The following is a 57,671-nucleotide window of genomic DNA, read 5'->3' as shown; positions in this document are numbered from 1 at the left end:
GCGCGAATGCGCTCGGCGATGTGGCTGAGTGCGGGGTCCATGGTCATTCTTATTCTTAGAAGCGCGGCAAGTCGGGGTGCGGCAGCCTGCCGCCGCGCACCACCTGCTTGCCGTATTCGGCGCAGCGCTGCAGCGTGGGAATCACCTTGCCCGGATTCAGCAGCCCGGCCGGATCAAAGGCGCGCTTGACGCCGAACATCTGTTCGTTCTCAGCCGCAGTGAACTGCACGCACATGCTGTTGAGCTTTTCCACACCCACGCCATGCTCGCCCGACACGGTGCCGCCCATGGCCACGCTGGTCTCGAGGATGTCAGCGCCGAAGAGCTCGCAGCGATGCAGCTCATCGGGGTCGTTGGCATCGAACAGCACCAGCGGATGCAGGTTGCCATCGCCCGCGTGGAACACGTTGCAGCAGCGCAGCTTGTATTTTTTCTCCATCTCCTGGATGGCCAGCAGGATGTCGGCGAGGCGCTTGCGCGGGATGGTGGAGTCCAGGCACATGTAGTCGGGGCTGATGCGGCCCGAGGCCGGAAAGGCGTTCTTGCGGCCGCTCCAGAATTTCATGCGCTCGTCTTCGCTGGTGCTCACCGCAATGGCAGTGGCGCCGGAGCCGCGCAGCACGGCGGTCATGCGGCCGATTTCTTCTTCCACTTCTTCCGCGGTGCCATCGGATTCGCACAGCAGAATCGCGGCCGCGTCGAGGTCGTAGCCCGCGTGCACGAAGTCCTCGACCGCGGCGGTCATGGGCTTGTCCATCATTTCGAGCCCCGCGGGGATGATTCCGGCAGCAATGACCGCGGCCACGGCATCGCCGGCTTTGCGCACGTCGTCGAAGCTGGCCATGATGCAGCGCGCGAGCTGCGGCTTGGGCACGAGCTTGACGGTGACCTCGGTGGTCACGGCCAGCATGCCTTCGCTGCCGATCACCAGCGCGAGCAGGTCCAGCCCCGGCGCGTCGAGCGCGTCGCCGCCGAATTCGACGGGCTCGCCCTCGGCCGTGAAGCCGCGCACGCGCAGCACGTTGTGCAGCGTGAGACCGTATTTGAGGCAGTGCACGCCGCCCGAGTTCTCGGCCACGTTGCCGCCGATGGTGCAGGCGATCTGGCTCGACGGATCGGGCGCGTAGTAGAGGTTGAAGGGCGCGGCCGCTTCGCTGATGGCGAGATTGCGCACGCCGCACTGAACTACGGCCGTGCGGCTCACGGGGTCGATCTTCAGGATGCGGTTGAACTTGGCGAGCGAAAGCGTCACGCCCAGCGCATGCGGCATCGCGCCGCCCGAGAGCCCGGTGCCCGCGCCGCGCGCGACCACTGGCACGCCAAGCCCGTGGCAGGTCTTGAGCACCGCCGCCACCTGGGCTTCGGTTTCGGGCAGCGCGACCACCAGCGGGCGCTGCCGGTAGGCGGTGAGGCCGTCGCACTCGTAGGGCGTGGTGTCCTCGGCGTTCCAGATGAGCGCATGCGCAGGCAGTTGGGCTTGCAGGGCGCGCACGATCTGCGACTGGCGGTCGGATTTTTGCAGAGAGTCGTGCTGGACGGGGGTGAGCGGCGCGTTCATGCGGGAGCCTCTTTGGGGCGGATCTGTCTGTCTGTCTCGTGGTGTACCGCACTCTACGTAAATGCGCCGGCGCCGGGTTGAAGCTTTTTTGCGCCGGGCTTGAGAGAACTTTGCCACCGGCCTTTTTTCTTCAGCGAAGGCTTTGCGCCAGCCAGTCGACAAAGGCCGCGCATTCCCAGCGATCGAGCGTGCCGGGCTGCCAGCAAATGGTGTGACGGTGCGGCGAAGGCACGGGTTGGTCGGAGAGCGGCACCAACCGGCCCGATTCGAACCAGGCGGCACCCATTTCCAGCCGCACCAGGGCCACGCCGAAGCCGCTGGCGGCCGCGTCGTAGACCAGGCCCAGGTCATTGAACTGGGAGCCGACGTGCGGCTCGGGCTGGTCGATGCCGCAACTGAAGAACCAAGTGCCCCAGGGCTCGAGCGGACTTCGAATGAGCCGCGCGCTCGCAATTTCGGCGGCGGTGCGGAAACCGTTGAAAGGACCGAATTCATTGAGGTAGCTTGGGCTGCAGGCGGGCAGAACCTCTTCCTCGAGCAGCAGGCGGTGTTCGCAGTCGGCGTACGCGCCGCTGCCGTAGCGCACTTCGAGATCGGCTTGCTCGGCCGTGACGTCGAGCAGCGGAATGGACACCTGCAGCACCAGTTCGATGTCAGGATAGATGTTGCGGAACAGTTCGAGCCGCGGCATCAGGAACACACGGCTGAAGGTGGGCGTGACGGCGATGCGCAGGCGTGTGGCGCGCTGCTGCTTCGCCGCATTGCCGCCGGGCATGGCTTGCAGCGCCGCGAGGCCGGTGCGCACGTTGGCAAGGTAGGCTGCGCCGTCGGCCGTGAGGCTGAAGTCGCTGCGGCCGAAGAGCTTGAAGCCCACATGCGATTCGAGTTGCCGGATGCGGTGGCTTACGGCGCTGGGCGTGACACACAGTTCGTCCGCCGCGCGGCCCGCATGCCGCAGCCGCGCCAGGGTCTCGAAGGTCAGCAGGCACTGGATTGGGGGGATGTGCTGCAGGGCCATGCCTTTACCCTCTGGTCTTTTGTTCGCTGCGCTTGTGTTCGTTGCGCTTCTGTTCGGGGCGCGCTTGTTCAGGGCGCGTGCACAGGCCACCGGGTACTCCCCTCCGCGAATGTTCCCCGCCTTCGGCTCCTCCTTTATTTCGCTGCGGGGAGCACCCGGCGCCCTGTGCCCACTGAGTGCGGCTCTTGCACTGGCCGATAAACCAGTGCGCTGAACAACGATCACGTCGATGGGGTGCCTTGCGCAGCGAAATAAAGGAGGAGGCCGCAGGCCGGGGGACATTCGCGGAGCAAGGTACCCCGTCGGCGGGAGCGCGCCATGAATGACCCTCAATGCGACGGACTGAAAAGCAAAGCGTCACCCTAGTCCTCGAAGAAGTTGACAGGTAACCCAGGCGCATCGACACGCATCGATATCACGGTGCCCGAAGCCGGATACCGCTCGATCTCTGCAGCAGGCCGGCCCTTGCGCCCGCTGGTGACGAACAGCGTCTTCAGGTCGTCGCCGCCGAAGCAAGGCATGGTCGGACACTGAAAAGGGACCGTCACCGAGCCAACGATCTCGCCCGACGGCGCGAATCGCAGCAACTGTGCACCTTCGAACATCGCGACCCAGTAGTGGCCCTCGGCATCGACGGTGGCGCCATCGGGTCGGCCTTCGTAGCGCACGGGCGACCCCGCGGTCCAGCCTTCGGGCTTGGCCTCGAACTGGTGGAACACGCGCGCATGCGAAAGCGAATTTGTCTCCACGTCCCAGTCCCACGCACGAACCACGTGCGCCGCGGTGTCGGCCCAGTAGAGCGTGCGTGCATCGGGCGAGAACACGAGCCCGTTGCCGGTGGTGGACTCGTTGGCCATTTGCGTCAATGTGGGCGCCACGCCGGTGTCGGTGCGTGCGTCGAAGCAATAGAGCGCGGCATTGGCCCGGTCCTTCGCCTCGTTGAGCGAACCGGCCCAGAAACGGCCCAGCGCATCGCATTTGCCGTCGTTGAAGCGCATGGTGCGCACGTCGTGTTCGACACGCGCCATCGCAACCAGTTCTCCGCCCCATTCGCGGGCCCGATAGATGCCGTCGCGCAGCGCGATCACGAGGCCGCCGCTCCTGGCCGGCGCCATGCAGCCGGGCTCGGTAGCCAAGCCCCAGCGCTCCACCCTGGCCGACGGCGTGCCGATCTCGCCGCGCGTGCGCAGCACCGCGCGCCCCGGAATATCGAGCCAGTAAAGCGCGCGTTCGTGGGGGTGCCAGAACGGCGATTCGCCGAGCTCGCAAAGGCTGTCTTCGAGGGTGGTCCACATGATCTCCGGATTGTGCATCCGCTGCCCCGCAGACAAAAAAAAGCCCGCTGGCGCCGAAGCGCTCGCGGGCTGAACATCCAAAGGAGACCTTGCTGAAAAATCGTTCCTGTTTTTCTTCTTCTCACCACCAGCCCGCGCTTCGCATGCCTCTTTCGTGAAACACCGAGGAACCGGCTTTGCCGGGCCTCTGGTGTTGCCCCCAGCAGGGGGGTTGGCGAAGCGACACGAAGTGCGCGAAGACTGGGGGGTTACCTGTTGTATGCGGTCTCGCCGTGCGAGGAGATGTCGAGGCCTTCGCGCTCTTCTTCTTCCGACACACGCAGGCCGATGGTCAAGTCCGCGATCTTGAAGGCGATGAACGCCACCACGCCCGACCAGACGATGGTCAGCAGCACGCCCTTGAGCTGGATCCAGACCTGTGCGCCGATGCCGTTCGACACCACGCTGGCCGTGACCCAGTCGCCCACGAGGCCGGGGCCGCCGAGTGCCTGGGTGTTGAACACGCCGGTGAGCAGCGCGCCGACGATACCGCCGACACCGTGCACGCCGAACACGTCGAGCGAGTCGTCCGCGCCCAGCAGCTTCTTGAGGCCGTTGACGCCCCAGAGGCAGGCGAAGCCGGCGATGAAGCCGATGATGATGGCGCCCATCAGGCCGACGTTGCCGGCGGCCGGGGTGATGGCCACGAGGCCTGCAACGGCGCCCGAAGCGGCACCCAGCATCGAGGCCTTGCCGCGCATCAGCGCTTCACCGATGCACCATGCGAGCACGGCGGCTGCGGTGGCGGTGAAGGTGTTCATGAAGGCGAGCACGGCGCTGGTACCGGCTTCCAGGGCCGAACCTGCGTTGAAGCCGAACCAGCCGACCCACAGCAGCGAGGCGCCGACCATGGTGAGCGTGAGCGAATGCGGCGTGAAGGCTTCCTTGCCGTAGCCGACGCGCTTGCCGATCACGAAGGCGCCAACCAGGCCCGCGACAGCGGCGTTGATGTGCACCACGGTGCCGCCCGCGAAGTCGAGCGCGCCCCACTGCCAGATCAGGCCGGCCTTGGCGTTCTGTGCATCCACCACGTTGGCGGCGGTGTAGGCGTCCGGGCCCATCCAGAACCAGACCATGTGTGCGAGCGGCGCATAGCTGAAGGTGAACCAGATCACCATGAACAGCAGCACGGCCGAGAACTTGGCGCGCTCCGCGAAGGCACCGACGATCAGGCAGCAGGTGATGCCGGCGAAGGTGGCCTGGAAGGCAGCGAACAGCAGCTCGGGGATGTAGACGCCCTTGCTGAAGGTGGCGCCGGGTGCGAACACGCCGGTGGCCGGATCGAAGATCCCCTTCATGAAGAGCCGGTCGAATCCGCCGAAGAAGGCGTTCCCCTCGGTGAACGCAAGGCTGTAGCCATAGATGAGCCACAGCACGACGATCATCGAGAACGTGACCATCACCTGCATGAGCACCGACAGCATGTTCTTGCTGCGCACCAGGCCGCCGTAGAACAGCGCCAGGCCGGGGACGGTCATCATGATGACGAGCAGCGTGGACAGCATCATCCAGCTGGTGTCACCCTTGTTGAATGAGGGAGCGGGAGCCGCGGCGGGCGCTGCCTCGGCAGCCGCAGGGGCTGCTGCTGCTGCCGGAGCGGCGGCAGCAGGCGCGGCGGCAGCCGGGGCCGAAGCAGCCGGCGCGGAAGCGGCCGGTGCTTCCGCAGCAGGCGCGGGCGCCTGTGCGAAAGCGGCTGTGAGCACGCTCAAGCCGAGCGCAAGAGAGACAAGCAGTTTTTTCATAGTCGTTGTTCTTTAGAGCCTGGACGGGTCAGAGGGCTTCACGGCCCGTTTCGCCGGTGCGGATGCGGACCACCTGCTCGAGGTTGTAGACAAAAATCTTTCCGTCGCCGATCTTGCCGGTGCGTGCCGCACCTTCGACGGCTTCGATCACGCGGTCGACGAGGTCGTCGGACACCGCCGCTTCGATCTTGACCTTGGGCAGGAAGTCGACCACGTACTCGGCGCCGCGATACAGCTCGGTGTGGCCCTTCTGGCGGCCGAAGCCCTTGACTTCCGTGACCGTGATGCCTTGCACGCCGATGGCCGACAGTGCTTCGCGCACCTCGTCGAGCTTGAACGGTTTGATGATGGCTGTGACCAGCTTCATGATGACTTTCTCCTTCTTGGATGGATGAATGGTGCGGCAGCTTGGGCCGCACCTTGTTCTTGTGCTTGTTTACAGCGTCTTGCTGAGCGTGACGATGAAGCGCGCCTTGTTCGGCGAGTAGTACTGCTGGCCGAAGGTGCCGAAGCCGAAGTCGTAGCCCGGGTTGCTCAATGCGAGGTAGGAGCTCTTCTTGTTGGCGCCCTGCACCGAACCGGCCAGTGCCAGGCCGCTGCCGAAGTCATACGAAACGCCCACGTTGTAGTCGACGTAGCTCTTGTAGCCCAGGCTGCGGATGTCGCTGGACATGTGGGTGTAGCCCACGGCGGCCTTCAGCGTGAGCTTGGGCGCGATTTCCTTGCTGTAGGCGAGGTTCAGGTAGCCCGTGTTGCGGCCCTTCAGCCCCGAGCCGGCCTTGTTGCCCGCGTAGCCGAAGTAGTCCTTGGACACCGTGTGCGAGTACTTCAGCGTGAACGAGCCGATGGCTTCGTCGGCCCAGGTGCCCGCGCCGTAGAGCTCGGTGGTGTTGCCAGCGGAGTTGCCCGGGTAGATGTAGCTGAGCGCGCCCACGTCCATGTCGAACGGACCGGCCTTGAACTTGTAGCCGCCGTAGATGTCGCTCTCGATGCTGTTGCCCTGGAGCCAGTTGACGCTGGAGTTCCAGTTGCCGAGGTAGAAGCCGCTTTCGCCGAACGCGTAGTCGAAGCCGCCCTGGATGGCGGGCTTGAAGCCCTTGGTCTTCGCGTAGTCGTTCTTCCCGATCATGTCCTGATCCTGCCCGCGGAACTTGTAGTTGCTGGTCAGGGCCACGTTCCCCGTGAGCTGGGCGCTCGCCAGCATGGGCAGGGCGGCAAGGGCGGCCACGGCCATTGCCTGGGCGAATTTACGGTGCATCATCGAGACTCCTCGGAGTGGGTTGGATAGTAGGGGGACACCATCTCGTAGCAGGGAGCGTGCCAAAGTGCTCGTTCTGCGCTGCCATGGCGCCGTGGCCCGCGCATCCACAAATCCGATGATGAAAAAATTACAACCGTTTCAAGTGCGGGGTCGCCGGGCGACCCCATGGTGCACAAGCCCGACCCAAAACGGGCGCACCACAATGGGGAGAGGAAGAATAAATGAGCCTGTCTTTGGTGCAAAGCCGTGCTTTGCTTGGGCTGGAAGCGGCCAGTGTCACGGTTGAGGTGCATTTAGCCAACGGCCTGCCGAGCTTCACGCTCGTCGGGCTGGCTGAAACGGAGGTCAAGGAAGCGCGCGAGCGCGTGCGGTCGGCCATTCAGAACGCTGGCCTCGAGTTTCCCAACAACAAGCGGATCACCGTCAACCTGGCGCCCGCCGACCTGCCCAAGGACTCCGGTCGCTTCGACCTTCCCATTGCGCTGGGCATCCTCGCCGCCAGCGAGCAGATCCAGGCCGCCCGCCTCGCGGGCCACGAGTTTGCCGGCGAACTCTCGCTGTCGGGCGAGCTGCGCCCCGTGCGCGGCGCGCTGGCCATGGCGCTTGCCCTGCACACCCGCGGCATCGCCACGCGGCTGGTGCTGCCCACCGAGAGCGCACAAGAAGCGGCACTGGTACCCGGCGGCGAGGTGTACGGCGCAAGGCACCTGCTGGACGTGGTTCAGCGCTTCATGGCCGAGGACGCACAACCGCAGCAGGCCGAGCCACCTGCCGCGGACGGCTGGGCCCGCGTCCACGCCGCGGATGCCGCACCCATGCCGCTGTATGCCGACTTGGCCGACGTGAAGGGGCATGCAGGCGCCAGGCGTGCGCTCGAGATCGCCGCCGCCGGCGGGCACAGCCTGCTGATGGTCGGGGAGCCTGGCTCGGGCAAGTCCATGCTCGCGCAGCGCTTTGCCGGGCTGCTGCCGCCCATGAGCGTGGACGAGGCGCTCGAAAGCGCGGCGGTGGCCAGCCTGGGCGGCAGCTTCTCCACCGCGCGCTGGATGACCCGGCCGACTTCGGCGCCGCACCATACGTCCAGCGCCGTCGCGCTGGTGGGCGGCGGCTCGCCTCCGCGGCCGGGAGAAATCTCTCAGGCGCATCACGGCGTGCTGTTTCTGGACGAATTTCCCGAGTTCGCACGTTCCGCCCTCGAGGCGCTGCGCGAGCCGCTCGAGACTGGCACCATCACCATCGCGCGGGCCGCCCGGCGCGCCGAGTTTCCCGCCCGCTTCCAACTCATTGCAGCCATGAACCCCTGCCCTTGCGGCTACCTCGGCTCGACACTGAAGGGCTGCCGCTGCACGCCCGACCAGATCTTGCGCTACCAGGGCAAGCTCAGCGGTCCGCTGCTCGACCGCATCGACCTGCACATCGAAGTGCCCGCGGTCTCGGCGCAGCAGCTGCTCGGCGCGCCCGACGGGGAATCGACCGCCAGCATCCGCACCCGCGTGATCGCCGCGCGCGAATTCGCACTGCAGCGCCAGGGCAGCCCCAACCAGGCGCTGCAGGCCGGTGCCATCGACAAGCACGCCGCGCTGGATGAGGCAGCGCGCAAGTTCATGGTGAACGCGGCCGCCAAGCTCGGCTGGTCGGCGCGCAGCACACACCGCGCGCTCAAGGTGGCGCGCACGGTGGCCGACCTGGCGGGCGCCGAGGCGGTGCGGGCGGAGCACGTGGCGGAGGCGGTGCAGTACCGCCGGGCTTTGCGACACTAGCGGGCAGTGAACCCACCCGCTCCCACGCTCTACAACCGCCGCATGGTCGGCTGGCTGTCGGTCGGCCAGCTCATCACCTGGGGCAGCGTGTTCTACGGCTTTGCGCTGCTGATGGAGCCGGTCGAACGCGAGCTGGGGTTGAGCCGCGCGCAGTCCTCGCTGGCCTTCAGCCTCGCGTTGCTGGCCGAAGGCGCGCTAGCGTGGCTGGTCGGCCGCTGGATCGACCGCGGGCACGAGCGGGCGGTGATGGCGGGCGGCTCGGTGGTCATCGCGGGCGGGCTGTTCCTGCACAGCATGGTGCACAGTGCCCTCGGGTTCTACCTGGCCTGGACGCTGCTCGGGGCGGGGCTGGCGGCCACGCTCTACAACCCGGCGTTTTCCATCGTCACGCGGCGCTTTCCCAACGACTTTCGCCGCGCGATCATCACGCTGACTTTTCTCGGCGGGCTGGCCAGCACGGTGTTCATCCCGCTGGCGGCCTGGCTGATCGCGCAACTCGGCTGGCGGCACGCGCTCTGGGTGCTGGCGGCCATCCACCTGTTGGTCTGCGCGCCGCTGCATTCCCGCGTGCTGCGAAATGCCCCGCCTCCCGCGGCGCGGGCAGCGCCCACCGGCAAGGCGGCCGGCGCCGCACCGGCCAGCCATTCCGCGAGTCACTACATGCGCAGCGCGCCATTCCTTTTCATAGGCGTTTTCACCGTGCTGCTGATGGCGGTCACGGCTGCGCTGCCGCCGCACATGGTGAGCCTCCTGCGGGGTGCCGGGCTTGCCGAGTCATGGGCCATCGCCCTGCCCGCGAGCATCGGACTGGTGCAGGTGCTGGGACGGGCGCTGCTGTATTTTTTCGAGCACCACTTCGACCTGCATCTGGCAAACCGGCTGATTCCCTGCCTGATTCCGATTGGCCTGCTGGCGCTGCTTGCGGGCGCGGCCCACCCGGGCGCCGCGCTGCTGTTCGTGTTGTTTTACGGCATGGGCAACGGCATGCTCACGATCGTGAAGGGCACCGCCATTGCGCAGTACGTGAACCGCGAGCACGTGGCGACGCTGAACGGCGCGCTGGGGCTGCCGAGCGCCATCGCCAGGGCGCTGGCCCCGCTCATGCTCGGCGTGATGTGGCAGCCGGGCGCCGGCTACACGCCGGGCCTCTGGGTGCTGCTGGCGGCCAGCCTGGTCGCAGTACTGGCGCTGGTTGCCGCGCAGCGCTGGCCCCGGCCCGCCAGCACCGCTACTTGAACTCGTGGCTCACCACGGGTGACGAGCGGCTGTCCTGCACGGTCACGCGCTGCCGGAACACGTCCAGATCGCCGTTGCGCACTTCGATGTTGTAGATGCCCGGCCGCAGCGACAGTGACTTGAGCGGCGGACTCACGCCGCGCTCCGCGCCGTCGACATAGACCTGGCCCCACGGCCGGATGTTGAGCACCACGCGGCCCATGCCGGGCGGCCCAGCCGGCGCTGTGGCGGAGGGCGTGCCGGGCGGCGCGGTGCCGGCGGCCACCACGGTGGGCACGGCATTCGCGGGCGTGGTGCCTGGCGGCGCCGGCACGGCGGTCGAGAGCCGGTTCAGCTCGGCAAGCGCATTCCGGGCCTCGCGCGCATGCAGGCCGCGGCGATAGCGGCGCAGATAGGCCTCATAGCCTTCGCGCGTGTTCTCGGCCTGTGCCAGGTTCCAGTCTTCGACTTCGCTGGTGGCGAGGGCGGCCTCCGCCGGCGTGCCCGGTGGAACGGGTGTGCCCGGTGGAGCCGGTGTCCCTGGAGCCGGCGTCGCCGACGGGGTTGCGCCGTTGGCCTGCGGGCCGGGTGCCGGCGCAATGACCGGCACGTTGTCCAGCGGCGTCAACGAAGCGGTCGGCGCACTGGCCCCCGCAGCGGGAGGCGTGGCGCCGCCGGGTGCGGCGGCCACGTTGCCGTTTGCGGGTGCCGCACCGCCGTCGCCCGGCGGCACGGCGGCGGGAGGCGGCGAGTTGGCGGTCATCGGCCCCGACGGCGCAGGCACCGGCGCCATCGAGGTCGAGGTCTCCTGCTTCCATGAACTCAGGTGAAGTCCGATCCAGCTGCCCACGGCCACCAGCGCAATCAACAGCACGCCGACCAGCCCCCACGGCGGGTGCGACGACGTCTTTTTGGCGGTCGGCGACGTTGGCCGATGCTGCCTGGCCGCTGCCGATGGCGCGCGCGCCGGTGCGGCGGCCTTCGTCGAAGGCGCTGGCGCTGGCATTGGCTTGGCCACGGGTGAGACCTTGGGTTCGGTCTTAGACCTGGACTGAACCTCGGCTGGCGCGGGCACCGCGGCGGCGGCTTCCGTTGCCGCAGTGGCCTCGGCAAGCGCTTGCTGCGGCTCGGCCGCGACGGCCGGCACGACAGCCTTCGACGGCGGCGGAACGATGACCGTCGGCGCCGGCAAGCCGCTCACGTAGGTGTCGCCAAGTTTGGCCAGGCCCAGCTCGGCCGCGAACGCGGCCACGGTCTGCGTGCGGTCCTTGCTGTGCACTGCCAGCGTGTGGTCGACCGCCGCGCAGAAGCCCGGGCTCAGGTCGCCGCGGCCGAGCGACGACAGCGGCACATAGGCGTCCTGCACGCTGCGCACCACGGCCGAGGGCGGCGGATGCCCGGTGACCGCGCGGTACAGCACGGCGCCCAGCGCATAGAGATCGGTCCACGCGCCCTGCAGCAGCGTGTTGTCGTCGGCGTACTGCTCGATGGGCGAATAGCCCGACTTCACCATTACCGCCACTTCGTCGACGAGATCGGCAATCGACTTGCGCGCCGCGCCGAAGTCCAACAGCACCGGCATGTCATCCTGCTGGATGAAGATGTTGTCGGGCGCGATGTCGCGGTGAAAGCACTGGCTGCGGTGCAGCGTTTCCAGTGCGCCGAGCAGCGGGCCCAGCATGCCGAGCAGCCAGGCCTCGGAAATCTTCGACGGCTCTTCCTCCGCCAAGCGCCGCAGCGTGCGGCCGCGATAAAGCTGGATCGCCATGTAGGCGGTGGAGTTCGCCTCCCAGAAGCGATGCACCCGCACCAGCGCCGGATGGCTGAACTGCGCGAGCGTGCGCGCCTCGTTGATGAAGCTGCGCAGGCCCGCCTGAAAGGTGGCCGTTACGCGGTCGGAACGCACGTGCACGCTGTCGTCGCCCACGCGGCGCGCGAGCATCGACGGCATGTACTCCTTGATGGCCACCTCGCGCTGCAGCGAGTGGTCGTAGGCGCGGTAGACGATGCCGAAGCCGCCTTCGCCGATCACCTCGAGCAGTTCGAACTCGTCCAGCCGATGACCCGCCGTCAGCGGATTGGGCCGCTCCTGCGGCTCGTCGGACAGCGCGCTGCTGCTGCCGGTGTTGCTGGTGCTGGCGTTATTCATGCCCATGGCACATGCCCCTGTGAAAACAACTTGGAGAACAACGGCGTGTTGAGGCCACCGCCATGGGCTGCGGTGCGCAGCGGCGAACCGTCAGCCTGGTTGGTCCACCAGTAGCTGGTGCTTCCGAAGGCATCGAAGCACAGCGGAAGCTCGGGCCAGCCAAGGCGCTGCTGCGCAGCCGCGCCAGCGCCGCCGGCGGCCGGTCCGAGGATCGAAAGGATGTCGTCCGAGCCGCCGCTCGCGGTCTGAAATCCGCCGTGAGCCGCGGCCAGCACCTGGTGGTCGAACTGGTCGGGCGCCACGCTGTGACGAATGGCTTGCAGCAAGGCCGTGCCGCATTGCCAGTACCACGCGGCGGAGCCTTCCAGCATGGAAGGCCGGTAGCTCGATGCCGCCACTTGCAGCGTCACGCACACGGGGTAATAGCGCCCGACGCGGTCGCAGCTGGGCGCAATGCAGCCGAACTGCACCGCGTCCACGCCCTGCGTCGCGGGAATCGCAAAGTTCCAGACCGGCGCGACGACGTAGTGCCGCGTCATGGCGTCGGGCCAGCGCTTGAAAGCGCCCAGGCCGTTCTGCATCCAGCGGTCCCACCAGGCCTGGAGTTCGCGCGGCATGCGGCGATAGAGAAAGTCGCCAGCCGCCGGCAGCTTGCCGTACCAGCCGATCTGCTCGTCGGCCGGCACCCACACGCGGGGCAAAGGAACGCCGCTGTTCATGTCAGGACTTCCCCGGGCATGAAAAGCCGTTCATCTGGGACAGGCGCAGCGGGTTGTAGACGCTGTTCGCCGTCACCGCCAACACCACCTTCTTGCCCTGAAAGTCGAAAGTGGCGTTGAACGATTCGGGCGAGTTGCCCGCGGAGACCGAGGCCTTGTCGAACAGCCGGTGCAGCGCCCATGGCCCTTCGGTCACGATGCCGCCGGCCGGCGTGCCATTGGCCGTGGTCACCTGCAGCCGCACTTGGTTGCTGTTGCGCGGGCCGGGCCACTTCACGGTGCTGGGCGCCTGCGGACCGTGCGCATAGCGCACCGTCTGACCGTCGATGTCGAGCGTGAACTGGCTGATGGCCGCGTCCATGTCCTCGGGCCGGATGTCGAGGGTGAACGAGGGCGTGCGCCCGCCCGCCATGCCCATGAAGAACACGTCGCGGATCGCCTGCGCCTTCTGGAACGAATCGAGGTACGCCGAGCGCCCCGGCGAGCTGCCGTCCACGCCCTTCTTGAAAGCCCATGGGTTAACGGCGGTGTCCACCTGCGAGGCCAGGTTCTTCTGGAAGAAGTCGTCCATCATGCCGCCCGGCGCAAAGAGCTGCGCGAAGTCGCCGGCGGCCACGTCGCGGTTCGACCCGCGCGAGAACGGATAGCGCCCCGCAATCGCCTGGCTGCAGAACTGGCCGATGGTGGCGGCCGCGCTCTGCCCGATGTTCTGCCGCGTCACCGCCGCAGCCTTGGACGACGCGGTGGCCGAGAGATCGTTCAGCATGCCCTGGAACGGCACCGGCAGGCGGCCCGCCTCGGCCTGCACCTTGGTGACCGCATCGCTCGAAGGCGGGATGTTGCCGCTGCGCAAGGCCGTGTCGGTGGCCGTGAGAAAAGTGTAGAGCTCGTTGATGAGCGCAGCCGTGGCGTCGATGGGCGCCTGGCCGCCGGCCTTGGGCGCGGTCACCATGCGGCGAAGCGGCGCAAAGTGGTTGTCCACCGGCGACTCGGGCCTGTCGAGCGCGGTGTTGCGGCGTTGGCTGCCGTCGGGCTGGCCGATGAGCTGCTCGATGCGCTCGCGCGTGCTGGCCACGCGGTTCTGCGCCTGGTCGAGCAGGCTGCGCGCGGCCTCATCGTGGTTGCGCAGCAGGTCGGTCTCGCGCGCGGCGCCGCGAATGAGGCGCGACATCGGCGATTCCGAGGTCGAGAGCACGCGCGTCATCTGGATGCTCTGCAGCAGCGAGCGGCTGTCGGCCAGGCGAACGTCGACCAGGTACTCGTCCCAGACGCGGATGTAGTCGGTGAGATAGAGCCGCCGCACTTCGCGCAGCAGCAACTCGCGCGACGTGATGTCGGTGATGCCCGGCGCGCGGATCTGCAGCACCCAGCGGTCTTCCTGTTCGAGCGCGAGCGTGGTCTCCGCCATGCGCTTGTCGAAGATGTCCCAATAGCCGCGGTAGGTGAACAGCATCGGGATGCCGTCGGTCAGCGGCTTGCCGCTCGCGCGCTTGATGACCAGCCCCGACTCGGCCCCCGCCGCCTCCGCAATGCTGAAGGCGTTGGGCGGGCTGGTCTGCAGCAGGATGCGCCGCAGCCGCGCATAGGAGCGCTGCGCCAGCGGCACGCCGGCCAGCCGGCCGCGCGTCTCGGTCACCAGCCGGTCGTCCTTGGCGAACGGCGAAGTCACCACGCGCCCCGCGAACAACGCCTGCAAGTGCGTCTCGAGGTTGGCACGCTGCTCGCGCGTGAGCGAGGCGCCGATCTTGCGGTCCACGTCGGTCAGCAGCCAGGCCTGCAGAAAGTCGGCGTCGTAGCGCTCGGCGTCGTAAAGCATGAGGTAGGCCTTGAGCGCCTCATAGCTGTATTCGGCATCGGTCTTCGAAGCCTCGCGCAGGGCCTGCTCCACGCGCTGCGCCGCCTGCGGCAGCAGCACGCTCTCAAGCGCGCGCTGGTAGACACCATCGGTCGCGGCCTGGAGCTTCTCGCCCTGGTAGAGGCCGAAGCGATAGCCGACGGGCGGGTCGCCGATGTCGAACTGGCTCGACTTGGGCAGGTCACGCAAGCGGTCGAGTACCGGCAAGGAGGTTGCGATGTCGCTGTTCGAATCGACCACCGTCGGCAGCTCGCCGCGCGCCGCGGCCTTGTTGAAAGCCTTGGCGTTGTTGTCGACCTCGGCCACGTAGTCGCGGTTGTTGCGCCAGCTGTTGATGCCGGCCCCCAGCAGCACCACCAGCAGCAGCCCGATGAGGCTGTAGCCCGCCAGGTCGATGGCCCGCTTGCGCCGGTACCAGCGCAGGTTGGTGCCGGCCACGCCCGCGTCGCGGAAGATCACCTGCTGCAGCAGCTCCTTCAGGAAGTAGCTCTTGCCCGGGCCGGGCGGCGGCGCGGGCGGCGCGTTGACCTGCAGGTAGCGCTTGATGGCGCCCATCACGCGGTCGAAGGCCGTGCCTTCCTGCGTGCCGCTGGTGAAGTACACGCCGCGGAGCATGGGTGCGACTTCGAACTTCGAGGGGTTGAACACGTCGGCCAGGAAGGTGCCGAGGATGTCCTCGAAGCTCGCGAACTGCTGCGGCAGCAGGTAGGCCTGCGCGCGGCGCATCTGGTCGGGCTCGGCCGCCAGCAGCTCGGGCAGGCGCTCGTCCAGGCGCTGGTGCAGCAGCTTGTATTCCTGGTGGAAGCGCTCGCGCAGATCGGCCTTCGCCGGGTCCGCCGGATTGGCGTCGATCGGAAAGGTAAAGCCCCAGACCTGCGAGCGCTCGGCGCGGCCCAGCGAGCCGAAGTACTCGTTGAACCCGGCCAGCAAGTCGGTCTTGGTGACCAGCACGTACACCGGAAAGTTGATGCCCAGGCCGTTGCGCAGTTCGAGCAGCCGCTTGCGCAGCGCCATGGCGTGGCGCGCGCGCTGCGCGTCGTCGGCCAGCGGCAGGTCGGCAATGCTAATGGTGAGGATCGCGCCGTTGATCGGCTGGCGCGGCCTGAACTTCTTCAACAGGTCGAGAAAGCCCTTCCACTCGCCCTCGTCGGTTTCGCGGTTGCTCTCGTGCGTGGTGTAGCGCCCCGCGGTGTCGATGAGCACCGCCTCGTTGGTGAACCACCAGTCGCAGTTGCGCGTGCCGCCGATGCCGCGCACCGCGGCCTTGCCGAGCTGGTCTGCCAGCGGAAAGTCGAGGTCGGAGTTGACCAGCGCCGTGGTCTTGCCCGAGCCCGGCGCGCCGATGAAGATGTACCAGGGCAGCTGGTACAGGTACTGCCGGTCGAACACCGCGAAGCGGCCCGCGGCCTTGCCTTCGGCGCCCGTGCCGAATCGCATGTTCTTCAGGATGGCGGTGGCGTCGGTGAAGCCGCTTTGCAGCTCCTTGATCTCGGGCGCGTCTTCGGGCTTGGCGGCCTTCTCCTTCGCGGACGGCGTGCGCAGCTGGTTGAGCAGTTGGGCATTGAGGCGCCGCTCGCGCCATTTGCGATAGAGCACGCGCGCGATCCAGATCGCGAACATCAGCGCGATCACGACGATGCGGACGAACTCGCTTTCGAAGGGCCGGTAGCGGCCCACCGCGATGACGGGACCGATGACCCAGATCAGGAACGCGACGGCCAGGAGGCCGAGAAAGACCCACAGGTCGCGGCTCACGAGAAAACGGAAAATCGCGCGCAGCATCAGCGGGCTCCTCCCTGCGGCACTGCGGCTGCGGCGCCCGCCACCGGTGCCACCAGCAGCGTCACCTCGACCCGCCGGTTGCGCGCACGGTTGGCGGGCGAATCGTTGGGCGCCAGCGGATCGGCGTCGCCGCGGCCTTCGGCGCGCAGGCGCTCGGGCCGGGTCACGCGCGTGGCGATCATTTTCTTGACCGCATCGGCGCGCGCCTGCGAAAGCTGCCAGTTGGACGGGAAGCGCACGCTGCGAATCGGCTGGTCGTCGCTGAAGCCGCTGACCAGCACGTTGCCCTCCACGGAGTTGAGCGCATCGGCCACGCGCGCGAGCACGGGCGCATAGCGGTCGAGCACGCGGTCCGAGCCCGATGCGAACAGGCCATCGCCGCGCAGCACCACCACGCTGCGGTCGGCCTCGTCGCGCACCGTCAGCAGACCGTCGCGGATCTCGGGTTCGAGAAAGCGCTGCAGCCGCGGCTGCGGCGCGGGTTGCGCCACGGCGCGCGCGGTCTGCGGCAGGCGCACCGCATTCACGGCCGCGAACGCACCATCCGAGCGGCCGGCCAGGCTGAACGTGAGCACGCCGAACACCAGCACCAGCAGCACCGCCGCCACCGCGCCCACGGCCCACAGCGGCAGCCAGTTGCGCGTGCGGCGCACCGGCGCGCTCGCGTCCTGCCAATGCGGGGAGAGCGGCACGGCGATTTCGCCGCGCGCCTGGCGGATGATCTGCAGCAGCCGCTGCTTGAGCGTCTCGAGCTGCGTGCGGCCGTTGTCGATGACGCGAAAGCGCCCTTCGAAACCCATTGCCAGGCAGAAATAGATGAGCTCGATGAGCTGCAGATGCTGCTGCGGGTTCTGCACCAGGCGCGACAGCAGCTGGAAGAATTTCTCGCCGCCCCAGGTCTCGTTGTGGAACATCACGAGCAGGCTCTGCGACGACCAGATGCTGCCGCCCCAAGGCGTGAGCGCGGCGGCTTCGTCGACGGCGGTGCACAGGCAATAGCGCGCGCCGATGATCACCTCGGGTGCAATGCCGCTTTGCTGCGCGCGCGTTTCGAAGCGCCTGACCTCGTCGACCAGGTGCTCGCGCAATTGCGCCGGTGCATCGTGGTGGCCGGTGGCGCGTATCTGCGGAATCAGGTCGAGCAGCGGGTTGGCCGCGGCCACGAGCGGGTTGTTGCCCGCCAGCGCCGTGTCGCCCGCATGCGGACGGCGCGCGTCGTGCCATGCGGTGAATGACTGGGGTTGCTGCCCGAGGCCGCGCGAAGCCGGGGGCGTGCCCGCGTGGTCGTTGCTGCCGCTGTTGATGCTGCCGCCCGGGTTCGGCGGCACGAAGCCTCCCGGACCGACGGCCATGTCGTTGACACCGTTCATAGGGTCCCTCACGGACGAATTGCCCAGAACTCCATGGCCAGGCCCGGGAAGTCGCCGGCCAGGTGCATTGCAACGCCGCCCGATTTTTCGAGCTGGCGCCACATGTCGCCGCTCTTGTCGAGTTCGAAGTAGTGGTAGCCCGCGTTGTACGGAATCTGCCGCGGCGCCACGGGCAGCGGCCGCACCGTCACGCCGGGCAGTTGCAGTTGCACGAGGTCGCGGATGCGCTCGACCGAACCGATCTTGACCTGCGTTGGAAAGCGCTGCTGGATCGCGTCGGCGGGCAGGTCGGCATGCACCGCGAGCACGAAACCCGCATTGCGCACCAGCACCGGATCGGGCATACGTCCCACGCGCACGCCATGGCTGCGCTCTTCCAGCTCGATGGCGATGGCGCTCTGCTCCAGCACCGCCGAGAGCGAGCGCCGCAGCTCTTCCATCAATGGGCGAATACTTTCGTTGAGGTTGTCGTGGTCGTACACCGGCCACACCACAGGCCGCCGAGTGGGCGAGGTGTGCGTGGCGAGATGGCAGGCGAGCTTGAGCCAATCGGTGAACAGCTGCTCGGGGTGCACCTGCACCGCCTGCTGCGCATGCCAGGTGGTTGCGAGATAGCGGTTCACGAGTTCGAGCAGAAGGAAGTCGGAGACCTCGCTCACGCCGCCGCGCCCAGGCTGTGAGAGGCGCGAAGCCAGTGCTTCCGAGCGCTGCGTGAGCAGCCCATGCAGCTCGGCGATCATGCTGCGCAGCATGGCATGTGCCGAGGCATCGAGCACCGGCGGAATGTAGTTGGCGTCGATCACCAGCTTGTGGTCGGTACGGCGCTCGATCACGCGCACCGCGCCAATTGCCTGCCACTCCGCCGTGAGCGACGACGCGCGCGCAAGGCGCAGGCGCGGCCTGGCCAGCTGCAGCACCGCGGGGCCGAGCGCCACCGCGTTGCCATCGGCCACCTCGCGCTCGATCACTCCGAAACGCGCGGCCGAGCCTTCGTCGTCCGAGAAGATGACCTCTTCGCTGCCGGTGCGGCGCAGCGGCAGCGCGAGCACGATGAGCTCGTCGGTCAGGTCGCCCGGCACTTCATAAGGCGGCGGCGCATCTTCGGCGCCGAAGGAGAACGGCGTGCCGTCGGGCAGCACGCCCGCGCCGCCCAGCAGCGACACGCGGCCGAGCGCATAGGCATCGCGGTCGATGTCCAGGTGAAGCCATCCCCAGTAGGCGCCTTGCAGGCCGGCGGTACGGCGCGTGACGTACTGCTCGACATAGCGCTCCAGCTGCTGGAAGTGCTGGGGCCGCAGGTACATGCCCTCGGACCACACCACGCGATTCGCCAACGCCTGCGGATGGGCGCCCTGCCTGCCGGCGCCCGGATTGCGAACTGTCACCAAAGAACCTCCTGGGGCGTGCCCACGCTGAAGCGGCGAGATGCGTCTTTTCGACGGCTCCCGAATGATCGATTTTTTTCTCTTGATGCTACACGGCGCTTCTTACGTTTTGCACCGAATTTCTCGCACGACTACTCGCACTTAAGCATTACTGAAAGTATGGAAGTTAACGAGTTGGTAGTAACTCGATGCCCGTCTTTCGAATGGCGATGCGCACGCCTTGTTCGCTCGGCGAAAACTGCCACACCTTGTAGAGGTTGGTTTGCTTCGGTTCCTTCAGCGGCAGCACGATGCGCCAGCGCGAGGCCTCGAGCTTGCGGTAGCCGGCAATGATGCCGATGGCGCGCGAGTCGAGCCCCGCCTCGCGCTTGAACACGCGCTCTTCGCCGCTGCGCATGATGGCCTGGTCGGCGTTGACGAGCTCCGTCGACAGCGTTTCGCGGTCGCGGTCCTGTAGTGCAAAGTAGTCTGCCGTCTCGAAGTTGCCGGAGGACTTCAGCTCGAAGACCTTGACGAGAATCGGCGCCGGCTGGCCGCGCCCGTCGGGGTTGACGCCATCGTCGATGCGAATGGTCACGGCATAAGGTGTGGGCAATGACTTCGCTGTCGATGCGCATCCACTGAGGCCGCCAAACAACGGTGCGGTTGCAAGTGCGCCTTGAAGCAAGGTTCGTCGATGCATGAGATCTTCCTCAATGGTTCGCGGCCTATATTATCGAAGTCGTGCGCACGAACCGCGACGCGTCGTGTGTCTGTCGCAATGACAGCGGCACACTGTCTCAAGCATTGCCTTTTGCGAGGTAGGAGAGAAGATTGAAGTCATGTCTGCCTGCTTTGGCGTTCACGTTAATTTTGATGGCCGGTTGCACGACCACGCCACCGCCCGAGCCTCCGCAACCCGAACGGCTGAGCCAGCAAGTGGCGCGCACCACGCTTGAACGCGCTCAGCAGGCTTACGACGAAGGTGATTACGCCAAGGCGATCACCACGCTCAAGAGCGGCGGTGTCTCGGTGTTCGATGCGGCGGAGCCGGGCACGCGGCTCGACGCCATGAAGCTAGAGGCCTTCAGCTATTGCGTGGCCAACCAGGTGCCCGAATGCCGCACGCAATTTCGCAAGCTTCTCGATGCGTTTCCCAACTTCGACCTGAGCGTTGCCGAGCGCAAGCACCCGGTCTGGGGCCCCGCTTTCGAAGCGGCCAAGCGAATGAAGCGTTGAACGCCGCAGGTGGTGCGCCGCGGATCGACATGAACATGGAGATGCCATGCGTTGGACGGTGATCGAACATGCCGGCAGGCCGGTGACGTCGGGGCCCTCGGCTCTTCTCGCGGCGCCCGGTGGAACGATCGGACGCAGCCCCGACAACCATCTGGTGCTGCCCGACGAACAGCGCCAGATCTCGCGCCTGCAGGCCACCGTGCGCTTCGACGACAAGGGTGTGGCGGTGCTGCGCAACATGAGCGCGGTGCTGCCCATCGGCGTCAACGAACGCACGCTGCAGCACGAGCAGGAATCGCCGGTGGCCGATGGCGACCGAGTGACCATCGGAAGCTACGTGCTGGAAGCTGCAAGCGGGCATCGCCCCGCGGCCGCAACGCCAATGCCAATGCCGGCCACGGCACCACCGCCCATCGCACCCGTGCGCGATGTTCCCGCACCCGCGAATGCGATGGCACCAGCGTCCATGGACACGTTGCTGCCGGCCGCGCCGGTGTCCGATGTGTTCTCCGATCTCTTCGGCGCGGGCGCGCTGCCCATTGGCGAGGCACAGCCCGCCACCGTGGCCATGCCACCGCCGCCATCGGAACCGCCGCCCGTTGCGAAGCCTGTGTACGCTCCGCCGCCTGCACCGGCAACGGCACCGGTGCCATCGCCATCGCCATCGCCATCGCCGGCCAGCGTTCGTCCGGCTGCTTCGCAGATTCCCTCCGCCGCCGATTGGGACGCCATCCTCGCGAACGCGCCGCGCCGCGAACAGAGTGCGGCCGAGCCCATGCCCGACCCGATGGCGCACGAGCCCTTTGAGCTGCCATCGCAGGCGCACAGGAACCCGGTCGATCCGTTGGCCGAACTGAACCCGCGGGCTGCCAACGACATGTCCGACGTGGCGCTGAAGCGTGGCGTGGACCCGCTCTCTTTCTTTGCCGCCGACAGCAACGCACCTTCGCCGCTTTCCGATCCGCGCCCGACCGCGCTGACCCACGAAGACCCGCTCAGCGATATGCACCCGGCGCTCGACCTGCTGGCCAAGCCGGCCGCGCCGCAGGGGCACAGCCATTCGAACCATGCGCGGGAAGTGTCCGCGCAGTTCAGGCCGCCGAACCCGGTGGCCTTCGATCCGCCGGCTGTTGCGAAGCCGGTGAAGGCAGAGGTGCCCGCGCCGCCGGAACCGGCGCCGCCGCCGCCACCGCCACCAGCAGCAGCGGCGCCTGTCGAGCCCGTGAGCCCTCCCGCCTTGGCGCCGGCCGCGGCCGTTCGCACGGAGACCACGCCGCCTGCGAAGGCCACGGCGCCTGAACAGACCGCACCGGAACCCAAGCCTGCCGCGACCCCGCCGCTTGCCGCTGCGGCGCCATCTGCATCGCCATCGTCATCGAACGCCTCGCCGGACGAACTCTTCAAGGCTTTTCTCGAAGGCGCCGGCGTTCCCGACGTGGCCGGCCAGCAGCCGCTGGACACCGAGGCGATGCGCCGCCTCGGCCGGCTCATGCGCGCGTTCACCGACGGCACCATCGAACTGCTCTCGTCGCGCGCTATGCTCAAGCGCGAGGTGCGCGCCGAGATCACGATGATCGTCGACGAGGAAAACAACCCGTTCAAGATTCTTCCCAACGGCCGCGCCGTGCTGATGCAGATGTTCGGCGCGCGCATGCCCGGCTTCCTGTCGCCCGAAGCCGCCGTGCATGACGCGCTCGCCGACCTGCAGTCGCATCAGCTCGGCATGGTGGCCGGCATGCGCGCCGCATTGCTCACGGTGCTGAGGCGCTTCGATCCCACTGCGCTGAACACCGCCACGCCGCACGACGGCGGACTGGGCGAGAAGCTGCTGCCCGGCGGCCGCGAGGCGCGTTTATGGCGCCAGCTGCAGAAGCTGCATGCGGAGACAACGGCGGCGGTTGAGGATGATTTCCAGGCCGTCTTCGGCCGGGCCTTCCAACAGGCCTATGACAAGGAGATGGAACGCTTGAAGGAGGCGCGCCGTGCTTGAGACCACCCGCGCCTTTTCGGCTCCCATCTCGACCTCGCAGTTTTCATGCGTGGGCGAACGCAGCGGCAACCAGGATGCCATCGGCTATCACCTCGACGAATACAACGCCTGCTTCGTCGTGAGCGATGGCGTTGGCGGCAACGCGGGCGGCGAGCTGGCCGCGCGCATCGCGGTCGATACTGCGCTCAACACCTTCGTCGACAACCCATCGGTGGCGCATCACGACATCCAGCAGGCGGTGAAGGCCGCCAACGACGCCATCCTTGCCAAGCAGCGGGAGCTCGCCGACCAGAGTCGGATGAGCGCAACCATCGTCTCGCTTTTTGTCGACCGCACCAGCGGCCAAGCCTGCTGGGCCCACGTGGGCGACAGCCGCCTCTACTGGTTCCGCCGCGGCGCACTGATGCAGCGCACGGAAGACCACAGCCTGTCGGAGCGCTCGGGCGAAGCCGCCCTGGGCAACGGCGCCAATGGCGGCGAGCGCCTGGTGAAGACCAACCTGCTGTACCGCGCGCTCGGCGCCAGGGCCACCGCGGAAACCACCGTGTCAACGCCGCAGCGGCTCGCCGACGGCGACGCGTTCCTGCTGTGCACCGACGGTTTGTGGCAGCTCATCTCGCAGCAGGTGATGGAACGCTCGCTGCAGCTGGCCGACAGCGCCGAAGAGTGGCTCGCGCTGCTGCGCCGCGCGGCCGAAGCCAAGGCCGACGAATCGCGCGACAACTATTCGGCGCTGGCCGTGTGGGTTGGGTTTCCGCAGCAGGTGACGCTGGCGGGGACGGCCGCGCCGCGCGTTCCCGCCTGACCCGCATCTCTCAGGCGGCCAGCACCAGGACCTTGGGCTGGCTGGGGACGATGCGCATGCCGAAGGTATTGCCGCCGTTCTGGCGCGTGAGGCTGATGACCCGCGATAGCGGCGAGGTCTTGATGCGCACCGAGTAGGCGCCGGTGGTGTGCCGCGATTCCGACATCACCCTCTGCATCACCACCCCCAGGCCCACGCCGGCGTTGTCACCGTTGGTCAGCGGCGTGACCGTCGCGAGATTGTGCGTCGGCGTGCACAGGCAGAGAATGTTCCAAGCCTTCGGGATGGCGATGCAGCCCAGCGCGAAGTTGGGCCACGGAATGGGAATTACGGGCGATTTGCAGACATCGGGAAAGGCAATGTCGATGCCCATGAGCTGGCAGTTGGCAAACATGCGGTTTCTCCTTCGCGTTTTTTTGGGGTGATGGATGAACGCCTGTGCGCTCAGCCCATGTGGATCTGCTTGGCATCGGTCTTGATGAGGTCGCGCGCCGTGATCACGGTGTTCTTGCCGTGCAGCCGTGCCATCTCGGTGGCACGGTAGTCGAGCTGGCCAGCGTGCACCTGGTCCATGCCTTCGGTCATGCGAAAAGCACTCTTGCTCAGGTGCACCAAGCGGTCCACCACGGCTTCGTAGAGCCGGCCGATCACGCGGATGCCGAATACGGCCACCCGCGCTTCCTCGCCGCTGTAGTCGAGCCGGCCGATGCGGCACCGGGCCTCATCGGCATCGATCTGCAGTTGCGGACCGCCTATCGTCGTTGCCTGCCGCGCCCGCAGGTTCAGCAGCGTGGGACTTTCCACGTTGACCGCTCCGAGGCGGGAGGCGAGCGTCAGGTCGCCTTCCACCTCAATGTGCGCGGCACCGGCATTGGCCTGCTCCGCGACCGCCGTCAGGTAGAGCCGGCGCTCGTCGGGACCGTTGACCAGCACGGTGTCGCCGATCTCGGGGCGCAGCAGGCAGCTCGCCGCCCGCAGGCAACGCAGGACGTGGCCCTCGCTTTCGACGCTGTAGATGCCGCCGGGCAGCACCGAGCTGACCACGCCCAGCGCGTTGACCGCGCCGCCCGCGGGGAATGGCGAGGAACCCTCGGTGTGCATCGTGGCGGCCGTCTGCGTTTTTTTCAGTGGAGCGACTTTCATGGGAGACCTCGATTCGTCAGGGGGTCGAAGCGGCGGCGTGCCGAGAACTCCTCGGCCGCGAAGAGATCCGGATCGTTCGCCAGCAATCCGCTTCGATTGGAGAAGCGCGCACCCTCGAGCAGCGCGCGGTGCACCTTGGTTCGCATCAGATCAGCACCGCGGAAGTCGGCGTCGTGCAGGTCCGCATAGGAAAAATCCGCATACGTGAGCCGCGCCTCGGAAAAGCTGGCACCACCGCAGCGGGCGCGGTGGAAGATGCACTGCTCCAGATCGGCCGACGAGAAGTCGGTCTTGTCGAGCTGCGCGTCGATCCAGATGCTCTGGGTGAACACACCCGCCGTGCAGGCCACGCCTGCGAATCGCACGAACGGGAACAGGCACTGCGGCGCCCGGACGCGCCGCAGGTTGCCACCCTCCAGCAGCGCGCCCTTGAAGTTGCAGCGCACCAGGGAAGCCTCTTCGAAGTCGCAGCCCTGGAGGTTCGCATCGGTGAACTGGCACGATTCGAAGCGCAGCCCACGCAAGGCCTGGCCCGACAGGTCGCACTCGACGAAGATCGCCTTGTCGAAGTCGCATTCGGCGAAGACCGCGCTGCGCAGATCGGTCTGGTAGAAGGTCGCCTTCGGCAGTGACGTGCCCGAGAAATCGGTGCGCTCCATCGTGCAGCCGTGAAAAACCAGCGACTCCGATACCGCCCCGCGAAAGGAGGCACCGCCGAGTGTGCAGTGGTCGAAGCCTGTGACGCCCGCGTCCACCCGCTGCAAGCTCGCCCCCGAAAGGTCGCAGCCGTGAAGCATGAGGCCGTGCAGCACGGCGTCGTCCATGCGAACGCCGGGCGCCTCGCATGCATTGAAGACGCACTCTGCCAGCCTGGCCGCGGCCAGGCTGGCGCCATCGAGGCGGCAATCGTCGAAGATGCTGCCCTCGAGGTTCGCGCCAGCGAGATTGACGCTGGTGAAGTCGCTGCGTGCGAACACGCCGCCGGAGAGATCGAGCCCGCGCAGATCGAGCCCGCGCAGCGATCGCTCCCTGACCTCCTGCCCGCCCTTGACCATGGCCTGCAATCGCGTGGGCGTCATGCGGCCTTCTCTTCGGCCTTGCGCCGCGGCACCGTCTTGACCTGCTCGGTGTAGGCCTCGTCGAAGCGGGTTGTGTCGTCGATCAGGCATTGCCCCAGGTCGGCCTGGAACAGGTTGGCACGCAGGAAGTCGGCCGACACGAGCACGGCCTTGTCGAGGTTCGCGGCAATCAGGTTGATGTCGACCAGCGAGGCCGCCGTGAGATCGGTGCGGATGAACATGCAGTTCATGGCATCGGCGCGGTGCAGCACCGCCCGCCGCATCGATGCATTGGAGAAGTCGCTGTTCTCCAGCTTCGCCTGCGTGAAGTCAACCGCGTCGAGCTGCGCGTCACGCAGGCTGCAATCGACGAGCACCGCATCACGGAAGCAAGCGTTCTGCAAGGCGGCCTCGCCGACAAAGCAGACGCTGTCCAGGCGCGCGCCCGAGAAATCGATCCCGCCCTCGCAGCGCGTATCGGTCCAGTCGCAGGTATCGAACTGCGCGCCGACGAAGCCCAGGCCTTGCGCAGTGCACCCGATCCACGACAGCTTGTGCAGGCGCGCGCGATCGAAGCGCACTGCGCGCAGAACGGTGCCGTCGTCGAAATCCACCGCAAAGAGCTGCGCCTGCGCGAAGCTGCAGTCTTCGAGATGCGCCTGGCTCAGCACCAGGTTGTCCATCGCGGCGGCCTCGAAATCGCAGCCCCTCGCGTACAACTGGTCCAGCGTGGTTCCGTCGAAGCGGGCCCGGCTGAAGTCGGCCGATTCGGCATGCACGAGCGCCATGTTGGCCTTCGAGAGATTCGCACCCTGTAGCGAGGTTCGCACCAGCCGGGCGCGCACGAGGAGCGCTTCTGCCATGTCGGCCCCGTCGAGGCGACTGTCGGTGAAGTCGGCGCGTTCGAGCAGGCTTTCGCGCCAGCGTGTGCCGCGCAGGTCCATGCCCGAGAGATCGGCCCCCGTCAGGTCCATGCCGGAGAAGTCGCGCGAGCCCCCGAGGATGCCGGCGACCTGCTCGCGCACGCGCCGCGCCGCCTCCGAAACCATGGAATCCGCAGCGTCCTGGTATTGCGCGGTGCGCCGGTAGTTCGCAATCAGCTTCTCGCCCGCTTGGTCGACCATGCGCTTCATCTGCGCCTTGGCTTCAGGCGGCATCGGGGTCGCACCGCCCGCGCGGGTGTCGCTCGCCATGCGCTCGATCTGCGGCCACATGTCCATGCGCGGCGGTCCCTTGGCCCTCGTCGAAGCGGCATCGGCGACAAAGGTCGAGGTGTCGAAGCCAACCTTGCGCGATTCGGCCGCGTTGGCCTTGGCCGCCCGGTCGAGCTCCTCGCGCACCTCGTCGAGCTTCCTGCGTTGCTCGGCGATCGCCTGGCGCGTCTTCGCGATGAATGCGGGCAGCTCGCGAACGGTGGGTATGGCCTGCGCGGGTGGCAGGGCCTGCTCGTATGCGGAAGTGTCCACGCCGGCCGCGCGGGCCTTCTCGTCCAGCTCGGCGCTCAGCTGCTGCGCGCGCGCCTGCATGTTGCGCTTGAGCGGACTTGGCGGCGGCATCATCTCGTCGAGATCGGGCCAAGGTCCGATGATGCGCTCGTGCACCAGCTGCTCGTCGCGCATGAAGTAGAGGGCTCGCTCTTCCGACTCGCAGCGGGTGACGAGCGTTTCGCGGTAGCTCTCGAGCGGATGCGGCGCCTCGGCGCTATCCTCCAGCGCGACCATCGCATGGCTGACGTCGCCCGCGTCGTCCTCGTCGATCGGCGTCACGCCATGGAAGATCAGGCCCACGCGTTCCAGGTGCGGAAAGAACCAGGCTGTGGTCAGGGTGAGCGGGAAGTCCTCGAGCACGGCGCCGTCGAGCGGGCGCGGATGGTGCACGCCGCGGACCACGAAGCCGCGCGCGCGCCATTCGGGCAGGCGGCCCGTTTGCAGCGGGTGCTGCGGGTGCATGTTGACGATCTCGAAGGCGGCGCCCGCCAGCCCTCCATCCGCGGGCGTGAGCCACTGGTCCTCCGGTGCGACGTTGAAGTAACGCCAGTCCATGTCGCGCGCATAGTCGGGAAAGAGATTCTGCTTCCAGTGCTCGTCGTATTGGCGGCCCAGGCGCGCGGCCCGCGAAGCCCGCGTTTCGTCGAGTGCACCGAAACCCGCGGGCGTGCGGACGTCGTCGGGCCGGTGCAGGCGTTGCGCCGGCAACTCGATGTTCGGCAGGCGCCGCGTGCGCAGGCCGTTGACGACCTCGTCGCGTAGCCCCATGCCGGCCGGATTCTCCTCATGGCCCGGCCCGCCGAAGGCATGGCGCCAGTCGATGGGCATTGCATCGAAGGGCTGCGGCGGAGTGGCGCGGCCGTCGAGCCAGAAGCGGTCGCCGAACACGTGAAGCGTCTTGCGCCGGCCCTGCACCTGCACCGACACCGCGCATTGGGTCTTGTCCTGCTGGTGGTGCGTGTAGGCCTTGCCGGTGACCAGGAACTCGGGCCCGGCCTTGGGCATGCCGGCATCGAGCGCGAAGTCGCCGCCCAGTTCGGCGGCAAGCGTCTTCCACACCTCCGGCTCCGGCACCAGGCGTGCATCTGCGGCGAAGCTGTCGGTCATGACGATGGCCGTCATCGCGAGCCAGTGGCGCCGGTCCCTCGGAAACGGTCGTGTGAGCATGCTCACGCGCAGCGGCTTGATGATTTTCATTGGGTGGCATTGGGTATTTCGAGCTGCGTGCGGTCGCGGTCGATCGCCACCTGCGGCGGCTCTTCGTCCGAATGGACCACGTGGACCTTGTGGCCCGCGGTGAAGTTGGCGATCAGCTCGGTGTCGATGAAGGTGCGCACGCTGGCTTCGCGCCGCCGGCCGGACGCATCGCTGAACGCCAGCCGCAACTCGGTCGCGGCCATGTCGGCCGCATGGCGGCCACGTTTGATGAGCCGATCGGGCGGCCGCGCGAGCGCGACGATCTCGGCCTCGGTGCGGCGCCCGTGGGCACGCAGCTGCTCCCATTGCTTCTCCTCGCCGCCAAAGCGCGAATTGGTGAGCACGCTGCCTCCGATGAGAACAACGGCCAGCACCACCGCGGCCAGCACGGCGATGCCGCCGAGGCTCATACCCAGGATATCGGACCACTGCACGAAAGAAATCCTTCGGGTTTCGGGTTGGAGAGATAGGGCCTCACGTGGTGTTGTCCAGGCCGCTGGTATGCGATTCAGTGGCCGCCGTGTTGGCGGTGACGGCGCTCTTCTTCGTCTTGAACGCGCTGATCTTGGGCCGGAACTTGGCCTCCAGCCAGTTGACGCCCGAGAGGTTCAGGAACAAGCCCTGCAACAGCCAGTTCACGCCCGAGAACTGCATCTTGTTGCCGTAGCGGTCGAAGCTCCATGCCGCCGCGAGCGCCTGGTGCAGCGTGGCCTCCTTCAGCATCTGCTGCCACCAGTTCTCGGTGTCCGCGTTCATGACCTGGGTGGGCGTGTTGTAGGCGCTCACGCTGGCGTTGAGCGCGAAGTTGGTGGTGTTGACGATCGAAGTGGTGCTGTTGTAGGTGATGTCGGGCGCGGTCACCGTCTTGGGTCCGGTGACGACTGTGTTGTCGGGGCCGAGGACGAGCTTGCCGTCGATGGCGTTGATGATCTCCACCCGCCCCGCGCAGGTGATGCGGATGTCCGCGCCGGTCACCAGCCGAAGCACCGAGCCGTTGATGGTCACGACCACGTCGCCGTTGACCGTCTCGTCGATCCCGCCCGTGACCGTGCGCCGCTCACCGCCGCTGATGGTCTCGATGGCGCCGCCGGTGATGGTGCGCGTCTCGCCGCCCGAGACGCGCTCGATCGCACCGCCGGTCACGGTGCGCGTCTCGCCGCCGTCGATGGTCTCCTCCGCGCCTTCGGTGATGTGGCGCTCTTCGCCGGACTCGAAGGTGGACGACTCATGGCCCTTGATCAGCGTGGTGCGCGAACCGCCGGTGGTGTGGGTCTCGTCGGCTTCTACCTCGGTGTCGAGATTGCGCTGCGCATGCAGCAGCACCTGCTCGGCACCCATGCGATCCTCGAACACGATGGCGTTGGCGTCCGCCGGGGTGCCGCCCGGCGTGGAGCGGGACACGATGCCGCTACTGGTCGCCTCGGCCGGCAGGTCGAAAGGCGGCATCCGTTCCTCGTTGTAGACGCGACCGACCACGATCGGCCGGTCGATGCGTCCGCCGATGAAGTCGACGACCACCTCCTGCCCCACGCGCGGAACGTGCACGGTGCCGAAACCGTCTCCGGCCCAGGCCTGCGACACGCGCACCCAGCTCGAACTGTCCTGGTTGGACTGGCCCTGGCGGTCCCAGCGGAACTGCAGCTTCACGCGGCCGTACTCGTCGGTCCAGATGTCCTGCCCTTCGGGGCCGACCACGGTCGCGGTCTGCGGGCCGGTGGCGTATGGCATGGGCGTGCGGCGCGGCGCGCGAAACGGCAGTGCCGCGGGCTGGGCCACGAAGTCGAAGCCGTAGTGGCCGATGCCTTCCCCGCTTGCGTAGCCGGCCTCGCTGAGCGCATACGACACCGACACCAGCAGGTACTCGCGGTTGTCGTCTCCGCGCGGCGAGCCGCGCATCGTGAACCGGTAGCCAGGCGCCATGCCGCGCACGGTGGCATGGCCGGCGCTGCGTTCCGCCAGCGATTGGGCTTCCTCGAGCCGCACGCGCGCGTAGTGCTCGCCCTGGCCGGGCGCACCGTAGTCGCCCATCCACTCGTACATGTCGTGGCCGTCCTGGTTCGCACCGATCGGCAGGTGCCTGACGCTGAACATGTCGGCCTTGGGCATGGTGAAGTTGAAGTCACCCACTGCATAGCTGCCGGTGCGCAGCTCGGCGCTGACCTGCCAGGCATCGATGACCTCGAGGTCGTCCTCGATGGGACGGTCGGCCGCGAAGCAGTCGATGCAGCCGTAGTCCGGCAGTTCGTCATGGCCCGAGATGTCGTCGGCCAGCACCAGCGTGTGCTGGTTCTTCTCGTGCTTGAAGTAGTAGTAGATGCCTTCGAGTTCCATCAGCCGGCTGACGAACGCGAAGTCGGTTTCGTTGAACTGGGCGCAGTAGTCCCAGGCGCGGTAGTCGCCGCACAGCCGGTTCTCGAACACGAAGCCGTACGCGTCCAGCACCTCCGCGATGATCTGCACCGCGCTCTTGCCCTGGAAGACGCGGCTGTTGCTCGCGCAGGTCAGGTACCACAGCCAGGGTCGCACGACTGCGCGGTAGGCGGTGTGGCGCGTCCTGCCGCCGTCGCGCCCGAGGACGGTGAAGCGCGCGACGTGGCCGTGCAGGAAGCGCGGCGCCCCCGCGGTGCGCATCTCGAGCGCGAGCGGCTTGCCCAGCAGCGACCTCGGGTCGATCGATGCGTTTGTGCTCAGCAGGTCGATCTCGAACTCGAAGAGCTGCGACAGCCCTTCGCTGCCGCACATCGAGCGGAACAGCAGTTGGTCGTCACCCAGCGGCGTGTGGGCGCGGACGATTCTGTCCATGGTGACTTTCCTTTTCTTCAGCGAAGCGCATCACTTCTTGTTGGTGGCTCTGTTCACGCTGAACTTCAGCTTCGGCAAGGCGATCTTCAGGCCGAAGATGCTGCGCTCCTTGGTTGCGAACTTCACCGCGATGGGCGCGTCGATGACGAACTGGACGGACCAGTTCGCGAACACGCCGTTGATCATGGTGTTGGCCACCGAGAGCTGCACCTTGGCCCCATAGACGTCCGTCGCGAAAATGAAAAGCCGGAAGCGCTTGTAGGTCATGCCGTGCCAGAGCTTGTAGAGCCAGCTCTGGCTTGCCGCGTTGCTCGTCTGCTTCGGCGTGTTGAAGATTGCAATCTTCGCGTTCAGCGTGTAGTTGGTGGTGTTGATGATGTAGTTGGTGGCGTTGTAGGTCATGGTCGGCGCCGACACGGTCTTCTGTCCCGTCACGGTGGTGATGTGCGGGCCGATCACGAGCTTGCCGTCGAAGGCGTTGATGATCTCAAGCCGCCCGCTGCCGGTGATGCGGATGTCGGCGCCCGTGACAAGGCGCACGGCCGTTCCGTTGACAACCAGCAGCACGTCGCCGTTGACGGTCTCGACGATGCCATCGTTGACCGTGCGCGTCTCGCCGCCCGTGATGGTCTCGACCGCACCGCCCGTGATCGTGCGCTTCTCCCCCTCGGTCACCGTCTCGGTCGCGCCGCCCGTCACCGTGCGCTCCTCGCCGCCGTCGATGGTCTCCACCGCCCCGCCCGTGATGTGCCGCTCCTCGCCCGACTCGTAGGTGGCCGACTCATGACCCTTGACGAGCGTGGTGCGCGTGCCCTCCGTGGTGTGCGTCTCGTCCGCCTCCACCTCGGTGTCCAGGTTGCGCTGCGCGTGCAGCAGGATCTGCTCGGCGCCCATCGCATCTTCGAACACGAAGGCGTTCGCGTTCGCGGGCGAGCCGCCCTTGCTCGAACGCGTGACGATGCCGCTCTTGGTTGCCTCGCCCGGCAAGCTGAACGGCGGCATCTGGTCGGCGTTGTACACGCGCCCCACGATCACCGGCCGGTCCACGCGCCCGCCGATGAAGTCCACGATCACTTCCTGGCCGATGCGCGGCGTGAACACGCCTCCGAAACGCTCGCCGGCCCAGATGTGCGACACCCGCACGAAGCGCGAGCTGTTCTCGTTGCGCTGGCCGTAGCGGTCCCAGTGGAACTGCACCTTCACGCGCCCGTACTCGTCGGTCCAGATCTCCTCGCCTTGCGGGCCCACCACCGTCGCCGTCTGCGGGCCGCTCATATGCGGCGGCGAAGACTGCCGCGGCGCGCGGTAAGGCTTGTCCACGGGCTGCACCATGAAGTCGAAATCGTAGCCACCCTGCTGCGAACCGGTTGCATAACCGCCTTCGCGAAGCGCGTATGACACGGAGACCACCAGGTACTCGCCGTTGTCGTCGCTGCGCGGCGCATTGCGCAGCGTGAACTTGCCCCCCGGTGCCATGCCGCGCACCGTCGAGCGGCCCGTGCAGCGTGCCGCCAGCGACTGTGCTTCCTCGAGGCGCACGCGAGCATAGTGCTCGCCATCTCCCGCTGCCGGATAGTCGCCGAGCCATTCGTACATCTCGTGGTCAGCGTTGTCATGGGACCCAGGCTGGCTGCGCACGTTGATGAGGTCACCCCTGGGCGTGGTGAAGTTGTAGTCGTCAACCACGTAGCGCCCGCTTCGCAGCTCCTCGGCAGGGTGCCACTCCCGGATCACTTCCATGTCTTCGGTGATGGCGCGGTCGGCCGCGAAGTGGTTGATGCTCTCGTAGTCCGGCAGCACGTCGTGCGCGCTCGCGTCGTCGGCCAGCACCAGCGTGTGCTTGCCCTTCTCGTGCCTGAAGTAGTAATAAATGCCTTCGAGTTCCATCAACCGGCTCACGAAGGCGAAGTCGCTCTCGTTGTACTGCGCACAATATTCCCAGCAACGGTACGTGCCGCAGAGCTTCTTCTCGAAGGCAAAGCCGTAGTCGCCGAACACCTCCTCCAGGATTTCCACCACCGACTTGTCCTGGAAGATCTTGCAGTCGCTCGAGCGCGTGAGATACCACAGCCATGGTCTAAGCGTTGCCCGGTACACAGTGTGGCGCGAGGTACCGCCTTCGCGGCCCACTGCCGAGAAGCGGACCACCTGGCCGTCCAGGTACCTCGGCTTCTCGCCGGCCGTGCGAATCTCCAGCGTCAGCGGCTTGCCCAGCACCGACTTCAGGTCGATCGAGGCATTCGGGCTCAGCAGGTCCACCTCGAATTCGTACAGCCGCGACAGGCCCTCCGTTCCGTTCATCGAACGGAACAGCAACTGCTCGCCCCCCAGGGGGGTGTGCGCGCGTACGACTCTGGTCATGGAATCCGTCTCCTTGTTTTCTTGCCCCGTGCCTCGGGAATCTCGTGGTTCGCCGCCCTCACGCCCTCACAAAGAACGCCCCGTAGGCCAGGCGCAGGGCGCCCTTGGACAGATGCTGCCCAACGATCTTCATGTCGGCGAAGGCGATCTTTTTCTGCCACACGTTCTCGTTGGAATTGACCACGGCCATGTTGACGAAGAGTCCATTGATCGAAGTGAAGGTGGCCAGAGAGAGCATCACCTTGATACCGTAGATGTCATAGGCCTGCGCCGTGAACTGGGACTTCTTGACCCATGAGGCGTGATAGTTGGTCATGCGCCAATGGAAGTGGTCGTCGGTCTTCACCGTGTGCTCCGGTGTGTTGTAGACGATCACGTTCGCATTCAGCGTGTAGTTGCTCGTGTTGAGCGTGTAGTTGGTCGCGTTGTGCACGATCGTGGGCGCACCCACGGTTTTCGGCCCAGTGACCCAGGTGATGTCGGGGCCGATGACGATCTTGGTGTCGACCGCGTTGACGATCTCGATGCGACCGCCGCCCACAATGCGGATGTCGGCGCCGCTCACGATGCGGATCGTGCTGCCGTTGACGGTCAGCAGCACACTGCCGTTGACGGTCTCGACGATGCCATCGTTGACCGTGCGCGTCTCGCCGCCCGTGATGGTCTCGACCGCACCGCCCGTGATCGTGCGCTTCTCCCCCTCGGTCACCGTCTCGGTCGCGCCGCCCGTCACCGTGCGCTCCTCGCCGCCGTCGATGGTCTCCACCGCCCCGCCCGTGATGTGCCGCTCCTCGCCCGACTCGTAGGTGGCCGACTCATGACCCTTGACGAGCGTGGTGCGCGTGCCCTCCGTGGTGTGCGTCTCGTCCGCCTCCACCTCGGTGTCCAGGTTGCGCTGCGCGTGCAGCAGGATCTGCTCGGCGCCCATCGCATCTTCGAACACGAAGGCGTTCGCGTTCGCGGGCGAGCCGCCCTTGCTCGAACGCGTGACGATGCCGCTCTTGGTTGCCTCGCCCGGCAAGCTGAACGGCGGCATCTGGTCGGCGTTGTACACGCGCCCCACGATCACCGGCCGGTCCACGCGCCCGCCGATGAAGTCCACGATCACTTCCTGGCCGATGCGCGGCGTGAACACGCCTCCGAAACGCTCGCCGGCCCAGATGTGCGACACCCGCACGAAGCGCGAGCTGTTCTCGTTGCGCTGGCCGTAGCGGTCCCAGTGGAACTGCACCTTCACGCGCCCGTACTCGTCGGTCCAGATCTCCTCGCCTTGCGGGCCCACCACCGTCGCCGTCTGCGGGCCGCCGGTGCGCGGCAGCGGAGTCCGGCGCTGCGCCCTGAACGGCAGCGAAGTGGGCTGCACCACGAAGTCGAAGTTGTATTCGCCCGGCGCGGCGCCGCTCGCGTAGCCGCCTTCGCGCAGTGCGTACGACACCGTCACCACGAGGTGCTCCTGATTGTCTTCTCCGCGCGGCGAATTGCGCATCTTGAACTTGTAGCCGGGCGCCATGCCGCGCACGGTGGCATGGCCGGCGCTGCGCTGCGCAAGGGCCTGCACCTCCTCGAGCCGAACGCGCGCATAGTGCTCCCCGTCGCCGGGCGCCGGATAGTCACCGAGCCATTCGTAGATCTCGTGGTCCGCGTGGTCGTGCTGCCTTGGTTGACTGCGCACGTTCGACAGGTCGCCCTTGGGTGTGGTGAAGTTGAAGTCGTTCACGGTGAAGCTGCCTGAGCGGATCTCCTCGCTGGGCTGCCATTCGCGTATGACCTCCAGGTCTTCGCTGATGTCGCGGTCGGCCGCGAAGTAGTCGATCGTCTCGTAGCCCGGCATCGGCTCGTGTGCGCCAAGGTCGTCGGCCAGCACCAGCGTGTGCCGGTTCTTGTCGTGCTTGAAGTAGTAGTAGATGCCTTCGAGCTCCATGAGCCGGCTCACGAAGGCGAAGTCGCTCTCGTTGTACTGCACGCAGTACTCCCACTGCCGGTAGCTCTCGCAGAGCTTGTTTTCGTAAGCAAAACCGTAGTCGGCGAATACTTCCTCGATCACTTCGACCACCGACTTGCCTTGGAAGATCTTGTTGTCGCTCGAGCGCGTGAGATACCACAGCCACGGCCGTACCGTGGCGCTGTAGACCGTATGGCGCGAGGTGCCGCCTTCGCGTCCCACCGAAGCGAAGCGCACCACCTGGCCGTTGAGGAAGCGCGGCGAAGCGGCCACCGCCGTCTGGATCTCGAGCGTAAGCGGCTTGCCGAGCATCGACTTGAGATCGATACCGGCATCGGGACTCAGCAATTCGACCTCGAACTCGAACAACTGCGACAGCCCCTCCGTGCCGCATATCGAGCGAAACTTCAGCTGGTCTTCACCCAGTGGCGTATGCGCCGTTACGACTCGCGCCATGAAAGTTGTCTCCTTTGCATTCCTTGCCTTTTTATGCTTGCGAGAATTCGTACCTGAAGTCGCCCTCCGCTGCAGACAGCCGCACGCCGGCGAGCTTGCGCGCGCTGACGGTGGCTCCGATGACTTCTTCGCTCAGCCGCGGAAGAATGGTGTGCGTGAGGATCGCGTCGATCATCCGGCCGCCCGACTCGATGGCCGTACAGCGGCGCGCCACGAGTTCGACGGCGCTGTCGTCGTAGGCCAGCGCAATGCCGTGGTTCGCATCGAGGCGAGCGGCAATGCGGTCGAGTTGGAGGCGGATGATGCGATGCAGCGCATCGGCCTGCAGCGGGTAGTAAGGCACGACGACCAGCCGTCCGAGCAGCGCCGGCGCAAACACCTTGAGCAGTGGTTCGCGCAGTGCGGCGGCCAGCGGCTCGGGGTCGGGGCGCAGGGTCGGTTCTTCGCACAGCTGCATGACCAGGTCGGTACCGACGTTGGAGGTCATGATGATCACGGTGTTGCGAAAGTCGATGTGCCGGCCTTCGCCGTCTTCCATCCAGCCCTTGTCGAATACCTGGAAGAAGATCTCATGCACGTCGGTGTGCGCCTTCTCGATCTCGTCGAGCAGCACCACGCTGTAGGGCCTGCGGCGCACCGCCTCCGTCAGCACGCCGCCTTCGCCGTAGCCAACGTAGCCCGGCGGCGCGCCTTTGAGCGTGGAGACGGTGTGCGACTCCTGGAACTCGCTCATGTTGATGGTGACGAGGTTCTGCTCGCCACCATAGAGCGCTTCGGACAGCGCGAGCGCGGTCTCGGTCTTGCCCACGCCCGAAGGGCCGCAGAGCAGGAACACGCCCACCGGCTTGTTCGGGTTGTCGAGCCGTGCACGCGCGGTGCGAATGCGCCGCGAGATCGTCTCCAGCGCATCGGGCTGAGCCACCACGCGGGCCGAGAGAATTTCGCCCAAGCGCAGCACCGACTGCGCATCGTCGCGCACCATGCGGCCGATGGGAATGCCAGTCCAGTCGGCCACCACGGTGGCAATGGCCTGCGCATCGACGGCGGCAAGGATGAGAGGCGATTCGCCCTGCAGCTGCGCGAGCTTGTCTTGCGCCTCGTTGAGTTCGGCGCGGATCGCTTCGGGTGTGCGCTCGCGTTCGGCAGGATCAATGTCGATGGCGGACGGGCTCTCGTCCGTCACCGCCTCGTCGGTCTGCACCGGCACGGCCGCAGGGGACAGCAGTTTGCGCAGCGCGACGATGCGCTCGACCAGCGCCGCCTCTTCCACGCGCCGCTGCTCCAGCAGATCGAGTTCGGCCTGCGCCGCAGCCACCTGGGCCGCAATGTCTTCCACTCGCTTGTGCTCGCCCACGCCGATGGCGGCCTCCCGCCCCGCGATGCCAGACTCGATGCCCAGCACCTCGATGCGGCGCTGCAAGTCTTCGATGGCGGCGGGCAGCGCATGCTGGCTCAAGGCCACGCGCGCGCAGGCCGTGTCCAGCAGGCTCACGGCCTTGTCGGGCAGTTGCCGCGCGGGAATGTAGCGATGCGACAGGCTCACGGCCGCCTCGAGCGCGGCATCGAGAATGAGCACGCCGTGGTGCTTTTCCAGCTCGGCCGAAATGCCGCGCAGCATAATCACGGCCTTGGGCTCGGTGGGTTCGTGCACCTGGATGGTCTGGAAGCGCCGTGTGAGCGCCGGGTCTTTCTCGATGTACTTCTTGTACTCCGACCACGTGGTGGCGCCGATGGTGCGCAGCCGCCCGCGCGCGAGCGCCGGCTTCAGCAGGTTGGCCGCATCGCCCGTGCCGGCGGTGCCGCCTGCACCGACCAGCGTGTGCACCTCGTCGACGAACAGCACGATGGGCTTGGGGCTCTTCTCGACTTCATCGATCACCTGGCGCAGGCGCTGCTCGAATTCGCCCTTCACGCCCGCGCCGGCCTGCAGCAGCGTGGGGTCGAGCACCCACAGCGATACGTCCTTGAGTGAGGGCGGCACGTCGCCCGCCGCCAGCCGCGAAGCCAGGCCTTCGACCACCGCCGTCTTGCCCACGCCGGCCTCGCCGGTGAGCAGCGGATTGTTCTGCCGCCGCCGCATCAGGATGTCGATGATCTGGCGAATCTCGTCGTCGCGGCCATAGACCGGATCGAGCTCGCCGGCGCGCGCCTTGGCCGTCAGGTCGCTCGCGTACTTGGCCAGCGCGGAGCCGCCCGTAGTGGCGCCTTCGCCCTGGTGTGCAACAGCGGGAGCGCCGCCTCCGCCACCGCTCGGCGCCGCATCGAAGTCGTCCTCGGGCGACCCCTCGGTCCAAGCAGGAAGCTGGGCAATGAGTACGTCGGGCACGATCTTGTCGAACTCGCGCGAGATGCCCGAGAGCACCTGCCGCAGCCCCGGCGTCTTGACGATGCCCGCGAGCAGGTAGGCGCCGCGGATCGAGGTGGCTTCGAAGCGAAGGCTTGCATAGACCCAGGCGCGTTCGACGGCGTTGTCGACGTGCTCGGAAATGTCGCTGATCGACGTGGCGCCGTGCGGCAGGCGGTCGAGCGCGCGCACCAGGTCCTGTTCCACTGCATCGATGTTGAGGCCCCCGCGCTTGACGATGCGCAGCAGGTCGCTGTCCTGCAATTGCAATATCTGGTGCAGCCAGTGCACCAGCTCCACATAGGCATTGCCGCGCAGCTTTGCAAAGGCGGTGGCGGTCTCCAATGCCTTGTAGAGCATCGGGTTCAGTTTCGAGAAAAGAGAGACGCGGCGAATATCGGTCATAAGGCCATGGAAGAAACTTCAGCCGCCACGGAAGCTGCCGATGCGGAACGGGAAAACAATGCTTCGGGCTGGAACACCAAGTCGCCGGCGTCGGTGTCCGAGAGGCGCGTGCCGAGCCAGCTGCCCCAGCCCAGGCGGTGGTCGCCGCCCAGTTGCATGCCGCGGGCTTCCTGCTTCTTCAGCACGAGCCGGAGCTCCCAGGCAAACTCGATGCCGACGTACTGGCGCACCCAGTCGACCACCTGCCGAAGCCGCTTGCTGCCCGGTAGAAAGTCGCGAAACTCGTGCTGCGAAAGCGGCCCCAGTTCGAGGCGGAACTTGCTCTGTGCATCGCGCACCGCCAGGCCGATGGTGGCGCCGCCGCCCAGCTGATGGTTGCGCCCGAAGAGGCCGATGCAGCTCACCTGCCGCTCGTCGAGCATCACCCAGTCGCTCACGAATTCCTCGACACGCACCGGCACGTCGAAGTACAGCTTGAGGATCTGGATCAGGCCTTCCGGGTTGCGCGTCTGGCGCACCAGGTGCCCGGCCATGAAGGTGCGCGCATGGTCCGCGATGCGGTCGCGCTCCTTGAGCCCCGGCTGCCCCATGTTCATGAGGCTCGCTACGTAATCGACGAAGCGGTGGCCGTCGGGCCGGTCGAGGCTGTTGACCGACTGCGCATCTGCCCAGGCGCGGTAGAACAGCAGGATGAGCCGATGGTGGAACAGGTCGGCGAATACGCTGAACGTGTCGTCGCCGTGATGCCGCTTGCGCTCACGCGCGTACTCGGTCAGGTGCAGCGGCAACGGCCCGTTGGGACCGAACAGGCCGAAGCCGTAGATGGAGATGCGCGGCGGTCCGTCGCCGTCGACGTCCACGCCGGAAACGTTCGATGGCGCAAACGCCATCGAGGGCTCCTGCCCGAGGCGCAGCGGCTCGTCGAGCGGACGCGGCGCACGGCCCAGCAAGGGGTGGCCGCCTTGCGCATCGAGCCGGCGCAGCAGCATGAAAAGGTCATGCTCGAAGGGCTGGTCGATCAAGCCCGCCCACAAGACCGGGTCGCCCTCGGGCACGCCGCGACGCATGCTGACCGTGATGGCCTCTGGCGAATCGGGCACCGCCGATGGCGCCAGTGAATCGTCGGTGACGTCCAGCGCACTCATACGGCGGGCCGACGACCGATGCGCGGCATCCAGCGCGCGATTTCTCCGCGCTGCAGGCTGGAGAGCGCGAACTCGGTGAACGCGTTGAGCGACACATGCCGGCTGAAGAATTGCTCCAGCACGGCGCCGAAAAGATAAGGGCTCGACCCCGAGAAGGCGACCTCGTCGATCTTCAGAGCGATCTCCACGCCGCGCCCGAAGACGATGGGTCCGGGTTCGGGCAGGCGGCGGAATACGGGCGCCAGCGCCATCGAGCGCACACCCTGAATCTGCCGGCGCACCGCTGGATCGGCCAGGTTGCCGTACAGGTCGAGCATCTCGCGCAGCGCGGCCGCACCCTGCGTCGCATCGACGTCGGTCAAGCTCAGGTAGTTGAGCCCCAGATGGCTGATGAGGCGCCAGGTGAGCGCGCCTTCCGCCAGCGCGGGGTACGGCCGCGACGGCCCGCGCAGGATGCGTACGCCGCGCACGGGCGCCGACACCCGCAAGGTGAAGTCGGACTCCAGCCCGGTGGGCAGCAAGAGCGGCAAGTCGCGGTTGGTGCACAGCGCATCGATGGTGATGTGCCGCAGGCTGTGCGGGAAAGGCGCGTCGTGCTGGTCGACGAGCGACACATACACCTCGCTGCCGGTGTAGCTGGTGCGGGTGCCCTGCGCACGCGCACGGTCAGACACCAGGCGCGGCTCTCGACGCAGCGAGAAGTACGAGCCGAAGTCGCCGTCGTCGGCCGCGAACGAGCCGAGGAAGGGCCTGAATTCGCGCTCTTCGGAGCCGCTGCTCATGTGGCCCGTGACACGCTCGACGGTGAAGATTTCGAAGTCGCGCGGACGCGTGCGGTCGATCACCGCGTGGTGCTCGTGCTGCCCGGGTCCGACCGGAATGCGGTCGCTGCGGCGCGGCACCAGATTGATGATGGGCGTGCAGAAGAGCGAGAAATGCCGCGCATCGACGAGCCGCTCCAGGTCGCCGTCGGCACGGTCGAGCAGGATCACGATTTCCATCGTGGTGCCGCTCATGGCGGCCGCAGCCGCGCGCAAATTCTTCACGCTGAAGAACAGGTATCGGTCCGGGAAGGCGAAGTACTCGTGCAGCAGCCGGTAGCCCTGGAACGAACGCGCGTCGTAGGGCAGCAGCGCTTGCTCGGGGTCGAAACCCTCGTGGCGAATGGCCTCGTCGCCGAGCGGCACGATGCGCGCGGTGCTGCCCGGCCCGCTGCGGCACACGGTGCCCACGCTGTGGTGCACCGCGAGTTCGAGCACGCGCAGCGCATGCAGCTCAGCGCCCGAAAGAAAGAACTCGAGCCGGTCGAGCGGCATCTCGGCAAAGCGCGCGCCGCCCACGGCTTCGAGCTTGATGGTGATCGCGCTCTTGGCCTGGCGCGCAACGGCCGGCATCGCATGCGCGATCTCGGCCGGCACGGGGCCGATGCCCGCCTGGGTGATCTTGATGGGCCACAGCGTGACCGCATGCCCGGTGCGAAACTCGCAGGCCGTCTGCTCGCCCTTGATCATGCGGCCGCGCAGGATGGTGTGGCGCGGCAATTCATAGCCGGCCTTCAGCGAACCTTCATTGAGGTTGCCATCGATCTGCACCACGCCCATGGCGGGCAGCGGCGCAAGAAAGTTCGGGTACACCACTTCGAGCAGCCGCTGCGAGAAGCGCGGAAACTCCGCATCCATCTTGAGCTGGATGCGCGCCGTGAGAAAGCTGAAGCCTTCCAGCAGGCGCTCCACGTACGGGTCGCTGACCTCGATGCCGCGCATGCCCAGCCGACCCGCGATCTTCGGGTAGCGCTGCGCGAACTCGGCACCGAGCTCGTGCATGTAGGTGAGCTCGCGGTTGTAGTAGTCCAGCAGCCTGGCGTCCATCAAAGCCCTCCCGTGGGGCGCAGGACCATGTGGCCACTCTCGAGATCGAGTTCTGAGCGCAGGATGAATTCGATGGGGTAAGGCACCGACCACAGCGTGCCCCGGATCTCGAGCGCGAGCAGGTTGTGGTGCTCCAGGTCGGTAGCGTCGGTGACGCAGCGCACGTCGATGCTGTCCTTCATGATGCGCGGCTCGAAGTCGATGATCGCCGTGCGGATGGCCGCCTCCACATCCGCGAAGTCGACCTCCGACATGCGCCCGCCGGCCCAGCCGCGCACGCCGTAGTTGACGACCGAGCGCCGCGCGCGCGGCATGGCATTGATGGTGTGGCCGGCGCCGAAGTTGGTGGTGTTGAGCAGCCACTGCAGATCGCGCAGCACCGAATCGCGCAGCAGCTTGCCGCTCATCAAGAACGCACCCGCGCGCTCCTGGCGGCTTTGCGGCTGCTTGTCGGTCAGGCGGTCGAGCAGAACCGGCTGCAGGCGGTCGCGTGCAACGCTCTCTTGCTGGTCGCCGTCGAGCTCCGTGGCCGGGCGGCTGGCGGGCAATACGGAACTCACTGCGCGGCACTCTCGGCGGGAGCGAACTCGACGAGCCGGATGTCGAGCAGCGAGTGGTCGCCAGCTTCGCTGATGAATGTGCGCTGGCCCACGCCGGCGTACTGCTCTTCGCCGGCGAGCGGTTGCCATTCGGTACGGCGGCCCAGCATGGTTTCATCGTCGAGCGCATCGAGCGCGCCCGGGTAGCGGACCGGCACCAGGCCGTTGAGTCCGCGGCCGTCCTGCAGCACGATCTCGGCCGGCGCCCAGAGCAGGTCGACCAGATGCTGCGGGCGGGAAAACTTCAGGCGCCGCACCGCCGGCAACGGCAGCCAGGCGTAGCCCGAAGGCGTGAGGAGTTCGAGCACGGCGCCAATGCGCACGTCGCCGTCGCACAGCCAGGCCAACTCGATGCTTTCCACCGGTTCGCCATCGATGGCCTGTGCGGTACGTGCATCGGACCGGTCGACGCAGCTCAAGGCGCCCCGCAATCCGGGCGCTGCCAGCCGCGCGGCTTCGCGCAGGTCAGCCGCTTCGGTGGCGTGCTCGAACGGCAGCGCCGCGGCGGCAATCAGTTGCGCCACCCAATCGGCCTCGCCCGCGATGACGGCCGGCGCACGGCCGCCGTTCCAGAATTCGGTTCGGTGTCGCTCGGCTGCCAATGCCATTGCACAGGTGGCGCTGGCAGGAGCGAAAGAAGGATCGATCTTTGCGGCCAGCTTGAGCTGGTCTTCAGCCCGCTGCCACTCGCCCCTGAGCGCAAGAAAGTGGCAGAGGGCGAGCCGCAGGCTGGCGTTCTGGGGACTGGCGCGAATCTGCCGCTGTACCCATTCGGTGTGCTCCGCCACGGAGCGCTCGCCCAGCACTGCAAACCCATCGCCCATGTAGCTTCCTCATTGACTCGCGCACGGCCCGTGGGCCGTCGGTGAATATCTGTGGGAGGCCGGCCCGCGGCACGCCGCAGAAAAAGCGGCGCGCGCGGCTCCGGCCGGGACTCGCGGGAATCAGGATTCCCGGTTTTCCTTGATGTTCCAGGCCAGCACGGTCTCGGCGCCCTTGCCGCCCTTGTCCGTCTGCTCCCAGTACTGCTGCTTGACCTTGGCGGCCTGGAAGGCGAACTGCACCAGCACCGCATCGCCGCCCTGCTCGGCCGTGTACTGCACCGAGGTGACCAGCACTTCTTCCAGCGTGACGCGGGTGTATTCGATCTGCGAGCCCCCCGCCTTGCACACCGACACCTCGACCTTGCTCAGGTGCTTGCCGCTGGCGCAGTTCTTCATGACGGACGGGGCCGCCTTGTCGATGCGCGCAATGACCTGCAGGTCATTGAAGCTCGCCTTGCCCACACCGCCGCCACCGCCGCTGACCATGTTTCCAGGCTGCGTCGCTCCCCATGCAAACGACTTGATATCCGTCCAGTCCTTGTGGTTCGAGTCCTTGGATTCGCCGTTTGCGCCCTCGACGCGCATGAACATGTCTACTGCCATGATTAACCCCCAAAGTTATATTTGCCCGCTTGCGGGACACCGTTGAACTAGCTGCTGTCCTTCTTGTTGGATGGCAGCTTCGAAACCAGCCGCAACGACACAGTCAGCCCTTCGAGCTGATAGTGCGGCCGGAGAAAAAACTTGGCGGCGTAGTAGCCCGGGTTGTCCTCGATGGCTTCCACCTGGACTTCTGCCGCCGCCAGCGGCTTCATTGCCTTCGTGTCCTGCGACGACGTGCCGGGGCTGCCGTCCACGTAGTTCATGATCCAGTCGTTGAGCCAGCGCTCCATGTCCTCGCGCTCGCGGAACGATCCGATCTTGTCGCGCACGATGCACTTCAGGTAGTGCGCGAAGCGGCAGCATGCAAACAGGTACGGCAGGCGCGCCGCAAGGTTGGCGTTTGCCGTGGCATCGGCGTCGTAGTACTCGGCCGGCTGCTGCAGCGACTGCGCGCCGATGAAGGCCGCAAAGTCGGAGTTCTTGCGGTGCACCAGCGGCATGAAGCCGTTCTTGGCGAGCTCAGCCTCGCGCCGGTCGCTGATGGCGATCTCGGTCGGGCACTTCATGTCCACGCCGCCGTCGTCGGTCGGGAAGGTATGGGTCGGAAGGTTCTCGACCGCACCGCCCGATTCCACGCCACGAATGGAGGTGCACCAGCCGTACTGCTTGAACGAGCGGTTGATGTTCACGCCCATGGCGTAGGCCGAGTTGGCCCAGGTGTAGCGGTTGTGCAGGGCCGAGTCGGTTTCTTCCTCGAACTCGAACTCATCGACTGGATTGGTGCGCGCGCCGTAAGGGAGGCGTGCCAGGAAGCGCGGCATGGCCAGGCCGATGTAGCGCGCGTCTTCCGACTCACGCAGCGAGCGCCATGCGGTGTGCTCGGTGTTCTGGAAAATCTTGGTGAGGTCGCGCGGGTTCGAGAGCTCCTGCCACGAATCCATCTGCATCACGGTGGGCGATGCGCCGGCAATGAAGGGGCAGTGCGCGGCCGCGGCGATCTTCGCCATTTCGCCGAGCATCTCGACATCGGGCGGGCTGTGGTCGAAGTGGAAGTCGCCGATCAGCGCACCGAAGGGCTCACCGCCGAACTGGCCGTATTCGTGTTCGTAGATTTTCTTGAACAGCGGGCTCTGGTCCCAGCCGATGCCCTTGTGGCGCTTGAGCGAGCGCGCCACTTCGCGCTTCGACGCGCACATCACGCGGATCTTGAGCTGTTCGTCGGTCTCGGTGTTGTTGACCAGGTAGTGCAGGCCGCGCCATGCGCCTTCGAGCTGCTGGAAGTCCTCGTGGTGAAGAATCTGGTTGATCTGCTCGGAGAGCTTGCGGTCGATCTCGGTGATGATCGCCTGCACGGTGCGGTAGGCATCGTTCGAGATGGTGACGGTGCTTTCGAGCGCCTGCACCGCCAAGGTCTTGACGGCGCTTTGCACCGCCTCGCGGGCCTGGTCGGTCTTGGGCTTGAACTCTCGCTGCAGCAGGTCGGAGAACTCGTTGGGCTCGAGCGCCTCGATGGTGGCGGTCTGCGCGCGCGCTGCTGTCTGTTTGGATGCGGTGCTCATGGTGGAAGTCCTGTCGGCTTGGTCGACTTGCTCGGCTTATTCGGAAGGGATGGTGCCGGCGCCGCCGGACTTTTCGTTCGCCGCTTCCACCGCCTTGGCCACGGCCGGGTTGGGTGCGGACGCGAGCGACTTGAGCAGCTCCGGGTTCTGCAGCGCTTGGGCAATCAGCTGCTCCGCGCCGTTCTTGCCGTCCATGTAGGACAGCAGGTTGGAAAGCTCGGTGCGGGCTTCGAGCAGGTGCTGAAGCGCGCCCACCTGGCGTGCAATGCGCGCGGGCGAGAAGTCGTCCATGCTGTCGAAGGTGATGTCGACGTTCATCTGGCCCTCGCCCGTGAGCGTGTTGGGTACCTGGAAGGCCACGCGCGGCTTGATCGACTTCATGCGGTCGTCGAAGTTGTCGATGTCCACCGCCATGAAATCGCGATCGGCGAGATCGGGCATCGGGTCGACCTGCTTGCCCGCGAGATCGGCGATCACGCCCATCACGAAGGGCAGCTGGATCTTGCGTTCGCTGCCGTAGATCTCTACGTCGTACTCGATCTGCACGCGCGGTGCGCGGTTGCGCGCAATGAACTTCTGACCACTGTTCCTGACACGGTTGTCTGCCATAAGCTTCCTCTTGAATCTCTGATGCGTGTGGGTCGGACCTGCCCTGACTGTCTGTCCTTGTGTTCTCGCGCCGGCGCCTGCCTTCGCTCTATTCGGCCGTGCCGCTGCTCAGCGAACGTCCCGCCAGGCTTTCAATCTTCTGCAAGCCCTCGGGTACGAGTTCTTCGATGATCTGGAAGAAGTTGAGGTCCAGCAGTCTTTGCGCTCTACGGATGAGCATTGGTGCCGGGTGGCTGGGCTCGGTGCGCTCCATGTATTGGCACGCCTTCTCCAGCAACACCTGCACATCATCACGAGTCGATATTTCAATATCTTTAATGCTTGCTAAACCGTGGCCCGACGCACCGTTCAAAGGGCTCGCGATGCCTTGTCCCGACGCGGCCGCCTTGGCCGGCTCATTTCCGCTTGCGGCCTTCAGTTCCTCGGCCGGAGCGGGCTGCGCCTGCTCCGGCAGCAGCTGGACCACGGTGCGAAGCGAACGCTCGAGCCGCGAAAAGTCGGGCGTCCAGCTTTGTCCCAGTGCGCGCTCCGAGGTCTCGCGAATTCGCTGCAGCAGACCCAGCGCTGCATGCAATGCCATCACCGGCGCCGCCGCTTTTTCTTGCGCGCGGCGCGCCACTTCCCGCAGCCGGCCGATGCCGCCCGGGTAATCGATCTGGTCGGCCTTGCTCGAATCGAGCACGGCCTCGACCTGCCGCAGGCTCATCGACGCGCCGGCATCCTCGAGCAGGCGTGCATCGCGCACGCTGCGCCCGAGTCCCTCGGCTTCTGCCAATGCGGCCAGCGCATTCATGCGCGGCAGCGGGTCTTCGAAATCACCATCGACCACGCGCGGATGCACGTCGTCCCAATACTTCTGCAAGATGCCGTCCACCACGCGCAACCCATCGACATAGCCGGGCAGGCCGCGGCTCTCGGTCCATGCCAGCGTCAGCGGAACCAGCACGCGCACGTCGAGCGTGCGTTTGCACAGCTGCGTTGCGATGCGCTCTACACGGGCCCAGTCGGGCGGCTCCGCCGGGATGATGGTGGAGCCGAACTGCTGCTCCCGCTTTCCTGTCGCAGCCTGTTGCAGCGCCATGAAGTCGGGGTCGTATTCGAGGTCTTCGCCGCACGGGAGCGGGCCTTCAACAGGCGACTGCAATAGTTCTAACTCGCTCGGCGACAACCCCATCTCCCTATTTATTAACAACCACCAACAATGGTTATCTTGAGGGGAACGGGAAGCGCGGTCAACAGCAACACATTGCTACGTACCGCCTATGAATCACAAAGGAGTACAACTCCTTTTAAAGCGTAGAAAGATTGTTTACAGCAATCCGCGACTGGCTAGATTGCGCATCAGCGCACTGAGGCCAAAAGTCCACCTTGGCGCCTGGTCCGAATGAACGACGCGGTTCACCAGCGCGCCGAGTTCCGGTGCGGCGATGCGCACGCGGTCGCCCACGACGTGGGTGAATCCTTGCCCGGGACCGTGACGGTCTTGTGTCGGCGCGAACATCGTGCCGAGAAACAGCATGAAGCCGTCTGGATAGTCATGGTGCGCGCCGATGGCTTGCGAGACCAGGTCGAGCGGATCGCGGCTGATTTTCGAAAGCGAACTCGAGCCTTCGAGCGTGAAGCCTTCGGGGCCCGTCACTTCGAGTGCCACCGTGATGCGGCGCACGTCGTCGATGCCGAAGTGCGCGTCGAACAAGCGGATGAACGGACCGATGGCGCACGAGGCGTTGTTGTCCTTCGCCTTGCCGAGCAGCAACGCGCTGCGGCCTTCGAAGTCGCGCAGGTTGACGTCGTTGCCCAGCGCGGCGCCAAGCGTCTCGCCGCGGCTGTTGACCGCGAGCACCACCTCGGGCTCGGGGTTGTTCCACACCGATCCGGCATGGATGCCCACGTCGGCGCCGGTGCCCACGGCCGAGAGCACCGGCGACTTGGTGAAGATCTCGGCGTCGGGGCCAATGCCGACTTCGAGGTACTGCGACCATGCGCCCTGCGAGATCAAGACCTCCTTGACCTTCGCGGCTTCGGCCGAGCCGGGCACGATGCCCGCGAGGTTGTCGCCGAGCACGCCGCTGAGCGCCGCGCGCGTGGCCTCTGCACGCGATGCATCGCCGCGCGCCTGCTCTTCGATCACTCGTTCGAGAAGGCTCTCGACAAAGGTCACGCCGCTGGCCTTGATGGCCTGCAGGTCGCAGGGCGCGAGCAGCCAGGGCTTGGCTTCGTCGCGCGCGGTTGAATCGCTGTTGGCGATGGTCTCGTCGAGCGAGGCGATGCGCGTGGCTTGGCCGGCATTGATCAACCGCCGCACCGCATCAGATGGCGGCTCCTTCGCTTCGAGCAGGTCGCTCATCGTGGGTGCGAGCCGTGACAGGTCGTGCAGCCCGCCTTCATGGACGGCCACGAGCACCGGCCCGACGCCGGGCTGCCATAGGCGGCCGACCAGCGTGGCACGCGCGGCGTCTTGCGGGAGGCTCGAGGAGGTGTCGAGGTTCAGCGGCATGGGGTCGTCTCTCTTGGGTATGTAGGGAGAGGTGATCGTAGCGTCAGTGTTTCACCCGCGCGCCACGTCGACCACTGCCTTTGCAAACGCCTCGGGCGCTTCCTGCGGCAGGTTGTGGCCGATGCCGCCGCTGACCAGCCGATGCTCATAGCGCCCGGAAAACTTGTTCGCATAGGCGCTCGGTTGCGGGTGCGGCGCGCCGTTGGCATCGCCTTCGAGCGTAATGGTCGGCACGGCGATGACCGGAGCCTTGGCCAAGCGCTCCTCCAGGGCCTGGTACTTCGCTTCGCCATCGGCCAGGCCAAGGCGCCAGCGATAGTTGTGCACGGTGATCGCCACGTGATCGGGGTTTTCGAACGCCACGGCGCTGCGCTCGAACGTGGCCGCATCGAAGTTCCACTTGGGCGATGCGATCTGCCAGATGAGCTTGGCAAAGTCGTGGCGGTTCTTCTCGTACCCCACGCGACCGCGCTCGGTGGCGAAGTAGTACTGGTACCACCACTGCAACTCGGCTTCGGGCGGCAGCGGGTTCTTGCCGGCCGCCTGGCTGCCGATGAGATAGCCGCTGACCGACACCAGCGCCTTCACGCGCTCCGGCCACAGCGCGGCCATGATGCAGGCCGTGCGCGCGCCCCAGTCGCAGCCGGCCACCGTGGCGGTCTTGATTTTCAAGGCATCCATCAACGCGATGATGTCGACGGCAACCGCCGACTGTTGCCCGTTGCGCGGCGTGTCCGCCGAGAGGAAGCGCGTGGTGCCATAGCCGCGCAGATAGGGAACGATCACGCGAAAGCCGGCGGCGGCAAGCTGCGGTGCGACGTCGACGAACATGTGGATGTCGTACGGCCAGCCGTGCAGCAGGATCACTGGCGCTCCATTCGCGGGTCCGGCTTCGTAGTAGCCGATGTCGAGCGCGCCAGCCTCGATGCTCTTGAGCGGCTCGAGCCGCCTCGCGCTGCCTGCGCCCGCAGATTGGGCGAAGGCAGGCATCGTCATCGAAGTCAGCTGGGCGGCGACCATGCCGAGCGCTGCCTTGGTGAGGAAGGAGCGGCGGGGCAACTGGGGCGAAGCGGTCATTGGAGATTCCTTTCGGGGCGTGTGATGGCGTTCTGGGAGAGCGTTGTCAGCCGGACCGCATGCGCCTTTCCGAACCGACGGCGCGATTGTTCGGCGCGCGGGCCGCCTGCCGCTCGGCTTGCGTATGCCTCTGTATCTGGGCCGCCTGCGCCAACAATAAATTTCAATTGCAGGCGTGCGTTCGCCTGGGCGCAACGCGCCAGTCGTTTGCAAATGCAGAGTCGCAGGCCGAGCGGGTCGGCCGCGGCAGACTCAGTGGCCCGGCGCCGCCCGCACGCGTGCCACCTGCGCCTGCAGGTCGGACCACGCCGGCTCCTGCGGTGCAAAGCGCGCGCGCATGTAGCCCGCGAGCTCGGCAATCTGCCGGTCGTCGAGCGCATCGCGGAAGGCCGGCATGAAGCCGATTTCGCGGTTCGCGGGCTCGCGCACGCCATCGAGAATGGTGCGCAGCAGGTTGTCGGGCCTTGCGCTCGTGAGGTTGCTGTTGAGCGCGAGTGGCGTGTTCACGCCGAGCAGCGTGGGTCCGTCGCCATCGTGATGGCATGACGCGCAGGCGCTGTCGAACATGCGTTGCGCAGGGCCGAGCAGCTTGCCCTGCGTGCGCGCAGCGGTGTCGACGACCTGCTGCGCCGCGGCTTGCGGCACGGCCACAGGCGCGGGATTGAATGACGCGAGGTAGGTGGCCATGGCGCGCACGTCGGCATCGGGTACCTGCGCCAGCTCGCGCACCACCTCAGCCATGGGCCCGCCTGCGATGCCATGGCGCTGGGCGTGGCCTTGGCGCAGGTAGCGGTAGAGCTCGTCAGCATCCCATGGCACGGCCGACTTCGAAAGGCCGGTGAGCGCCGGCGCCTCCCAGCCCTCGACCATCGCACCCGACAGGAACGCGCTGCCGCCCTGCTCCGCGCCGAGCGCGTTGCGCGGCGTATGGCACGCGCCGCAGTGGCCCAGGCCGTTGACGAGGTAGGCGCCGCGGTTCCATTCGGCGCTTTGCGTGGCCACCGGCTGCAGCGGCGCCGGATCGTGGAAGAGCGCGTTCCATCCGGCCATCAGCGGCCGCATGCTGAACGGAAACTTCAGTTCGGCCTTCGGTGTCTCGGCGCGCACCGCGGGCATGGACATGAAGTACGCGTAGAGCGCCTGCAGATCGTCATCGCTGGTCTTGGCGAATGCCGTGTACGGAAAGGCCGGATACAGGTGATGGCCGTCGCGAGAGACGCCTTCGCGCATCGCCCGCTGGAAGGCGCTGAACGACCAGCGGCCCAGGCCCGTCTCTGCATCCGGCGTGAGGTTGGTGGTGTAGAGCGTGCCGAAGGGTGTCTCCATCGCGCGGCCGCCGGCGTTGGGCGCGCCGCCGGATGCGGTGTGACACACGGCGCAGTCGCCGAGCGCGGCCAGCATGCGGCCGCGTTCGATGGTGGCTTGGCTGTAGACCGGCGCGGTGAGCAAAACAGGGGCGATGGCGGATCGCCAGCCGAGCAGACCGGCGATGAGGCCAATGCCGCCGATGAAGAGGGCGGCGCCGGTGGCCCAGAGGCCTTTGCTGGTGGGCCATGGCGCATCGGTCTTGCTCCTTCCCCTTCCGGGGGAAGGTTGGGATGGGGGCACGGCAGCGCCACCATTCAAGCGCCGCTCGCCCCCACCCCCGCCCTCCCCCAAAGGGGGAGGGAGAAACTCCCGGTTCAGCTCCGCCAGCACCTTCTCCGGCGTGAACGGCGGCTCACGAAACCGCACCCCCGTCGCATCGAAGATCGCATTCGCAATTGCCGCCGTTCCCGGCACCGACGACGACTCGCCCGCACCGAGCGAAGGCTCGCCCGGCCGCGGCATGTGCATGATCTCGACCACCGGCACGTCGCGGAAGTTGATGATCGGGTAACTGCCCCACTCGCGGCTCTCGACCACGCCCGAGGGCAGCACGCCAGGCAGCTGTGCACCAGCCGCTGCAGCGCCCTGCTGCGGCACAAACTGCACCTCTTCCATCAGCGCGCGGCTGGTGGTCTGAATCACGTTGCCGTGCACCTGGTGCTCGACGCCCGCGGGGTTGATCACGAGCCCCGCGTCGTGCCCTACCACCACGCGGCGCACGTGCACCTCGCCGGTCTTGCGGTTGACCTCGACGTCGGCCACCCATGCAGCCCATGCGGCGCCGAAGCCGGGCCACTTGCTGTGGATGTAGCGCGCGTATGCAAAGCCCTGGCCGAAGAGAACGTCGCCGCCCTCGCCCAGCCCGCCGTCGGCGTTCTCCTCTGGACCCGTGCGCATGCGCCAGCCGGCTTTTTGCGCGGTGGCCTGCACGAGCTCGACGGCGCGCGGATCGTTCAAATGGCGCAGGCGGAACTGCACCGGATCGACGCCCGCCGCAGTGGCAAGCTCGTCGATGTACGACTCGTGCGCGAACGAACTCGGCAGCGCCGACACGCCACGCAGCCACGAGGCGCGCACGATCGGCGCCATGTCGTTGACCTTCACGCGCAGGTTGTCGACGCTGTAGGGCGGGCGCGCCGTTCGGTCGCCCATCTCGAAGGCCTGCGCCACCGGTTCGATGGTGCGCGTGAGCAGCAGCGCGAGTGTCGGTGCGCCGTTCGACGGATACGACGTTTCGAAGTCGTAGGCTGCGATGCGGCCGTCGGCCATCAAGCCGCCATCCACTTCCATGAGCTGCGCGGCGCCCTTGGGCTCCCAGGCATGTTCTTGCTCGCGCGTGAGCTGCACGCGTACCGGCGCGCGCACGGCGCGCGCAAGCAGTGCGGCATCGGCTGCCACGTCGTCGGCGCCGTTGCGGCCGTAGCAGCCCGCGGCTTCCATGCGGACGACGTCGACCTGCACGTCGTCCAGGCCCATGAGCTTTGCAAGATCGGCGCGCAGCACGTGAGGATTCTGCGAGCCGGCCCAGCAGCGCAAGACAATGCCCCCACGCTCCTCCACTGCGCGTGGGTCGCTGCCCCCCGAAGGGGGCGCGTTCCGCCTTGGGAGCGGCCCGGCGGCGGAACCGACGCCCCCGCCATCCTGCGGTTGCCATTCGGCCAGCGCGCACGAAGGTCCGATGGAGGCATGCATCTGATAGGGCCACACGTAGGTGCGATGCATCGGCCGCGCTGCCGCGGCCAGCGCGCCGTCGACATCGCCTTCATCGACCAGCAGGCGCTGCGTCGACGGGTTGTCGCGCAGGGCCTGCGCCAGGTTGGAAAGGTCCGGCATGCCGGGCCAGCTTTTCCATACAACGCGCAGTTCACGCAGCGCCTGATCGGCGTGCTCTTCGCGCTCGGCCACGATGCCGACGAAGTCGCGGATCACCACCACCGCGCGGATGCCGGGGATGTGCGCAATCGACGATTCGTCCACCGACTCGAGCGTGTTGCCGATGAACTCGCCGTGGTCCGCACCGGCATACGGGGGGCGCACCACGCGACCATGCAGCATGCCGGGCACGCGCATGTCGTGCACGAAAACGCTCTCGCCCGCGAGCTTGGCCGGAATGTCCACGCGCGGCTGGCGGGTGCCGACGATGCGGTAGTCGGCCGGTGCCTTGGGCTCTGCGGCCGGGTCGAGGCGCAGCACTGTGCGCTGGCCCGCGACAAGGTCGGCGTAATTGATGCGGCGATCGGGCTCCTCTGCGACGCGCACGACGCCGTTGCGCACCTGCAGCGCTTCCACTGCGACTCCAAGCCGCTCGGCCGCCCTCGCGAGCAGCCATGCACGCGCCTGCGCGGCCGCGAGGCGCAGCGGCTGCGAATGGATCTGGATCGAGGCGCTGGCGATGGTCGCGCCCTGGTTGGGCGCGCGCGCGGTATCGCCGAGCATCATGCGCACGCAGGGCATGCCGAGGTCGAGCTCTTCGACCACGATCTGAGCGAGCGCGGTCTGGATGCCAGTGCCCAGGTCGACGTGGCCGTTGAGCGCTGATGCGCTTCCGTCATCCCAAACTGCAAGCAGGATTTCGTCGCCTTCGATGGGGTTGCCGGCGATGGCTGTGGGCTGGCCTTTGGCGGGTGGTGGTGCGGGCGGGGTCTCGCGCACCACCAGCAGCACGCCGTTGGCCGAGAGAAACTCCGCGCGTGTCTGCGGAAGATCGGCGCGCCGCGTCATCGTCTCTGCCCCTGGTCTTGCTCCCTCTCCCTCTGGGAGAGGGTTGGGGTGAGGGCTGGCGGCGATGGCAAAGGCCGTGCTTGTGCGAAGGCCGATGCCCTCACCCTAGCCCTCTCCCAGAGGGAGAGGGGACAAGACAGGCACGCGCTCATGGACGCATCACCTCTCGCATGCCTACCGCAGCACGCTGCACCGCGTCCAGAATTTCAATATGCGTTCCGCAGCGGCACAGGTTGCCCGACAGCTCGCTGCGGATGCGCGCCTCGCTCGCATGCGGATCGCGCGCGAGCAGCGCCGCGGCCTGCATCACCATGCCATTGAGGCAATAGCCGCATTGCGCGGCCTGCGCGTCTTCGAAGGCGGCCTGCACCGGATGCCAGCGCCCGCGCGTGCCGAGACCTTCCAGGGTGGTGATGGCGCGGCCCGCCACACCATGCGCAGGAATCACGCAGGCACGCGCCGCCACGCCGTCGACGTGCACAGTGCAAGCGCCGCACTGACCCAGGCCGCAACCGTACTTGGGCCCGTTCAGCCCGAGGTCGTTGCGCACGAGGTGCAGCAGCGTGGCCTCGCGCGGCACGCCCGGGATCGAACAAGCCTGTCCGTTGACCTCGAGGTGCAGCGGCTCAACGCCGCAACTGGCCGTCACGGGTGTACATCTCCAGGTCCACGAAGGTCGAGCCGTTGTGGTTCTTCGCGCTGTAGTCGATCGGGAAATCGCCGAAGCGCGTGCTGCCGATGCTTTCGAGCCCCGCGATGAAGCTGTCGCGCGTGAGCGTCTTGCCCGCGCGGCGCAGGCCTTCGACCATCACGCGCGAGGCGATGTAGCCTTCGAGTGCCGTGTAGCCGTCGATCTTCTCGCCGAACTCGGCGCGGTCGCGCTGATAGTCGGCCACGATGGGCACGCGCAATGCTTCCGGCGGCGGCACGATGCTGGCCGTGACCAGGCCCGCGAGCTTGCCTTCGAGACGCTTGGCGGAACCCGTCGCGTCGGTGATGCCGACCGACAGCGTGTAGAGCGGCGCCGCCCCGCCGTTCGCACGGTAGTCACGCATGAAGACCTCGACCATGCGCCCCGCCATGATCATCACGACCGCACCAGGCTTGGCCTCGGCCAGCCCGGCGACGACCTGCTTGGCGTCTTCGGCGGTAATGGCCAGCGGCAACGCCTTTACGACCTGCACCTTGTATTCGGCGGCGAGCTTCTCGCAGGTGGCGAGGTTCGACTTGCCGAAGGCGCTGTCCTGGTAGACCACGGCAATGGACGAGAGGCTGATGGTCGAGAGATGGCTGATGATCTTGCGCAGCTCGAGGTCGTAGCCGGCACGTACGTGAAACAGCAGGCGATTGACCTTGGCGCGAAACGAGCTGGTGCCCACCAGCGGTGCGAACATGGGAACGCCCGCCTTCTCGGCCAGCGGCATCGCGGCCGCGAGGTTGCCTGTAGCAACGAAGCCCGCGAGCGCGAAGACCTTGTCCTCGTCGATCAGCTTGGCCGTGTTGAGGGCCGTCTTCGCGGGGTCGTAGGCATCGTCGTAGGAGACGAGTTCGATCTTGCGGCCGTTGATGCCACCGGATTTGTTGGTCCGGTCGAAATAGAGCTTGATGCCCGCGCGGTAGTCGACGCCGAAGTCCTTGGCCGGACCGCTGAACACGGCCGACTGGCCGATGCGGATGAGGTTGTCGGTGACGCCGTTATCCGCGCGTGCCGAACGTAGAAGACCAGGGCCCATTGCCAGGGCTGCGCCGCCCGCCACCAGGGCGCGCCTTGAAATCGAAATCGTCATGCGTCGTCAAGCTCTTTGCTGTCGTTGTTGTTGCGAGGGTGGTGATTGTGGTGGCAGAGAAGCCGCTCAGGCCGCCTGGATGTCCGAGGACTGGATGCGCTTGACGCCCTTGGCCGTCATCTGCTTCCATGCCGCGGCGAGCGATCCGTTCAGGTCGATGGCGCGCGTGGCGTCCTCGATCACGTAGACCTCGAAGCCGGCCTTGCGCGCATCGAGCGCGGTCCATGCCACGCAGAAGTCGGTGGCCAGCCCGGCCACGTAAACCGTCTTGATACCGCGCTGCTTGAGGTAGCCGCCGAGGCCGGTGGCGGTCTTGCGGTCGGCTTCCTCGAAGGCGGAGTAACTGTCCACGCCCTTGTGGAAGCCCTTGCGGACGATGACTTGTGCCGTGGGCAGCTTCAGATCCTTGTGCAGAGCCGCGTCGTCGGTGCCCTGCACGCAGTGGTCGGGCCAGAGCACCTGGTTGCCATACGAGAGCTTGATGCTGCTGAACGGCTTCTGCCCTGGGTGCGCGCTCGCGAACGACGCGTGGCCTTGCGTGTGCCAGTCTTGCGTGACCACGATGTTCTCGAACGACTCGGCCAGCTTGTTGATCACCGGCACCACCTCGGCGCCGCCCTTGACGGGCAGCGTGCCGCCGTCGACGAAGCAGTTCTGCACGTCGATCACGATCAGCGCGGACTTGTCATTCGGCTTGAGCTTCGAGGCCGCGAACAGCGTTCCGGTTGCACCGAGCAAGCTCAATGCGGCCGTGGACTTCAGAAGGGATCTGCGGTGCGAGTCATGCATGGTGTGTGCTCCGGTGGTTGATGAAAAACAAAAGCGAAAGCGTCCGCGCGCTAGACGCTCAGGTAGGCGCGGCGCACCTCTTCGTTGGCCGCGAGCTCTGCCATGGTGGCGTGGTAGCGGATCTGGCCCTTCTCGAGCACATAGGCGCGATCGGACACCAGCTCGGCGAAATGCATGTTCTGTTCCGACAGCAGGATGCTCACACCCTGCGCCTTGAGCTCCAGGATCATGTTGGCCATCTGCTCGACGATGACCGGCGCCACGCCTTCCGAAGGCTCGTCGAGCAGCACCAGGTAGGGGTTGCCCATGAGCGTGCGCGCCACGGTGAGCATCTGTTGCTCGCCCCCGCTCATGCGGCCGCCCGGGCGGTTGGGCATTTCACCCAGGTTGGGAAAGAGCTTGAACAGCCGCTCGGGCGTCCACAGCGGCGCCTCGCTGCCGTCTGCCCAGCGGCGCGGCGGCTGCTTGCCGACTTCGAGGTTTTCCATCACCGTGAGGTCGGTGAACACGCGGCGGTCTTCGGGCACGAAGCCAAGGCCGAGCTTGGCCGCATGATGAGGTTCGCTCTTCGAGATGTCGTGGCCGAGGAAGCTGACGTTGCCCTTGCGCTTGGAGAGCATGCCGATCAGCGTCTTGAGCGTGGTCGACTTGCCCGCGCCATTGCGGCCCATGAGCGCAACGACCTCGCCGCGGCGCACTTCCAGATCGACGTCGTACAAGATTTGTGCGGCGCCGTACCAGGCGCAGAGCGAGTTCGCTTGCAGCAGGGTTTCGTGCGTGCTCATACCGTCGCTCCCACGGCCGCATTCACTGCGGCGGCTTTCTCTGCAATTTTTTCGAATGTCTTGCCACTGCCGAAGTACACCTCCTGCACCTTCGGATGGTCGCGAATTTCGAGCGGCTTGCCCTGCGCAATGAGACGGCCGCGGGCCAGCACGATCATGCGGTCGGCGTACGCGAACACCACGTCCATGCTGTGCTCGGTGAACAGCACCGCGAGGCCGCGCTGGACCACCAGTTCCTTGGTGAGTGCCATCAGCGAATTGCGCTCCTTCGGCGCCATGCCGGCGGTGGGCTCGTCCATCAGCAGCAGCTTGGGCGCATTGGCCATCGCGATCGCAAGCTCCACGCGCTTGACGTCGCCATAGGCCAGTTCGCTGCACGGCCGGTCGGCCTGCGCCTTCATGCCGACCTGGTCGAGCAGTGCCAGCGCCTCGTCGCGCTTGTGGTCCGCCGCGCGGCGCCACATCGAGAACAGCTTGCCGTCATGCGAAAGCGTCGCCATCTGCACGTTCTCGGCGACGGTGAGCGATGCAAAGGTTTCGGCGATCTGAAAGGTGCGGCCCACACCCTTGCGCCAGATTTCGCGGGGCTTCTGACCCACGAGCTCGTGGCCGTCGAAAACGATCGAGCCCTGGTCGGCCTTGAGCTGGCCGTTCACCATGTTGAAGGTGGTGGACTTGCCTGCGCCGTTGGGGCCGATGAGGGCGAGCAGCTCGCCTGCTTTGAGCTCGAAGCTGATGCCGTCTACGGCTTTGACGCCGCCGAAAGACTTGCCTAAGTTATCTACTTTGAGGAGGGTCATTTGCTTTACTCCCTCTCCCCCTGGGAGAGGGTTGGGGTGAGGGCTGGCGGCTTTTCCATCGCTGCTGATGGTTTGCTTCCCGAGGCCGGGTGTCGCCCCGGCGGGCGACTCACTTTCTTTTGCTTCGCCAAAAGAAAGTAAGCAAAGAAAAGGCGACCCCACTGTCTGCGACCCCTGCGCTTCGCTACGGGGCAACCTGCGGTGCTCGGGTTTCGCGGGGTCTCGCAGAACTCGCTTCGCTCAAACAGCTGCGAGCCCTGATCCGCGAAACCCTGCGCTCCTCG

43 protein-coding genes (1 of these 43 running past the window's edge) are annotated in these 57,671 nt (G+C 66.7%); 5 read left to right on the top strand and 38 right to left on the bottom strand.

What is annotated here, in order from left to right; genetic code table 11:
- The 7 genes from glcE to J2X92_RS10030 form a co-directional block, all read right to left on the bottom strand.
- Nucleotides 1-41, bottom strand: the 5' portion of a protein-coding gene (gene glcE / locus J2X92_RS10060) for a glycolate oxidase subunit GlcE (protein ID WP_307575367.1). The gene continues 1,084 nt to the left of window position 1, outside the view; only the first 41 of its 1,125 coding nucleotides appear in the window; the start codon lies at nucleotides 39-41; its stop codon lies off the left edge, out of view.
- Nucleotides 42-55: 14 nt separating this feature from the next.
- Nucleotides 56-1,558, bottom strand: a complete 1,503-nt coding sequence (locus J2X92_RS10055) for an FAD-linked oxidase C-terminal domain-containing protein (RefSeq protein ID WP_307575366.1) — start codon at nucleotides 1,556-1,558, stop codon at nucleotides 56-58.
- A 130-nt stretch (nucleotides 1,559-1,688) separates the two neighbouring features.
- A complete protein-coding gene (locus J2X92_RS10050) occupies nucleotides 1,689-2,576 on the bottom strand; it encodes a LysR substrate-binding domain-containing protein (protein WP_307575365.1) in 888 nt (295 codons plus the stop codon).
- 362 nt (nucleotides 2,577-2,938) lie between these two features.
- Nucleotides 2,939-3,871, bottom strand: a complete 933-nt coding sequence (locus J2X92_RS10045; RefSeq protein WP_307575364.1) for an SMP-30/gluconolactonase/LRE family protein — start codon at nucleotides 3,869-3,871, stop codon at nucleotides 2,939-2,941.
- 248 nt (nucleotides 3,872-4,119) lie between these two features.
- A complete protein-coding gene (locus J2X92_RS10040; protein ID WP_307575363.1) occupies nucleotides 4,120-5,652 on the bottom strand; it encodes an ammonium transporter in 1,533 nt (510 codons plus the stop codon).
- A 28-nt stretch (nucleotides 5,653-5,680) separates the two neighbouring features.
- Nucleotides 5,681-6,019: a P-II family nitrogen regulator gene (glnK, locus tag J2X92_RS10035; RefSeq protein WP_007833403.1), complete on the bottom strand. Its 339-nt coding sequence runs from the start codon at nucleotides 6,017-6,019 to the stop codon at nucleotides 5,681-5,683.
- Nucleotides 6,020-6,088: 69 nt separating this feature from the next.
- Nucleotides 6,089-6,913, bottom strand: a complete 825-nt coding sequence (locus tag J2X92_RS10030; RefSeq protein WP_307575359.1) for a TorF family putative porin — start codon at nucleotides 6,911-6,913, stop codon at nucleotides 6,089-6,091.
- A 221-nt stretch (nucleotides 6,914-7,134) separates the two neighbouring features.
- Between J2X92_RS10030 and J2X92_RS10025 the strand changes: the two genes are divergently transcribed.
- Together J2X92_RS10025 and J2X92_RS10020 are read left to right on the top strand one after the other, a co-directional pair.
- Nucleotides 7,135-8,673, top strand: a complete 1,539-nt coding sequence (locus tag J2X92_RS10025; protein ID WP_307575357.1) for a YifB family Mg chelatase-like AAA ATPase — start codon at nucleotides 7,135-7,137, stop codon at nucleotides 8,671-8,673.
- 6 nt (nucleotides 8,674-8,679) lie between these two features.
- Nucleotides 8,680-9,909 carry an MFS transporter gene (locus J2X92_RS10020; protein ID WP_307575356.1) on the top strand — a complete coding sequence of 410 codons (1,230 nt, stop codon included), beginning with the start codon at nucleotides 8,680-8,682 and terminating at the stop codon, nucleotides 9,907-9,909.
- On the opposite strand, the gene J2X92_RS10015 is transcribed toward J2X92_RS10020, so the two are convergent.
- The 6 genes from J2X92_RS10015 to tssJ form a co-directional block, all read right to left on the bottom strand.
- Nucleotides 9,902-12,037, bottom strand: a complete 2,136-nt coding sequence (locus J2X92_RS10015; RefSeq protein ID WP_307575355.1) for a serine/threonine-protein kinase — start codon at nucleotides 12,035-12,037, stop codon at nucleotides 9,902-9,904. The genes J2X92_RS10020 and J2X92_RS10015 overlap by 8 nt on opposite strands.
- Nucleotides 12,034-12,756 (bottom strand): type VI secretion system-associated protein TagF, encoded by a 723-nt coding sequence (gene tagF / locus J2X92_RS10010; RefSeq protein ID WP_307575353.1) that lies wholly within the window; start codon nucleotides 12,754-12,756, stop codon nucleotides 12,034-12,036. Before tagF ends, J2X92_RS10015 begins: the two co-directional genes overlap by 4 nt.
- A 1-nt stretch (nucleotide 12,757) precedes the next feature.
- Nucleotides 12,758-16,393: a type VI secretion system membrane subunit TssM gene (gene tssM, locus J2X92_RS10005; RefSeq protein ID WP_307575351.1), complete on the bottom strand. Its 3,636-nt coding sequence runs from the start codon at nucleotides 16,391-16,393 to the stop codon at nucleotides 12,758-12,760.
- A complete protein-coding gene (locus J2X92_RS10000) occupies nucleotides 16,393-17,763 on the bottom strand; it encodes a DotU family type VI secretion system protein (RefSeq protein ID WP_307575349.1) in 1,371 nt (456 codons plus the stop codon). Before J2X92_RS10000 ends, tssM begins: the two co-directional genes overlap by 1 nt.
- A gap of 8 nt (nucleotides 17,764-17,771) precedes the next feature.
- A complete protein-coding gene (gene tssK, locus J2X92_RS09995; RefSeq protein WP_370878422.1) occupies nucleotides 17,772-19,067 on the bottom strand; it encodes a type VI secretion system baseplate subunit TssK in 1,296 nt (431 codons plus the stop codon).
- Nucleotides 19,068-19,314: 247 nt separating this feature from the next.
- On the bottom strand, nucleotides 19,315-19,830 hold the full coding sequence (gene tssJ, locus J2X92_RS09990) for a type VI secretion system lipoprotein TssJ (RefSeq protein WP_307575345.1): 516 nt from the start codon (nucleotides 19,828-19,830) through the stop codon (nucleotides 19,315-19,317).
- A 173-nt stretch (nucleotides 19,831-20,003) separates the two neighbouring features.
- Between tssJ and J2X92_RS09985 the strand changes: the two genes are divergently transcribed.
- The 3 genes from J2X92_RS09985 to J2X92_RS09975 are packed head-to-tail and all read left to right on the top strand — an operon-like array spanning nucleotide 20,004 to nucleotide 23,161.
- Nucleotides 20,004-20,366: a TssQ family T6SS-associated lipoprotein gene (locus tag J2X92_RS09985; RefSeq protein WP_307575343.1), complete on the top strand. Its 363-nt coding sequence runs from the start codon at nucleotides 20,004-20,006 to the stop codon at nucleotides 20,364-20,366.
- A 46-nt stretch (nucleotides 20,367-20,412) separates the two neighbouring features.
- On the top strand, nucleotides 20,413-22,356 hold the full coding sequence (gene tagH / locus J2X92_RS09980) for a type VI secretion system-associated FHA domain protein TagH (protein WP_307575342.1): 1,944 nt from the start codon (nucleotides 20,413-20,415) through the stop codon (nucleotides 22,354-22,356).
- Nucleotides 22,349-23,161 (top strand): PP2C family protein-serine/threonine phosphatase, encoded by an 813-nt coding sequence (locus tag J2X92_RS09975; protein WP_307575341.1) that lies wholly within the window; start codon nucleotides 22,349-22,351, stop codon nucleotides 23,159-23,161. The genes tagH and J2X92_RS09975 overlap by 8 nt, the downstream gene beginning before the upstream one ends.
- Nucleotides 23,162-23,171: 10 nt before the next feature.
- On the opposite strand, the gene J2X92_RS09970 is transcribed toward J2X92_RS09975, so the two are convergent.
- The 25 genes from J2X92_RS09970 to J2X92_RS09850 all read right to left on the bottom strand — a co-directional run bounded on the left by J2X92_RS09970 (nucleotide 23,172) and on the right by J2X92_RS09850 (nucleotide 57,387).
- Nucleotides 23,172-23,555, bottom strand: a complete 384-nt coding sequence (locus J2X92_RS09970; RefSeq protein ID WP_307575340.1) for a DUF4150 domain-containing protein — start codon at nucleotides 23,553-23,555, stop codon at nucleotides 23,172-23,174.
- Between the two features lie 50 nt (nucleotides 23,556-23,605).
- Complete coding sequence (locus tag J2X92_RS09965; RefSeq protein WP_307575338.1) at nucleotides 23,606-24,304, bottom strand: DUF3540 domain-containing protein; 699 nt, start codon at nucleotides 24,302-24,304, stop codon at nucleotides 23,606-23,608.
- Nucleotides 24,301-25,383, bottom strand: coding sequence for a pentapeptide repeat-containing protein (locus J2X92_RS09960; protein WP_307575337.1), 1,083 nt, complete (start codon nucleotides 25,381-25,383; stop codon nucleotides 24,301-24,303). Before J2X92_RS09960 ends, J2X92_RS09965 begins: the two co-directional genes overlap by 4 nt.
- Nucleotides 25,380-28,046, bottom strand: coding sequence for a DUF2169 family type VI secretion system accessory protein (locus J2X92_RS09955; protein ID WP_307575336.1), 2,667 nt, complete (start codon nucleotides 28,044-28,046; stop codon nucleotides 25,380-25,382). Before J2X92_RS09955 ends, J2X92_RS09960 begins: the two co-directional genes overlap by 4 nt.
- On the bottom strand, nucleotides 28,043-28,480 hold the full coding sequence (locus J2X92_RS09950) for a DUF3592 domain-containing protein (RefSeq protein WP_307575335.1): 438 nt from the start codon (nucleotides 28,478-28,480) through the stop codon (nucleotides 28,043-28,045). Before J2X92_RS09950 ends, J2X92_RS09955 begins: the two co-directional genes overlap by 4 nt.
- A 40-nt stretch (nucleotides 28,481-28,520) precedes the next feature.
- Nucleotides 28,521-30,848 carry a type VI secretion system Vgr family protein gene (locus J2X92_RS09945; RefSeq protein ID WP_307575334.1) on the bottom strand — a complete coding sequence of 776 codons (2,328 nt, stop codon included), beginning with the start codon at nucleotides 30,846-30,848 and terminating at the stop codon, nucleotides 28,521-28,523.
- Nucleotides 30,849-30,878: 30 nt separating this feature from the next.
- Nucleotides 30,879-33,209, bottom strand: coding sequence for a type VI secretion system Vgr family protein (locus J2X92_RS09940; RefSeq protein ID WP_307575332.1), 2,331 nt, complete (start codon nucleotides 33,207-33,209; stop codon nucleotides 30,879-30,881).
- Between the two features lie 58 nt (nucleotides 33,210-33,267).
- On the bottom strand, nucleotides 33,268-35,607 hold the full coding sequence (locus J2X92_RS09935; protein ID WP_307575331.1) for a type VI secretion system Vgr family protein: 2,340 nt from the start codon (nucleotides 35,605-35,607) through the stop codon (nucleotides 33,268-33,270).
- Between the two features lie 31 nt (nucleotides 35,608-35,638).
- Complete coding sequence (tssH, locus tag J2X92_RS09930) at nucleotides 35,639-38,356, bottom strand: type VI secretion system ATPase TssH (protein ID WP_307575328.1); 2,718 nt, start codon at nucleotides 38,354-38,356, stop codon at nucleotides 35,639-35,641.
- Complete coding sequence (gene tssG / locus J2X92_RS09925; protein WP_307575326.1) at nucleotides 38,353-39,501, bottom strand: type VI secretion system baseplate subunit TssG; 1,149 nt, start codon at nucleotides 39,499-39,501, stop codon at nucleotides 38,353-38,355. The genes tssH and tssG overlap by 4 nt, the downstream gene beginning before the upstream one ends.
- Nucleotides 39,498-41,369, bottom strand: coding sequence for a type VI secretion system baseplate subunit TssF (gene tssF / locus J2X92_RS09920; RefSeq protein WP_307575325.1), 1,872 nt, complete (start codon nucleotides 41,367-41,369; stop codon nucleotides 39,498-39,500). Before tssF ends, tssG begins: the two co-directional genes overlap by 4 nt.
- Nucleotides 41,369-41,929: a type VI secretion system baseplate subunit TssE gene (tssE, locus tag J2X92_RS09915; protein WP_307575324.1), complete on the bottom strand. Its 561-nt coding sequence runs from the start codon at nucleotides 41,927-41,929 to the stop codon at nucleotides 41,369-41,371. Before tssE ends, tssF begins: the two co-directional genes overlap by 1 nt.
- A complete protein-coding gene (locus tag J2X92_RS09910; RefSeq protein ID WP_307575322.1) occupies nucleotides 41,926-42,792 on the bottom strand; it encodes a type VI secretion system accessory protein TagJ in 867 nt (288 codons plus the stop codon). Before J2X92_RS09910 ends, tssE begins: the two co-directional genes overlap by 4 nt.
- Nucleotides 42,793-42,912: 120 nt before the next feature.
- The gene (locus J2X92_RS09905) at nucleotides 42,913-43,395 is read right to left on the bottom strand and encodes an Hcp family type VI secretion system effector (protein WP_307575321.1); all 483 of its coding nucleotides are present in this window, start codon (nucleotides 43,393-43,395) and stop codon (nucleotides 42,913-42,915) included.
- Between the two features lie 47 nt (nucleotides 43,396-43,442).
- On the bottom strand, nucleotides 43,443-44,954 hold the full coding sequence (gene tssC, locus J2X92_RS09900; protein WP_055806808.1) for a type VI secretion system contractile sheath large subunit: 1,512 nt from the start codon (nucleotides 44,952-44,954) through the stop codon (nucleotides 43,443-43,445).
- Between the two features lie 36 nt (nucleotides 44,955-44,990).
- Nucleotides 44,991-45,563 carry a type VI secretion system contractile sheath small subunit gene (tssB, locus tag J2X92_RS09895; protein ID WP_055806810.1) on the bottom strand — a complete coding sequence of 191 codons (573 nt, stop codon included), beginning with the start codon at nucleotides 45,561-45,563 and terminating at the stop codon, nucleotides 44,991-44,993.
- 88 nt (nucleotides 45,564-45,651) lie between these two features.
- Entirely contained in the window at nucleotides 45,652-46,737 is a 1,086-nt protein-coding gene (gene tssA, locus J2X92_RS09890; RefSeq protein WP_307575317.1) for a type VI secretion system protein TssA, read from the bottom strand.
- A gap of 135 nt (nucleotides 46,738-46,872) precedes the next feature.
- A complete protein-coding gene (locus tag J2X92_RS09885; RefSeq protein WP_307575315.1) occupies nucleotides 46,873-48,060 on the bottom strand; it encodes a fumarylacetoacetate hydrolase family protein in 1,188 nt (395 codons plus the stop codon).
- Between the two features lie 51 nt (nucleotides 48,061-48,111).
- The gene (locus J2X92_RS09880; protein ID WP_307575314.1) at nucleotides 48,112-49,137 is read right to left on the bottom strand and encodes an alpha/beta fold hydrolase; all 1,026 of its coding nucleotides are present in this window, start codon (nucleotides 49,135-49,137) and stop codon (nucleotides 48,112-48,114) included.
- A gap of 252 nt (nucleotides 49,138-49,389) precedes the next feature.
- Nucleotides 49,390-53,226: a molybdopterin cofactor-binding domain-containing protein gene (locus J2X92_RS09875; protein ID WP_307575312.1), complete on the bottom strand. Its 3,837-nt coding sequence runs from the start codon at nucleotides 53,224-53,226 to the stop codon at nucleotides 49,390-49,392.
- Between the two features lie 148 nt (nucleotides 53,227-53,374).
- On the bottom strand, nucleotides 53,375-53,875 hold the full coding sequence (locus tag J2X92_RS09870) for a (2Fe-2S)-binding protein (protein ID WP_307575310.1): 501 nt from the start codon (nucleotides 53,873-53,875) through the stop codon (nucleotides 53,375-53,377).
- A complete protein-coding gene (locus tag J2X92_RS09865; protein ID WP_307575308.1) occupies nucleotides 53,853-55,013 on the bottom strand; it encodes an ABC transporter substrate-binding protein in 1,161 nt (386 codons plus the stop codon). Before J2X92_RS09865 ends, J2X92_RS09870 begins: the two co-directional genes overlap by 23 nt.
- A 66-nt stretch (nucleotides 55,014-55,079) precedes the next feature.
- On the bottom strand, nucleotides 55,080-55,802 hold the full coding sequence (gene pncA / locus J2X92_RS09860; RefSeq protein WP_307575306.1) for a bifunctional nicotinamidase/pyrazinamidase: 723 nt from the start codon (nucleotides 55,800-55,802) through the stop codon (nucleotides 55,080-55,082).
- A 50-nt stretch (nucleotides 55,803-55,852) separates the two neighbouring features.
- Nucleotides 55,853-56,587: an ABC transporter ATP-binding protein gene (locus J2X92_RS09855; RefSeq protein ID WP_307575305.1), complete on the bottom strand. Its 735-nt coding sequence runs from the start codon at nucleotides 56,585-56,587 to the stop codon at nucleotides 55,853-55,855.
- A complete protein-coding gene (locus J2X92_RS09850) occupies nucleotides 56,584-57,387 on the bottom strand; it encodes an ABC transporter ATP-binding protein (RefSeq protein ID WP_307575303.1) in 804 nt (267 codons plus the stop codon). Before J2X92_RS09850 ends, J2X92_RS09855 begins: the two co-directional genes overlap by 4 nt.
- Nucleotides 57,388-57,671 lie beyond the last annotated feature (284 nt).

This window comes from Variovorax paradoxus (genome assembly GCF_030811855.1).
In the GTDB taxonomy this organism is placed as follows: domain Bacteria; phylum Pseudomonadota; class Gammaproteobacteria; order Burkholderiales; family Burkholderiaceae_C; genus Variovorax; species Variovorax paradoxus_L.
Note: the sequence above shows the minus strand (reverse complement) of the source record. Positions and strands in the feature narration are given on the sequence as shown.

Coding starts and splice junctions, on each gene's coding strand:
- tssG (WP_307575326.1), bottom strand. CDS start 39,501: ATGAGTGCGCTGGACGTCACCGACGATTCACTGGCGCCATCGGCGGTG.
- tagH (WP_307575342.1), top strand. CDS start 20,413: ATGCGTTGGACGGTGATCGAACATGCCGGCAGGCCGGTGACGTCGGGG.
- J2X92_RS09965 (WP_307575338.1), bottom strand. CDS start 24,304: ATGAAAGTCGCTCCACTGAAAAAAACGCAGACGGCCGCCACGATGCAC.
- tssF (WP_307575325.1), bottom strand. CDS start 41,369: ATGGACGCCAGGCTGCTGGACTACTACAACCGCGAGCTCACCTACATG.
- J2X92_RS09865 (WP_307575308.1), bottom strand. CDS start 55,013: ATGACGATTTCGATTTCAAGGCGCGCCCTGGTGGCGGGCGGCGCAGCC.
- J2X92_RS09880 (WP_307575314.1), bottom strand. CDS start 49,137: ATGACCGCTTCGCCCCAGTTGCCCCGCCGCTCCTTCCTCACCAAGGCA.
- J2X92_RS09945 (WP_307575334.1), bottom strand. CDS start 30,848: ATGGACAGAATCGTCCGCGCCCACACGCCGCTGGGTGACGACCAACTG.
- J2X92_RS09985 (WP_307575343.1), top strand. CDS start 20,004: ATGGCCGGTTGCACGACCACGCCACCGCCCGAGCCTCCGCAACCCGAA.
- tagF (WP_307575353.1), bottom strand. CDS start 12,756: ATGAACAGCGGCGTTCCTTTGCCCCGCGTGTGGGTGCCGGCCGACGAG.
- glnK (WP_007833403.1), bottom strand. CDS start 6,019: ATGAAGCTGGTCACAGCCATCATCAAACCGTTCAAGCTCGACGAGGTG.
- J2X92_RS09960 (WP_307575337.1), bottom strand. CDS start 25,383: ATGACGCCCACGCGATTGCAGGCCATGGTCAAGGGCGGGCAGGAGGTC.
- J2X92_RS09850 (WP_307575303.1), bottom strand. CDS start 57,387: ATGACCCTCCTCAAAGTAGATAACTTAGGCAAGTCTTTCGGCGGCGTC.
- tssM (WP_307575351.1), bottom strand. CDS start 16,393: ATGCTGCGCGCGATTTTCCGTTTTCTCGTGAGCCGCGACCTGTGGGTC.
- J2X92_RS10025 (WP_307575357.1), top strand. CDS start 7,135: ATGAGCCTGTCTTTGGTGCAAAGCCGTGCTTTGCTTGGGCTGGAAGCG.
- J2X92_RS10015 (WP_307575355.1), bottom strand. CDS start 12,037: ATGAATAACGCCAGCACCAGCAACACCGGCAGCAGCAGCGCGCTGTCC.
- J2X92_RS10055 (WP_307575366.1), bottom strand. CDS start 1,558: ATGAACGCGCCGCTCACCCCCGTCCAGCACGACTCTCTGCAAAAATCC.
- tssA (WP_307575317.1), bottom strand. CDS start 46,737: ATGGGGTTGTCGCCGAGCGAGTTAGAACTATTGCAGTCGCCTGTTGAA.
- J2X92_RS09970 (WP_307575340.1), bottom strand. CDS start 23,555: ATGTTTGCCAACTGCCAGCTCATGGGCATCGACATTGCCTTTCCCGAT.
- J2X92_RS09905 (WP_307575321.1), bottom strand. CDS start 43,395: ATGGCAGTAGACATGTTCATGCGCGTCGAGGGCGCAAACGGCGAATCC.
- J2X92_RS09935 (WP_307575331.1), bottom strand. CDS start 35,607: ATGGCGCGAGTCGTAACGGCGCATACGCCACTGGGTGAAGACCAGCTG.
- J2X92_RS10030 (WP_307575359.1), bottom strand. CDS start 6,913: ATGATGCACCGTAAATTCGCCCAGGCAATGGCCGTGGCCGCCCTTGCC.
- tssC (WP_055806808.1), bottom strand. CDS start 44,954: ATGAGCACCGCATCCAAACAGACAGCAGCGCGCGCGCAGACCGCCACC.
- tssK (WP_370878422.1), bottom strand. CDS start 19,067: ATGTACCTGCGGCCCCAGCACTTCCAGCAGCTGGAGCGCTATGTCGAG.
- J2X92_RS10045 (WP_307575364.1), bottom strand. CDS start 3,871: ATGTGGACCACCCTCGAAGACAGCCTTTGCGAGCTCGGCGAATCGCCG.
- J2X92_RS09855 (WP_307575305.1), bottom strand. CDS start 56,587: ATGAGCACGCACGAAACCCTGCTGCAAGCGAACTCGCTCTGCGCCTGG.
- pncA (WP_307575306.1), bottom strand. CDS start 55,802: ATGCATGACTCGCACCGCAGATCCCTTCTGAAGTCCACGGCCGCATTG.
- J2X92_RS09955 (WP_307575336.1), bottom strand. CDS start 28,046: ATGAAAATCATCAAGCCGCTGCGCGTGAGCATGCTCACACGACCGTTT.
- J2X92_RS10000 (WP_307575349.1), bottom strand. CDS start 17,763: ATGAACGGTGTCAACGACATGGCCGTCGGTCCGGGAGGCTTCGTGCCG.
- J2X92_RS09940 (WP_307575332.1), bottom strand. CDS start 33,209: ATGACCAGAGTCGTACGCGCGCACACCCCCCTGGGGGGCGAGCAGTTG.
- J2X92_RS09885 (WP_307575315.1), bottom strand. CDS start 48,060: ATGCCGCTGAACCTCGACACCTCCTCGAGCCTCCCGCAAGACGCCGCG.
- J2X92_RS09875 (WP_307575312.1), bottom strand. CDS start 53,226: ATGACGCGGCGCGCCGATCTTCCGCAGACACGCGCGGAGTTTCTCTCG.
- J2X92_RS09910 (WP_307575322.1), bottom strand. CDS start 42,792: ATGGGCGATGGGTTTGCAGTGCTGGGCGAGCGCTCCGTGGCGGAGCAC.
- tssB (WP_055806810.1), bottom strand. CDS start 45,563: ATGGCAGACAACCGTGTCAGGAACAGTGGTCAGAAGTTCATTGCGCGC.
- tssH (WP_307575328.1), bottom strand. CDS start 38,356: ATGACCGATATTCGCCGCGTCTCTCTTTTCTCGAAACTGAACCCGATG.
- J2X92_RS10050 (WP_307575365.1), bottom strand. CDS start 2,576: ATGGCCCTGCAGCACATCCCCCCAATCCAGTGCCTGCTGACCTTCGAG.
- J2X92_RS10040 (WP_307575363.1), bottom strand. CDS start 5,652: ATGAAAAAACTGCTTGTCTCTCTTGCGCTCGGCTTGAGCGTGCTCACA.
- tssJ (WP_307575345.1), bottom strand. CDS start 19,830: ATGCATCGACGAACCTTGCTTCAAGGCGCACTTGCAACCGCACCGTTG.